Raw genomic sequence first — 55161 nt, forward strand, 5'->3', positions numbered from 1 at the left:
GCGAGAACCGGCAGAGACGCTAAAGATCAAGAGGTTGCGGCCGAACTCCAATTGAGTCTCGAGGATTACTACGGCATCCTTGGCGACACTTTGGGCAGCCGTCTGTTCAGCTTCGACGACCTGGTGCAGGACGGCGAGCATGGCGGCATCCATGAAGACACCGGTAGCACCCAGACCGAACCCCTGCATGAGCTGGAGGATGAACGCTTCCAGGCGGCGCTGGCCGATGCCATCGCCAACCTGCCGGAGCGCGAGCGTCTGGTTCTGGCGCTGTATTACGACGAAGAACTGAATCTCAAGGAAATCGGCGAGGTCCTGGGAGTCAGCGAGTCCCGTGTCAGCCAGCTGCACAGCCAGTGCGCCGCGCGTTTGCGCGCACGCCTGGGCGAGTGGCGGGCGAGCTGAAGGGCAACCGGTTTCACGATTGCGACGTCCCCGGGGGCCGAGGGCGTTTAGGACTGTACGGAGGTCGACTTGGACAAGAACATGAAAATCCTCATCGTTGACGACTTTTCGACGATGCGACGGATCATCAAGAACCTCTTGCGTGATTTGGGTTTCACCAATACCGCCGAAGCGGATGACGGGGTCACCGCGCTGCCGATGCTGCAGAGCGGCAGCTTCGACTTCCTGGTGACCGACTGGAACATGCCGGGCATGACCGGCATCGACCTGCTGCGCGCAGTACGCGCCGACGAACGCCTGAAAACCCTGCCGGTGCTGATGGTGACCGCCGAGGCCAAGCGTGACCAGATCATCGAGGCCGCTCAGGCCGGGGTGAATGGCTACGTGGTCAAGCCGTTCACGGCCCAGGTGCTCAAGGAGAAGATCGAGAAGATCTTCGAACGGGTTAACGGCTGATGTTCGCCACGAGGGCGCTATGGCACACGATGACTCCTCTCTGGGCGAGCTTGAATCGACCCTGAAGCTGCACGCAACGCAACTCGTCGACAGCCTGGAAAAAGGTCGTTTTGGCGAAGCGGTGCAACTGATCCACGAGCTCAACCAGACCCGCGACCGGGGGCTGTACCAGGAAGTCGGCCGGCTGACGCGCGAACTGCACAACGCCATCGTCAACTTCCAGATCGACCCGCGCAATCCGCACGCCCAGGAGGTCTCGCAGATCAGCGACGCCACCGAGCGCCTGTCCTACGTGGTGCAGATGACCGAGAAAGCGGCCAACCGCACCATGGACCTGGTCGAGCAGAGCGCGCCGCTGGTCAACGACCTGGGCGACGAGGCGCAGAGCCTGAATGCCGACTGGGGGCGCTTCATGCGCCGCGAGCTGGGGGCTGACGCCTTTCGCGAGCTGGCCAAGCGTATCGAGTTGTTCCTCGCCCGCAGCGAGCGCGACAGCCAGAAACTCTCCGGTCACCTGAACGACATCATGCTGGCCCAGGACTATCAGGACCTGACCGGTCAGGTGATCAAGCGCGTGACCCAGCTGGTCACCGAGGTGGAAGGCAATCTGCTGAAACTGGTGCTGATGGCCAGCCACGTCGATCGGTTCGCCGGCATCCAGCATGACCACGACGTGCTGCGCGCCGAGCAAGAACAACAAAAAGAGCCTTCCCGGGGTGAAGGTCCGCAGATTCATGCCGATAAGCGTGAAGACGTCGCGTCCAGTCAGGACGATGTCGATGATCTGCTGTCCAGCCTGGGATTTTAAGGCTCTAACAGAGCCTTTGGAGCGCACCGATGAGCTTCGACGCCGATGAAGAAATCCTCCAGGACTTCCTGGTAGAGGCCGGCGAAATTCTTGAACTGCTGTCCGAGCAACTGGTCGAGCTGGAAAGCCGACCGGATGACACGGACCTGCTCAATGCGATTTTCCGTGGGTTTCACACCGTCAAGGGTGGCGCCGGATTCCTCCAGCTCAACGAGCTGGTGGAGTGCTGCCACATTGCGGAAAACGTCTTCGACATCCTGCGCAAGGGTGAGCGGCGGGTCACCGCCGAATTGATGGATGTGGTGCTGCAGGCACTGGATGCCGTCAATGAGATGTTCAGCCAGGTGCGCGAGCGCGCCGCGGTGACCCCGGCTACTCCTGAGTTGCTGGCGGCGCTGGCCCGTCTGGCCGAGCCGGAGAGCGCGGACGAGCAGGTCGAGGCCGTCGCCGAGCCGGCGCCTGCGCCGGTGGCGGGCGGCGATATCACCGACAGCGAGTTCGAGCAGCTGCTGCAAGCCATCGGCGGGCCGGCTGACGAGAGTCCGGCGCCGGCCGCTGCGGCCTCGAATGAAATCACCGATGACGAGTTCGAGTCGCTGCTCGACCAGCTGCATGGCAAGGGCAAGTTCAGCGAAACGGCCGTGGCGGCTCCCGCACCGGCACCGGTCGCTGCGGTGGCGGCGGTGGCGCAAGCCGGCGGCAATGACGAAATCACCGATGACGAGTTCGAGGCGCTGCTCGACCAGTTGCACGGCAAGGGCAAGTTCGTCGCGGCCGAGGACGCCCCTGCGCCAGCCGCGTCCGTGGCGGCGGCGCCTGCCGCGGCGGGCGACAACATCACCGATGACGAGTTCGAAGCGCTGCTGGACCAGTTGCACGGCAAAGGCAAGTTCGACGAGAACGCCGTACAGCCGGCGGTAGCCGCCGGTGCCGCGGCATCGGTCGCTGTTGCGGCGGCCAAGCCGGCTGCCGCCAAGCCTGCGCCCAAGCCGGTTGCCAAGCCCGAGGCGGTCAAGGCCGTCCCTGCGCCGGCCGCCGCGGTAGCGGAGAAGGCCGCCCCGGCGGCCAGCGAGGCCGAGACCACGGTGCGGGTGGACACCGCGCGCCTGGACGAGATCATGAACATGGTCGGTGAACTGGTGCTGGTGCGTAACCGCCTGGTGCGCCTGGGCCTGAACAGCGGCGACGAGGCCATGGCCAAGGCCGTGTCCAACCTCGATGTGGTCACCGCCGATCTGCAGACCTCGGTGATGAAGACCCGCATGCAGCCGATCAAGAAGGTGTTCGGGCGCTTCCCGCGCCTGGTCCGCGATCTGGCCCGGCAGCTGAAGAAAGAGATCAACCTGGAACTGGTCGGCGAAGAAACCGACCTCGACAAGAACCTGGTCGAGGCCCTGGCCGATCCGCTGGTGCACCTGGTGCGCAACGCGGTCGACCACGGCATCGAGATGCCGGAAGAGCGCGAGGCCTCGGGCAAGGCGCGCGGTGGCCGGGTGGTACTGTCGGCCGAGCAGGAGGGCGACCACATCCTGCTGTCGATCTCCGATGACGGCAAAGGCATGGACCCGGAAATCCTGCGCGCCAAGGCCGTGGAAAAGGGCCTGATGGACAAGGATGCGGCCGATCGCCTGAGCGAGACCGAGTGCTTCAACCTGATCTTCGCCCCGGGCTTCTCGACCAAGACCGAGATTTCCGACGTGTCCGGCCGCGGTGTCGGCATGGACGTGGTGAAGACCAAGATTTCCCAGCTCAACGGCATCATCAACGTGCATTCGGTCAAGGGCCAGGGTTCGAAGATCATCATCAAGGTGCCGCTGACCCTGGCGATCATGCCGACCCTGATGGTCATGCTCGGCAACCAGGCCTTCGCCTTCCCGCTGGTCAACGTCAACGAGATCTTCCACCTCGACCTGTCGCGCACCAACGTGGTGGACGGCCAGGAAGTGGTGATCGTGCGCGACAAGGCGTTGCCGCTGTTCTACCTCAAGCGCTGGCTGGTGCGCGGGGCGAGCTGCGAAGAGCAGCGCGAAGGCCATGTGGTGATCCTCACGGTCGGCAGCCAGCGCATCGGCTTCGTGGTCGACCAGCTGGTGGGCCAGGAGGAAGTCGTGATCAAGCCGCTGGGCAAGATGCTGCAAGGCACTCCGGGCATGTCCGGCGCAACCATTACCGGTGACGGGCGGATTGCCCTGATCCTCGATGTGCCGAGCATGCTCAAGCGCTACGCACGTCGCATCTGATCGATTGCGGTCTGGCATGGCCAGCCGCTCAGGAGTGTTTATGGCTGTCAAGGTCCTGGTGGTGGACGATTCCGGCTTCTTTCGCCGCCGGGTATCGGAAATTCTCTCCGCCGACCCGAATATCCAGGTAGTCGGCACCGCGACCAATGGGCGCGAGGCCATCGATCAGGCCCTGGCACTGAAGCCGGACGTGATCACCATGGACTACGAGATGCCGATGATGGACGGCATCACCGCGGTGCGGAACATCATGCAGCGCTGTCCGACGCCGGTGCTGATGTTCTCCTCGCTGACCCACGAAGGCGCCCGGGTGACCCTGGATGCGCTGGATGCCGGGGCGGTGGATTTCCTGCCGAAGAACTTCGAAGACATCTCGCGCAATCCGGAGAAGGTCAAGGCGCTGTTGTGCGAGAAGGTCCACAGCATCGCCCGCAGCAACCGTCGCTACAGTGGTTACAGCCCGACGCCGAGCCCGGCGGCTGCGCCCAGCAGCGCACCGGTGGCCAGGAGCAGTGCCCCGGCAGTGGCGCCGCGCAGCCCGAGCGCCGCGCCGGCGCCTGCCGCTCCCGCCGCGGGGAACTCCCCCGCCCCAAAGCGTAAGGCGTACAAGCTGGTGGCCATCGGCACGTCCACCGGTGGCCCGGTAGCCCTGCAGCGGGTGCTGACCCAGCTGCCGGCCAGCTTCGCGACGCCGATCGTGCTGATCCAGCACATGCCGGCGGCCTTCACCAAGGCCTTCGCCGAGCGCCTGGACAAGCTGTGCCGGATTTCTGTCAAGGAAGCCGAGGATGGCGACGTCCTGCGCCCCGGCCTGGCCCTGCTGGCACCGGGCGGCAAGCAGATGATGATCGACCCGCGCGGTGCGGTGCGCATCCTGCCGGGCGACGAGCGTCTGAACTACAAGCCCTGCGTCGACATCACCTTCGGCTCGGCCGCCAAGTCGTTCAACGACAAGGTGCTGGCCGTGGTGCTCACCGGCATGGGCGCCGACGGCCGCGAAGGCGCGCGCCTGCTCAAGCAGGGCGGTAGCCAGGTGTGGGCCCAGGACGAGGCCAGCTGCGTGATCTATGGCATGCCCATGGCCATCGTCAAGGCCAACCTGGCCGATGCGGTGTACGGTCTCGACGACATCGGCCGGCATCTGGCCGAGGCCTGCGTCTGATGGATGTATTGAGCCTGGTCGGGGTCATCCTGGCGTTTGTCGCGATCATCGGCGGCAATTACCTCGAGGGTGGCCATGTCGGGGCTCTGCTCAATGGCCCGGCCGCGCTGATCGTGATCGGCGGCACGCTGGGGGCGGCGTTCCTGCAGGCGCCGATCAACGTGTTCAAACGGGCCCTGACCATCCTGCGCTGGATCCTCTTCCCGCCGCACATCGATCTGGCCGGCGGCATCACCAAGGTGGTGGGCTGGAGCATGACCGCGCGCAAGGAGGGCCTGCTGGGCCTGGAACCGATCGCCGACAGCGAACTGGACCCCTATGCGCGCAAGGGCCTGCAGCTGCTGGTCGACGGTGCCGAGCCGGAGGCGATCCGCAGCATCCTCGAAGTCGATCTGTACACCCAGGAAGGCCGCGATATCCAGGCCGCCAAGGTGTTCGAGAGCATGGGCGGCTACGCGCCGACCATCGGTATCATCGGGGCGGTGATGGGCCTGATCCACGTGATGGGCAACCTGGCCGACCCGAGCAAGCTGGGCAGCGGGATTGCCGTGGCGTTCGTCGCCACCATCTATGGCGTGGCCTTCGCCAACCTGCTGCTGTTGCCGGTGGGCAACAAGCTCAAGGCCATCGCCGTGCGCCAGTCGCGTTATCGCGAGATGCTGCTGGAAGGCATCCTGTCCATCGCCGAGGGTGAAAACCCGCGCTCCATCGAGTTGAAGCTGCAAGGCTTCATGGACTGAGGGGCAGGGGACCGACATGGCCCGGCGACGCAACCACGAAGAGCACGAGAATCACGAACGCTGGCTGGTGTCCTACGCGGACTTCATCACCCTGCTGTTCGCCTTTTTCGTGGTGATGTACTCGATCTCGTCGATCAACGAAGGCAAGTACAAGGTTCTCTCCGACAGCCTGGTGGGCGTATTCAGCGAGCCTGCGCGGGCGATCAAGCCGATCCCGGTTGGCGATGAGCGCCCGCGCACCACCGAGCCGGATCGCTCGATGAGCGAAGACAACCCCAGCAGCACCTCGGCCACGGCCACCGACCCGCTGCAGGAGATCGCCGAGAGCGTGCGCGGCGCCTTCGGCGACCTGATCAGCAGCGAGCAGCTGACCGTGCGCGGCAACGAGCTGTGGATCGAGATCGAACTGAACTCCAGCCTGCTGTTTCCCAGCGGCGATGCGGTGCCCAACGAGCTGGCCTTCACCCTGATCGACAAGGTGGCGAAGATTCTCGCGCCCTATGAGAACCCGGTGCATGTCGAGGGCTTCACCGACAACCTGCCGATCAGCACCGCCCAGTTCCCCAGCAACTGGGAACTGTCCACGGCGCGCGCGGCGAGCATCGTGCGCATGCTGGCGATGGACGGGGTCAACCCGGGACGGCTGGCCGCGGTGGGCTATGGCGAGTTCCAGCCGGTGGCGGACAACGCCACCGCCGAAGGGCGCGCGCGCAATCGGCGGGTGGTGCTGGTGATCTCGCGTAATCTGGAGGTCAGGCGCAGCCTGAGTGGTGTCGGCAGCGGCAATGCCCAGCCCGATGCGGCCCTGCAGCGGGCTGGCACGCAACCTGCAGCGGCGACCCCAGACACGGCGCCCGCAGCGGGCTCCGCCAATATTCCGCCGCCTGCGCCATGAGGCGGCAACCAGTTCTCGGTAAGGTCGCAGACATGCCGGGAGGACGATGACGATGAAAGTCTGGGCAGTAGCCAATCAGAAAGGTGGGGTCGGCAAGACCACCACATCCATTGCCCTGGCCGGGTTGCTGGCGGAGGCGGGCAAGCGCGTGGTGATCGTCGACCTCGACCCGCACGGATCGATGACTAGCTACTTCGGGCATGATCCGGACAGCCTCGAGCACAGCTGTTTCGACCTGTTCCTGCACCAGGGCACGGTGCCCGACGGCTTGCCGGCGCGCCTGCTGCTGCCCACCAGCAATGAACAGATCGCCCTGTTGCCATCCAGTACCGCATTGGCCACCCTCGAGCGCCAGTCCCCGGGGCAGAGCGGCCTGGGTCTGGTGATCGCCAAGAGCCTGGCGCAGCTGTGGGGGCGGTTCGACCACGCGATCATCGACAGCCCGCCCTTGCTCGGCGTGCTGATGGTCAACGCGCTGGCGGCCAGCCAGCAGCTGGTGATTCCGGTGCAGACCGAGTTCCTTGCGGTGAAAGGCCTGGAACGGATGGTCAGCACCCTGGCCATGATCAACCGCTCGCGCAAGCAGGCCTTGCCCTACACCATCGTGCCGACGCTGTTCGACCGGCGCACCCAGGCCTCGCTGAATACCCTGCGGGTGCTGCGCAACACCTACCCCGAACACCTGTGGCAGGCCTACGTGCCGGTGGATACGCGCCTGCGCGATGCCAGCCGGGCCGGCCTGACACCCTCGCAGTTCGACGGCAAGAGCCGCGGGGTGATCGCCTACCGGGCCCTGCTCAAGCATCTGCTGGCGGCATCGCCCGCCGCCCAGGTCGCCTGACATGCTGGCCTATGCTGAAGGTGCCCGTTCAAGTCCGGCGAGCTGTCGGCCGATAGGCTGTAGAACCCTTTTCCGCGGAAATCCGTCATGAGCCGTACTGTCGCCACCGCCACGCGCCCCCAGCAGGCCCTGCAGTCCTACCTGGACGCCCTGCTGCAGGAGGCGGCTGTCGAACTGGAGCAGAGCGTCAATCTCGATGAGTTCGAGGCCGCCGTACTCGAAGAGCAGGTCCGCGATGCGCGCCAGGCGCCGCAGCCGGCCCCGGTAATCGAACGGCCGGCGCTGCTGACCGAGGCGCGCCCGCTGGTGTTGCCGACGGTCGAACTGCCAGCACCGCTGGTGGTGGCCGAGGCGCCGGTCGCCCCGCCCGTGGTGGTGGCGGCGGTTGCCGAACTGCAGGCGCCAGCCAAGGCCGCCGAACCGCCGCAACCCAGCTACGAGGGCCGGCCGAGCTGGGCCGCAGAACCTTTCGAGTGCCTGCTGTTCGACGTGGCCGGGCTGACCCTGGCGGTGCCGCTGGTCTGCCTGGGCTCGATCTACCCGCTGGCCAATGCCGAGCTGACGCCGTTATTCGGCCAGCCGGACTGGTTCCTTGGCATACTGCCGAGCCAGGCCGGCAATCTGAAGGTGCTGGATACGGCGCGCTGGGTGATGCCCGAGCGCTACCGTGACGATTTCCGCGATGGCCTGCAGTATGTGATCTCGGTCGAGGGTTACGAGTGGGGCCTGGCCGTGCATCAGGTCAGTCGCTCGATTCGCCTGCTGCCCGACGAGATCAAGTGGCGCAGCCAGCGTAGCCAGCGGCCCTGGCTGGCGGGAACGGTGATCGAGCACATGTGTGCCCTGCTCGATGTCTCGGCGCTGGCCGAGCTGATCGCCAGTGGCGCCACGCGGCATGCGGCGAAAGGCAAGATCCATTAATTTGCTCGGTTCCGCCTGGTGCGGGACTCTATAGTGATGACAGCGGGGTGCACCCGCGTATGCCGCCCAGAGCGGTTCTAGACGAGGCTAGGGAAATGAAGAAAACGTCTGCGCAAGGTTCCGAAGATCCCATCCTGCAATGGGTGACCTTCCGCCTGGATAACGAGACTTACGGCATCAACGTGATGCAGGTCCAGGAAGTGTTGCGCTACACCGAGATCGCTCCGGTTCCGGGGGCGCCTGCCTATGTGCTGGGCATCATCAACCTGCGCGGCAATGTGGTGACGGTGATCGACACCCGCCAGCGCTTCGGCCTGGATTCGGCTCCGGTGACCGACAACACCCGCATCGTGATCATCGAGGCGGACAAGCAGGTGATCGGCATCCTCGTCGACAGCGTGGCCGAAGTGGTCTATCTGCGCCAATCCGAAGTGGAAACCGCGCCGAACGTGGGCAACGACGAGTCCGCCAAGTTCATCCAGGGCGTGTGCAACAAGAACGGCGAGCTGCTGATCCTGGTCGAGCTGGACAAGATGATGTCCGAAGAAGAGTGGTCCGAGCTGGAGAGTATCTGATCCATGCTGGTCATCGCGGTGGCCGTACTCGGCCTGTTCTGTGTGCTACTTGCGGGAACCTGCCTCTGGCTGGTGCTGAGCCTGCGCCAGCAGGCACAGCTGCAGGCTGAGCGTGACGCCGCGCGTGACCTGCGCCTGCGCGAGTTGAGCCGGCGCCTGGATACCTACCTGGCCGGCAGTGTGCGCATGGGCGAAGAGCTGCACGAGCTGCGCCGGGTGGTGGCGCCGCTGCCGGACAAGCTCAACCAGATGGAGCAGCGCGATCCCTCCAGCCTGTCCTTCACCCAGGCCGCCCGCTTGGCCGGGATGGGCGCCAGCGTCGATGACCTGACCCATTCCTGCGGCTTGACCCAGGCCGAGGCCGAGCTGGTCAGCAAGCTGCAACTGGCCCAGAAGCAGCGTTCCTAAGGGGCCGTTCGGCCTTTTACTCCTTCCCGATCTTAGTGAACCTGTCGCTCGCACGAATGGTTCCAAAGCCTGTCCGCTCGCCTGCCTAAGCTGAACTTCAGGGTGTTGCCTTGCCGTGGAGGTCTGCCATGCGATGCCGTTTGCTCTTGGTGTGTCTGCTGCTGGCAGGCACGCTGCAGGCCGCCGAGGCGCCGTTCGAGGTGGCGGGGGCGACCACGGTCAATGCCCTGCAGGCGCGGCAACTCTACGAGTTCGGCGTGCTGTTCATCGACGTGCGTCCGGCGCGGGAGTGGAGCTGGGGCCATGTGCATGGCGCCCTGCACCTGGAGCTGGAGGGACGCTTCATCGAGCTGGCCGAGGCCGGCTGGCCGCGCGGCATGCCCATCGTCCTGTATTGCGACAGTGAAGTGTGTCCGCAGAGTGCCGAGGCGGCGCGGCGCGCGGTGCGCTGGGGCTTCCAGCACGTGTACTACTTCCGCGGCGGCTATTTCGCCTGGCAGCTACTGGACTTCCCGCTGGGCAAGGGGCGGGAGGGCGAGCTGTTCGCCTTCACTCTGGGGGAGCATTGAGCAGCGCGCGGGGCGGGGTGATGTCGCGGTCCTGGTCGAAACCGGGCGGGCACTTGCCCTTGAGGTACCAGGCAAAGGCAATGATCTCGGCGATGCTGCGGTACAGCGGCTCGGGGATCGCATCGCCCAGTTCCATGCGCGCCAGCAGGCGCACCAGCTCGGCATTTTCGTAGATCGGCACTTCGTATTCGCGGGCCAGGGCGAGGATGGCCTCGGCCAACTCGTTGTCGCCCTTGGCGGTCAGGCTGGGGGCGTGGCTGCCGTCGTAGGAGAGGGCGATGGCCTGGCGGGGCGCTTGCTGCTTCATGCGGTTTCATCCACCCAGCGTTGTTCCAACTGGGTCTTCGGGCCCTGGACCGGCATGCCCTGGCGGCAGGCCAGCTCGCCGACTTCCAGGCCGGCCGCAAGCAGGCGCTCGCGCAGGTGGCCCAGTTCGTGATCGATCAGCTCGGCGGTATTCGAACGCTCGGCCCATAGCTGGCTGGACAGGCTGCCGCGGATCAGCTGGGCCTGCACCTGCAGCGGCCCCAGGGGCTCCAGGTCGAAGGCCAGCTCGACGCGCCAGAGCAGCTCCTTCTGTTCCTGCTTGCCGGCGTTGTTTGGTTCTTCGCGCTGCAGCTTGATCTGCAGCGGCACAATGTCTTGCTGGTTGCGCATCGGCAGCTCCAGCTGCCAGGTGGTCTGCAGGTAGCCTTCGGCCGTGACCTGGGTCTGGGCCAGGCTCGACAACTGGTGGGTCTGCAGCCGGGACACCGCCGCCGCGGCCAGCTTGAGCAGGGCCTCGAGATCGCCTTCGCCCTCCAGCGACTGCAGCAGGCGCGCGGGCAGGGGGAAGCTCAGGCCCTGCTGGCGCAGGTTGGCCTGGGTCAGGTTGCCCAGGGCGTTGCGCACGAAGGCCGGCAGGGCCTGGGCCAGCGCGGTGGCGGCCGCCCCGCCAGGCGGCAGGGCGGCGCCGGGCAGGTTGGGCAGCAGCTGGGCGACCAGGCGCAGCAGGTTGGCCTTGAGGTCCTGGGGCAGGCTGGCGGTCTGGCCGCCGAGCAGCTTGGCCTCGAGGAACAGGCCGCTGTTCTCCAGGGCCTGGGCCAGGCCCTTGGCGGTGCCCAGCTGGCCGCCTTCGGGCAGCAGGCCGAGCAGCTTGTCGATGCTGCCGCGCAGCTCGTCCGGCAGGCCGCTCTGCTGGCTCAGCCCCTGCAAGTTCTTGAACAGCCCCTCCAGCGAGCCCTGGCGCCCCTGCTGGGCGGCCAGCTGCTGGCCGAGCACCAGCTGATCGAGACGCCCGCTGAGCGGCAGGAAGCTGAGCGCCTGGCTGCCCTGCACCTGGGCGCTGAGTAGGCTGCCGATGGGCAGCGGCAACGGGGTTTCCACGCTGAGCTTGCTGCCGGCCAGCGGGGTATTGAGCAGGTTGACCAGGACCTTGTAGACAGCCTGTTGGGCCTTTGCCTGTACCAGTTGCTCGCGGGCCTCGACCTTGCCCTGCAGCAGGGTGCCGACCGGCAGCTGCTGCAGGTCGAGGCTGGTCAGCACCTTGCTGTTGCCGGTCTGCAGGACGAGGGCCAGGCGGGTGTCCGACAGGGCGGTCACGGCCAGGGCGGTGCCCTGGGCCAGGGGACGCGAGCTGCTGGCCTCCAGGGTGGTCTGCTTGCCGTTGTCCAGGGTCAGCTTGAGCAGCAGGTGAAAGCTCTGCGCCACTTCCTTGAGCGCCAGCACTTCGGCCTTGGCGGTCTGCCCGGTGCCGAGCAGGCCTTCCAGCGGCTGCAGCAGCTTCACCGCGAGGTCGGCGCTGGGCGGCAGCGGGCGGCTGGGCGGCGGCGTTGCCGGAAGCGGGCGAGGGCTGCTGATTTCTGCCATTGCCGGGTTACACCCTGTCGAAAAAGCCGGCTTCGAGGGCGGAGCCCGGCATGTATAATGCCGCCCCGTTCGGGCCGGCTGTGCAGTTTACTTGCGTCAGTATAGCGGCCGGGATATTGCCGACTTGAACCCCCGATGGGTAGCCATGCCGTGACCAGTCTGCTTCTTGAAGCCCGCAACCTCGCCTGTGAGCGGGATTGGCGCCTGCTGTTCGACGGCCTGGATCTGCGTCTGTCGGCCGGCACCCTGCTGCAGGTCAGCGGCCCCAATGGCAGCGGCAAGACCAGCCTGCTGCGCCTGCTGGCCGGGTTGATGCAGCCCACCGCCGGCGAGGTGCTGCTCAATGGCAAGGCGCTGGCCCGCCAGCATGGCGAACTGGGCCGCAGCCTGGTGTGGATCGGCCATGCCGCCGGGATCAAGGGCCTGCTCAGCGCCGAGGAAAACCTCGCCTGGCTCTGCGCCCTGCATTGCCCGGCCTCGCGCGAGGCCATCTGGCAGGCGCTGGCGGCGGTCGGCCTGGCCGGCTTCGAGGATGTGCCCTGCCACACCCTGTCCGCCGGGCAGCAGCGCCGCGTGGCGCTGGCTCGCCTGCACCTCGACGTGCCGCCGCTGTGGATTCTCGACGAACCCTTCACCGCCCTCGACAAGCAGGGCGTGGCCCAGCTGGAAAGCCACCTGGCCCGGCATTGCGAACAGGGCGGCATCATCGTGCTGACCACCCACCACAACCTCGCCGAGAAGCCTTCCGGCTACCGCGAACTCGACCTCGGACGAGCGACGCCATGAGCAGCGTATTCCTGCAACTGGTCGCCCGCGAAGCGCGCCTGCTGTTCCGCCGTCCGGCCGAGCTGGCTAATCCTTTGGTGTTCTTCGCCATCGTCATCGCCCTGTTCCCGCTGGCCGTGGGGCCCGAGTCGAAACTGCTGCAGACCCTGTCGCCGGGGCTGGTCTGGGTCGCGGCGCTGCTGGCGGTGCTGCTCTCGCTGGACGGTCTGTTCCGCAGCGATTTCGAGGATGGTTCTTTGGAACAGTGGGTCCTTTCGTCGCACCCCCTGCCTCTTCTGGTGTTGGCCAAGGTGCTGGCACACTGGGTTTTTTCCGGATTGGCGCTGGTCGTCCTGTCGCCGTTGCTGGCGCTGATGCTCGGCTTGCCGTCGCGTTGCGTGCCGGTGCTGCTGTTGTCGCTGCTGCTGGGCACGCCGGTGTTGAGCTTGCTCGGCGCGGTGGGGGCGGCACTGACCGTTGGTCTCAAGCGTGGCGGCCTGCTGCTGGCCCTGTTGATCCTGCCGCTGTATATCCCGGTATTGATCCTCGGCAGCGGGGCACTGCAGGCGACCCTGCAAGGATTGCCGGCGGCCGGCCACCTGTTGTGGCTGGCCAGCCTGACCGCCATGGCGGTCACCCTGACTCCTTTTGCAATTGCCGCCGGGCTGAAGATCAGTGTCGGCGAATAACTACAGAGTTACCGTGAAGATGAACTGGACCTGGTTTCACAAGTGGGGCTCGCCCAAGTGGTTCTACGAGATGAGCGGGCGCTGGCTGCCGTGGCTGGCCGTGGCCGCCGCCCTGCTGCTGGTGGTCGGCCTGGTCTGGGGCCTGGCCTTCGCCCCGCCGGAGAAATACCAGGGCAATAGCTACCGGATCATCTATATCCATGTGCCGGCGGCCTTCCTCGCCCAGTCCTGCTACCTGCTGATGGCGGTGGCCGGTGCCGTGGGCCTGATCTGGAAGATGAAGCTGGCCGACGTGGCCCTGCAGCAGGCCGCGCCGATCGGCGCTTGGCTGTGCTTCATCGCCCTGGTCACCGGCGCCATCTGGGGCAAGCCGACCTGGGGCACCTACTGGATCTGGGACGCGCGGCTGACCTCGATGCTGATCCTGCTGTTCCTCTATTTCGGCGTGATCGCCTTGGGCAGCGCCATCAGCAACCGCGACAGCGCTGCCAAGGCCTGCGCGGTGCTGGCCCTGGTCGGGGCGGTGAACATTCCGATCATCCAGAAGTCTGTGGAATGGTGGAACACCCTGCACCAGCCGGCCACGTTCAAGGTCACCGGCAAGGCCAGCATGAGCGCGGAAATGTGGCTGCCGCTGCTGATCTCGGTGCTGGGCTTCTATTGCTTCCTCGGCGCGGTACTGCTGCTGCGCATGCGCCTGGAAGTGCTCAAGCGCGAATCCCGCAGCAGCTGGGCCAAGGCCGAAGTGACCCGTCTGGCGGAGGGCAGGGCATGAGTTTCGCCTCTTTTGCCGAGTTCATCGCCATGGGCAGCCATGGTCCCTATGTCTGGTCATCCTATGCCATCGGCATCGCCGTACTGGCCCTCAACGTAGCCTTGCCGATCATGGCGCGGCGGCGTTACCTGCAAGACGAGGCGCGCCGTTTGCGCCGGGAGAGACAACAGTGAACGCGGTCCGCAAGAAACGCCTGTATATCGTCCTCGCCATCCTGGTCGGTGCCGGCATTGCCGTGGGGTTTGCGCTGATGGCGCTGAACCAGAACATCAACCTGTTCTACACACCGACGCAGATCGCCAATGGCGAGGCGCCGCAGGACGCGCGCATCCGTGCCGGCGGCATGGTCGCCGAGGGCTCGCTCAAGCGCAGTGGCGACTCGCTGGACGTCGAGTTCGTGGTCACCGACTTCGCCAAGAGCGTGACCATCCGCTACCGCGGCATCCTCCCGGACCTGTTCCGCGAGGGGCAGGGCATCGTCGCCCTGGGCAAGCTGAATGCCGACGGCGTGCTGATCGCCGATGAAGTGCTGGCCAAGCACGACGAGAACTACATGCCGCCGGAAGTGACCAAGGCGCTGAAGGACAGTGGCCAGCTGCAACCCGGCAAGAGCGAGGGTTGAGCATGAACCTGAATCTGATCGTGCCCGAGCTGGGCCACCTGGCGCTGATCCTGGCCCTGTGCCTGGCCCTGGTACAGGCCAGCCTGCCGCTGGTCGGCGCCTGGCGCGGCGATCGCCAGTGGATGAGCCTGGCGCAGCCGGCTGCCTGGGGCCAGTTCGCCTTCCTGCTGTTCGCCTTCGCCTGCCTGACCTGGTCGTTCATGGTCGACGACTTCTCCGTCGCCTACGTGGCCAGCAACTCCAACAGCGCCTTGCCCTGGTACTACAAGTTCAGCGCCGTGTGGGGCGCCCACGAGGGCTCGCTGCTGCTGTGGGCGCTGATCCTCGGCGGCTGGACCTTCGCCGTGTCGATCTTCTCCCGCCAGCTGCCGGAAGTGATGCTGGCCCGCGTGCTGGCGGTGATGGGCATGATCAGCATCGGCTTCCTGCTGTTCCTGATCGTCACCTCCAACCCCTTCGAGCGCCTGCTGCCGGACATGCCGCAGGACGGCCGCGACCTCAACCCGCTGCTGCAGGACATCGGCCTGATCGTCCATCCGCCGATGCTGTACATGGGCTATGTCGGCTTCTCCGTGGCCTTCGCCTTCGCCATCGCCGCGCTGCTCGGCGGCAAGCTGGATGCCGCCTGGGCGCGCTGGTCGCGGCCGTGGACCATCATCGCCTGGGCCTTCCTCGGCATCGGCATCGCCCTCGGCTCCTGGTGGGCCTACTACGAACTGGGCTGGGGCGGCTGGTGGTTCTGGGACCCGGTGGAGAATGCCTCGTTCATGCCCTGGCTGGTCGGCACGGCGCTGATCCACTCCCTCGCCGTGACCGAGAAGCGCGGCGTGTTCAAGAGCTGGACCGTGCTGCTGGCCATCGCCGCCTTCTCCCTGAGCCTGCTGGGGACTTTCCTGGTGCGCTCCGGGGTGCTGACCTCGGTGCATGCCTTCGCCACCGATCCGGAGCGCGGGGTGTTCATCCTGGCCTTCCTGCTGCTGGTGGTCGGCGGCTCGCTGACCCTGTTCGCCGTGCGGGCGCCGGTGGTCAAGAGCCAGGTCGGCTTCGCCCTGTGGTCGCGCGAGACCCTGCTGCTGGCCAATAACCTGGTGCTGGTGGTGGCCGCCTCGATGATCCTGCTCGGTACCCTCTACCCGCTGGTGCTGGATGCCCTGAGCGGCGCCAAGCTGTCGGTCGGCCCGCCCTATTTCAATGCCCTGTTCGTGCCGCTGATGGCCCTGCTGATGCTGGTGATGGCGGTCGGCGTGCTGGTGCGCTGGAAGGACACCCCGCTCAAGTGGCTGCTCGGCATGCTCACCCCGGTACTGCTCGGCAGCGCCGCCCTGGGTGGCCTGGCCACCTGGCTGTTCGGTGACTTCAACTGGGCGGTGCTGGCGGTGTTCCTGCTGGCGGCCTGGGTGCTGCTGGCCGGTGTGCGCGACCTGCTCGACAAGACCCGGCACAAGGGCCTGGTCAAGGGCATCCTGAGCCTCAACAGCAGCTACTGGGGCATGCAGCTGGCGCACCTGGGCATTGCCGTATGCGCCATCGGCGTGGTGCTGGTCAGCCAGGGCAGCGCCGAGCGCGACCTGCGCCTGGCCCCCGGCGAGTCGCTGGAGCTGGGCGGCTACCGCTTCGTCTTCGAGGGCGCCGAGCATTTCGAGGGCCCCAACTTCACCTCGGACAAGGGCACCATCCGCGTCCTGGAGGACGGCGAGGAAGTCGCCCTGCTGCATCCGGAGAAGCGCCTGTACAGCGTGCAGAACATGCCGATGACCGAGGCCGGCATCGACGCCGGCCTCACCCGCGACCTCTACGTGGCCCTCGGCGAGCCGCTGGAAGACGGCGCCTGGGCCGTGCGCGTACACATCAAGCCCTACGTGCGCTGGATCTGGTTCGGCGGCCTGATGATGGGCTTCGGCGGCCTGCTGGCGGCCTTCGATCCGCGCTACCGGGTCAAGGTCAAGACCCGCGTGCGTGAGGCCCTCGGCCTGAATGGAGTGATGGCATGAAGCGGCTGATCCTGCTGTTGCCGCTGCTGCTGTTTCTCGGCATCGCGCTGTTCCTCTACCGCGGGCTGTTCCTCAATCCTCAGGAGCTGCCGTCGGCGCTGATCGGCAAGCCGTTCCCGGCCTTCGCCCTGCCGTCGGTGACCGACCAGGACCAGACCCTGACCCAGGCCGATCTGCTCGGCAAGCCGGCGCTGGTCAACGTCTGGGCCACCTGGTGCCCGTCCTGCCGGGCCGAGCATCCGGTGCTGAACAAGCTGGCGGCCAGCGGGGTGAACATCCATGGCGTCAACTACAAGGACCAGCGCGAGCCGGCGCAGAAGTGGCTGCGCGAGCTGCACAACCCCTACCAGTTGAACATCGAGGACGCCAAGGGCGCGCTGGGCCTGGATCTCGGCGTGTATGGCGCGCCGGAAACCTTCTTCGTCGATGCCAAGGGCATCATCCGCGACAAGTACGTCGGGGTGATCGACGAGCAGGTCTGGCGCACCAAGCTGGCGCCGATCTACCAGCGCCTGGTCGACGAGAGCGGGGTGGAGCGATGAAGCGTCTGCTGCTCGCCGGTCTGTTCAGCCTCGGCCTGCTGGGCATGGCCCAGGCGGCCATCGACACCTACCAGTTCAAGGACGAGGCCGAGCGCGAGCGTTTCCGCAGCCTCACCGCGGAGCTGCGCTGCCCGAAGTGCCAGAACCAGAACATCGCCGATTCCAATGCGCCGATCGCCACCGACCTGCGCCGGGAAATCTTCCGCATGCTCGAAGAGGGCAAGAGCAACGCCGAGATCGTCGACTTCCTGGTGCTGCGCTACGGCGACTTCGTGCTCTACAAGCCGCCGCTGGATACCCGCACCTACCTGCTCTGGTACGGCCCGTTCGCCTTGCTCGGTCTCGGCGCTCTGGGCCTCGTGGTGCTGGTGCTGCGCCGGCGCAAGGTGGAAAACAACCCCGCGCAGGTCGCCTTGTCGGCCAGTGAAAACCAGCGCCTGCAGACGCTGCTTCAGCAAAATTCCCAGGACAAAAAATGATCGAATTCTGGCTCGCTGCCGGCCTGCTGTTGCTGGTCGCCCTGGCTTTCCTGCTGATCCCGGTATTGCGTGGGCGCAAGGCCCAGGCCGAGGAGGATCGCACCGCTCTCAACGTCGCCCTGTACCAGGAGCGCCTGGCCGAACTGCAGGGGCAGCAGGCCGCCGGCGTGCTGACCGCCGAGCAGCTGCAGGCCGGGCAGGCCGAGGCCGCGCGGGAACTGCTGGCCGATACCGAAGGCGCCAGCGAGCGGGTTGCGCGCCTGGGCAAGGCGCTGCCGCTGATCGCCGCCCTGCTGGTGCCGTTTGCCGGCCTGGGCCTGTACCTGCACTGGGGCGCCAGCCAGCAGCTGGCCGAACTGGGCGACCAGCGCCAGCCGAGCATCGGCGAGATGACCGCGAAGCTGGAACGCGCCGTCGAGGCCGATCCCAAGTCGGCCGAGTCCTGGTACTTCCTCGGGCGCATCTACATGGCCCAGGAGCGCGCCGGCGATGCGGCCGGCGCCTACGAGCGTGCGGCCGTGCTGGCCGGGCGGCCGCCGGAGCTGCTAGGGCAGTGGGCCCAGGCGCTGTACTTCGCCGGCAACAAGCAGTGGTCGGCGCAGCTGCAGGCGCTGACCGACGAGGCGCTCAAGGCTGACCCGCAGGAAGCCACCAGCCTCGGCCTGCTCGGTATCGCCGCCTTCGAAGGCGAGCGTTTCGCCGAGGCGATCGGCTACTGGCAACGCCTGGTCGACCAGATGCCGGCGCAAGACCCGGCGCGTGCCTCGATCCAGGTCGGTATCGAACGGGCCCGGGAAAACCTGCAGGCGGCGGGCCAGCCGGTGCCCGAAGCCGTGACCAAGGCCATGCCGGTGCTCAAGGTGCGCGTCGAGCTGGCGCCGGCTCTGCAGGGCAAGGTGCAGCCAGGCGACAGCGTGTTCATCTTCGCCCGCGCGGCCTCGGGCCCGCCGATGCCGCTGGCGGTCAAGCGCATGACCGTGGCCGACCTGCCGGTCGAGGTCGAGCTGAGCGACAGCGACGCGATGATGGCGCAGCTGAAGATCTCCAGCTTCCCCGAGGTGCAGCTGGTGGCGCGGGTCTCGCGTGCCGGCAATGCCACGGCCGGGGAATGGATCGGCCGCGGCCAGCCGATTCCCAGCAGCACCCGGGAGCGCCAGCAGCTGATCATCGACAGCGCCGATCAGGCCAAATGATGGGGACCGTTCGCCATGCCTGGCTGGTGCTGCTGTTGCTCGGCGGCTGCAGCCTGAACGCCACACGTGCGCCGTCTCCGCCCGCCGCGCCGACGCAGGCGCAGACCCATCCGCGCTTCGCCCCGCCACCGGGCGGCAACAGCTACTGGGATGGTCGCCTGGGCGTGTATGTGCTCAAGGGTGGCCGCGACCTGTACTACCGCGACCGCACCTATTACCGCTGGACTGGCGGCTGGAGCTGGGCGAGCAACCCACAAGGGCCCTGGCAGGCGACCGACAGCAGCGGCGTGCCGGCGGGGCTTGGCCAACACTACGCCCGCCCGTGACGGGGCGGCTGCAACCCGGCCGCTTGCGCACTGTCCAACTTCACATTGCCTTTCAATAGAGGTCGCCATCATGAATCGGCGTGCGTTGTTTCTGTTTGCCCTGCTGTTGCCTTTGTCGGCCTGCACCCTGAGTCTGGGCGGTGGTGACTATGGTTATTACGGCCACCCCCACCATGTGCCGCCGCCCTATGGCGATTGGCGCTGGGATGATGATCTCGACGTGTATGTGAGCATCGGTTATCCGCGTCTGTATTTTCGCGACCGGATTTATTACCGCTGGGACGATCATGGCTGGTACTGGGGCGACCATCACGGCGGCCCCTGGCAGCCGCAGGGCCACAGGAGCATGCCGCCGGGCCTGTACCGCGAGCATCCGCATCCCGGCTCCAAGGGCGGGCAGGGTGGCTCGGGTCGCCATGACTCCGGCCCTGGCCAGGAACAGTGGCGCGCTCCGCAGGGCCAGCAAGGCCAGCAGAAGAACCAAGGTCAGCAGCGCCAGCAAGGTCAATCGCGCTATCAGTCCCATCCGGGCGGCAGCAAGGCCGGCCCGCCAGCCTCCGCTCAGGGCGGCCAGGGTGGCCAGGGCAAGCAGGGGCACGGCCAGTCGACAGGCAAGGGCCAAAGCCAGAACCAGAACCGGCGCGGCCAGCCCCAGGGGTAGCGCCCGGCACGGCACTGGAAACATCCGGATGAGTCGATGGCGATCCGCGGATCGCCGTCGCTGCTTGCCGCTTTAGCGCAGAAAAACCGGCATTTACCGCCTCGCTCCGGCTTCGGGCTCGGTTAGCCAGGCGGCTGGCGCCGCCAGCCGGCAAACGGCAGTCTTGGCCGGCAAATACCCTGTGGTAAACTCCGCCGATCTTGCGTGTTACCCCCGAATTCCAAGGAAAAACATGACCTTCACGGCAGCGGACAGCCGCGCTCTGCAGTCTTCCAGGCTTGTCCCGGCGAAGGTCGTGGCATGCGCCTGAAGTGCATCAAGCTGGCCGGCTTCAAGTCCTTCGTCGACCCGACCACGGTGACTTTCCCGAGCAACATGGCGGCGGTGGTCGGGCCCAACGGTTGCGGCAAGTCCAACATCATCGATGCCGTACGCTGGGTGATGGGCGAGAGTTCGGCGAAGAACCTCCGCGGCGAGTCGATGACCGACGTCATCTTCAACGGCTCCAACACGCGCAAGCCGGTGACCCAGGCCTCCATCGAGCTGATCTTCGACAACTCCGACGGCAGCCTGACGGGCGAATACTCGGCCTTCGCCGAGATATCCATCCGCCGCCGGGTCACCCGCGACAGCCAGAACACCTATTTCCTCAACGGCGTGAAGTGCCGTCGCCGGGATATCACCGACATCTTCCTAGGCACCGGCCTGGGGCCGCGCAGCTACTCGATCATCGAGCAGGGCATGATCAGCAAGCTGATCGAAGCCAAGCCCGAGGACCTGCGGAATTTCATCGAGGAAGCCGCCGGCATCTCCAAGTACAAGGAGCGCCGCCGCGAGACCGAGAGCCGCATCCGCCGTACCCACGAGAACCTGGCGCGCCTGACCGACCTGCGCGAAGAGCTGGAGCGTCAGCTCGAACGCCTGCACCGCCAGGCCCAGTCGGCCGAGAAGTACCAGGAATACAAGGCCGAGGAGCGCCAGCTCAAGGCCCAGCTGTCGGCCCTGCGCTGGCAGGCGCTGAACGAACAGGTCGGCAGCCGCGAGCGGGTGATCGGCGACCAGGAAGTGGCATTCGAGGCCCTGGTGGCCGAGCAGCGCAATGCCGACGCCAGCATCGAGCGTCTGCGCGACGGTCACCACGAGCTGTCCGAGCGGTTCAACCAGGTGCAGGGGCGCTTCTACTCGGTGGGCGGCGATATCGCCCGGGTCGAGCAGAGCATCCAGCACGGCCAGCAACGCCTGCGCCAGTTGCAGGACGACCTCAACGAGGCCGAGCGCGCGCGCCTGGAGACCGAATCGCACCTGGGCCACGACCGCACCCTGCTGGCCACCCTGGGCGAAGAGCTGGCCATGCTCGAACCCGAACAGGAGCTGACCGCGGCGGCGGCCGAGGAGTCCGCCGCCGGCCTGGAAGAGGCCGAAGGCGCCATGCATGGCTGGCAGGAGCGCTGGGACAGCTTCAACCAGCGCAGCGCCGAGCCGCGCCGTCAGGCCGAAGTGCAGCAGTCGCGCAGCCAGCAGCTGGAGCTGAGCCTGGAGCGTCTGGCCGAACGCCAGCGCCGGCTGGCCGAGGAGCTGGCGCAACTGGCGGCCGATCCGGAAGACGCGGCGATCCTCGAACTGTCCGAGCAGCTGGCCGCCAGCGAGCTGGATCTCGAAGAGCTGCACGCCGCCGAAGAAGGCCTGGTCGAGCGCCTCGAACAGTTGCGTGGCGAACTGCGCCAAGCCACCCAGGCGCAGCAGCAGGCCCAGGGCGAACTGCAGCGCCTGAACGGCCGCATTGTGTCCCTGGAGGCCCTGCAGCAGGCCGCGCTGAACCCGGGCAAGGGCGCCGCCGAATGGCTGCGCGAGCAGCAGCTGAACCATCGCCCACGCCTGGCCGAAGGCCTGCGCGTGGAGGCCGGCTGGGAGCTGGCGGTGGAAACCGTGCTGGGCGCCGACCTGCAGGCGGTGCTGCTGGATGATTTTGCCGGGCTCGACCTGAGCGGCTTCGACCAGGGCGAGCTGCGCCTGGTCAACCCGCAATCCGGTGGCGCGCGAGTGGCCGGCAGCCTGCTGGACAAGGTCGAGGCCGGTTTCGACCTGGCGCCCTGGCTGAGTCAGGTGCGCCCGGTCGAGACCCTCGACGAGGCTCTGGTCCGGCGCAGCCAGCTGGGCGAGGGCGAAAGCCTGATCAGCCGCGACGGTTACTGGGTCGGCCGGCACTTCCTGCGTGTGCGCCGCGCCAGTGCCGCCGAGAGCGGCGTGCTGGCCCGCGGCCAGGAGCTGGAGCGCCTGGGGCTGGAGCGCGAGGAGCGGGAAGCGGCGCTGGCCGACCTGGAAGAGCGCCTGCAGCAGTTGCAGGCCAGCCAGCGTCAGCAGGAAGACGCCCGCGAGCAGCAACGCCGCCTGGTGCAGGAGCAGGCCCGCCGCCAAGGCGAGCTGAAGGCGCAACTGTCCGCCGGCCAGGCCAAGGCCGAACAGCTGAGCCTGCGTCGGCGCCGTCTGGATGGCGAACTGACGGAGCTGGCCGAACAGCGCGAACTGGAGCAGGAGCAGCTCGGCGAGGCCCGTCTGATCCTGCAGGAGGCCCTGGATGCCATGGCCATCGACACCGAGCAGCGCGAACAGCTGCTGGCCAGTCGCGACCAGCTGCGCGAGCGCCTCGACCGCATGCGCCAGGAGGCCAGGGCGCACAAGGACCACGCCCACCAGCTGGCCGTGCGCCTGGGCTCGATCAAGGCCCAGCACGAGTCCACCCGCCAGGCCCTGGAACGCCTGGAGCTGCAGTTCGAGCGCGCCATCGAGCGCCGCGAGCAGCTCAGCCTCAACCTGGAGGAGGGCGAGGCGCCGCTGGAAGAGCTGCGCATCAAGCTGGAAGAGCTGCTCGACAAGCGCATGGGCGTCGAGGACGAACTCAAGCTGGCGCGCCTGGCCCTGGAAGATGCCGACCGCGAACTGCGCGACGCCGAGAAGCGCCGCACCCAGGCCGAGCAGCAGTCGCAATTGCTGCGCAGCCAGCTGGAGCAGCAGCGCATGGGCTGGCAGGAGCTCAGCGTGCGGCGCAAGGCCCTGCAGGATCAGCTGCTGGAAGACGGCTACGACCTGCACGGCGTGCTTGCCAGCCTGCCGGGCGAGGCCAGCGAGAAGGCCTGGGAGGAGGAGCTGGAGCGGCTCGCCGCGCGGATCCAGCGCCTGGGGCCGATCAACCTGGCGGCCATCGACGAGTACCAGCAGCAGTCCGAGCGCAAGCGCTACCTGGATGCGCAGAACGCCGACCTGGTCGAGGCGCTGGACACCCTGGAAAACGTCATCCGCAAGATCGATAAGGAAACCCGCAACCGCTTCAAGGACACCTTCGATCAGATCAACGCCGGCCTGCAGGCGCTGTTCCCGAAAGTCTTCGGCGGCGGCCATGCCTACCTGGAGCTGACCGGCGAGGACCTGCTGGATACCGGCGTGGCGATCATGGCGCGGCCGCCGGGCAAGAAGAACAGCACCATCCACCTGCTCTCCGGCGGGGAAAAGGCGCTCACCGCGCTGGCCCTGGTGTTCGCCATCTTCAAGCTCAATCCGGCGCCGTTCTGCATGCTCGACGAAGTGGACGCGCCGCTGGACGACGCCAACGTCGGCCGCTACGCGCGGCTGGTCAAGGAAATGTCGGAGACCGTGCAGTTCATCTACATCACCCACAACAAGATCGCCATGGAAATGGCCGATCAGCTGATGGGGGTTACCATGCACGAGCCGGGATGCTCGCGCCTGGTGGCGGTGGACGTGGAGGAGGCGCTGTCGCTGGTCGAGGCCTAGTGGCGAGATTGATAGCGATATGGTCAAGATTGCCTGGCAACGGTGCACATTTACCGTTCGTCGTGCTAGCTTAGGCCTCAATTTTGTTACACGCGGAAAATACCTGTAAGAACATACAGTTGTCCGCGTTTTTCAGGGGGCAGGAAGCCCTTTCTTCATCATCATATTTACTGGTTCAGGGGTTCGAGAAATTCATGGAAATCGGTCTGCGCGAATGGCTGATCGTCATCGGCATCATCGTTATCGCCGGCATTCTGTTCGATGGCTGGCGGCGCATGCGGGGCGGCAAGGGCAAGCTGAAATTCAAGCTGGACCATAGCTTCAGCAACCTGCCGGACGACGATTCCGACCCGGATCTGCTCAGCCCGCCGCGGGTGCTGGACCGCAAGCGCGAGCCGGGCCTGAGCGAAGAAGACATGCCGTCGATGAGCGCCACCGAGCTCAATCGCCGGCGCAACATCGAGCCGCAGCAGGGCGACCTCAATCTCGACACCGAAGAACCGGTGCCGACCCTGCTCAACCCGGTCGACGATGGCCCCGAGCCGGAGCCGAGTCCGGCCAAGGAAGCCTTGCCGGTCGAGGAAGTGCTGGTGATCAACGTGGTGGCCCGCGAAGGCGAAGTCTTCAATGGCCCGGCGCTGCTGCAGAATATTCTGGAAAGCGGCCTGCGTTTCGGTGAGATGGACATCTTCCACCGTCATGAGAGCATGGCCGGCAACGGCGAAGTGCTGTTCTCCATGGCCAATGCGGTCAAGCCGGGTACCTTCGACCTGGATGACATCGAGCTGTTCAGCACCCGCGGGGTGAGCTTCTTCCTTGGCCTGCCGGGGCCGCGCCATCCGAAGCAGGCCTTCGACGTGATGGTCGCCGCTGCGCGCAAGCTGTCCCATGAACTCAACGGCGAGCTCAAGGACGACCAGCGCAGCGTGATGACCGCGCAGACCATCGAGCATTACCGCCAGCGCATCGCCGAGTTTGAACGCAAGAAACTGACCCACAAGCGCTAATCGCCGCCGTGACACAGAAAGAGCAGCCCCGGCTGCTCTTTTCGTTTGAGAGACCGCCCGCCATGACCGACGCCACCCTCGCCGCCGCCCGCATCCTCGCCCTGCGCGCCGAACTGGAGCTGCACAGCCACCGCTACTACGTGCTGGACCAGCCGAGTATCCCGGATGCCGAGTACGACCGCCTGTTCAACGAGCTCAAGGCGCTGGAGGCGGCGCATCCCGAGCTGGTCACGGCGGACTCGCCGACCCAGCGGGTCGGCGGCGCGGCGCTCAGCGCCTTCGGCGAGGTCAAGCATGAAGTACCGATGCTCAGCCTGGGCAACGCCTTCGAGGAAAGCGACCTGCTCGATTTCGACCGCCGCGTGCGCGAGGGCCTGGATCTGCCGGCCGGCGACCTGTTCGGTGGCGGTGCGCAGATCGAGTACTGCTGCGAGCCCAAGCTGGACGGCCTGGCGGTCAGCCTGCTGTACGAGAACGGCCTGCTGGTGCGCGGCGCCACCCGCGGCGATGGCAGCACCGGCGAGGACATCAGCAGCAACGTGCGCACCATCCGCAACCTGCCGCTGAAGCTGCAGGGCGAGGGCTGGCCGAGCGTGCTGGAGGTGCGTGGCGAGGTGTTCATGGCCAAGGCCGGCTTCGACGCACTCAACGCCCGCCAGCTGGAGAGCGGCGGCAAGCCCTTCGCCAACCCGCGCAACGCGGCGGCCGGCAGCCTGCGCCAGCTCGACCCGAAGGTCACCGCCAGCCGCCCGCTGGAGTTCTGCTGCTACGGCATCGGCCGGGTCGAAGGCGAGTTGCCGAGCACCCAGGTGGGCATCCTGCAACAGCTGAAAGTCTGGGGCCTGCCGATCAGCCGCGAGCTGAAACTGGTCAGGGGCGTCGACCAGTGCCTGGCCTACTACCGCGATATCGGTGAGCGGCGCGCCAGCCTGGCCTACGAGATCGACGGCGTGGTGTTCAAGGTCAACGACCTGGCCTACCAGCGCGAACTGGGCTTTCGCGCCCGCGAGCCACGCTGGGCCATCGCCCACAAGTTCCCCGCCAGCGAGGAGCTGACCGAACTGCTGGATGTCGAGTTCCAGGTCGGCCGCACCGGTGCGGTGACGCCGGTGGCGCGGCTGAAGCCGGTCAAGGTGGCCGGGGTGATGGTGTCCAATGCGACCCTGCACAACATGGACGAGGTCCAGCGCCTGGGCTTGATGATTGGTGACACGGTGATCATCCGCCGCGCTGGCGACGTGATCCCGCAGGTCATGCAGGTAGTGCTCGAGCGCCGTCCGGTCGATGCGCGGCCGGTGCACATCCCCGAGCAGTGCCCGGTGTGCGGCTCGGCGGTGGAACGCACCCAGCTGGTCAAGCGCAGCAAGGGTAAGGAGACCTTCAGCGAAGGCTCGGTATACCGCTGCGTCGGCCGCCTGGCCTGCGGCGCCCAGCTCAAGCAGGCGATCATCCACTACGTGTCGCGCCGCGCCCTGGACATCGAAGGCCTGGGCGACAAAATCGTCGAACAGCTGGTGGATACCGGCCTGGTCGCCTCGCCGGCCGATCTCTACACCCTGACCTATGATCAGGTGGTGGTGCTGGAGGGCTTTGCCGACCTGTCGACGCGCAACCTGTTGGCGGCGATCGCCGAGAGCAAGCGGCCGACCCTGGCGCGCTTCATCTATGCACTGGGCATCCCCGATGTCGGCGAGGAAACCGCCAAACTATTGGCTCGCGCCCTTGGCTCGCTGGCGCGCATCCAGGTGGCCCTGCCCGAGGTGCTGACCTGGTTGCCGGATGTCGGCGGCGAAGTAGCCCACGAGATTCACAGCTTCTTCGAGGACTCGCACAACCGCAACGTCATCGCCCTGCTGCTGGAGCGCGGCCTGCAGTTGCAGGAGGAGGGCGAGCTGCATGCCGAGTTCGCCGCGTGCGCCACCCTGGGCGAGTTCATTGATCGCCTGAACATCCCGTTCATTGCCGCCACCGGGGCGCGCAACCTGGCCGACAAGGCCGGCAGCCTGGCCGCAGTCATTGCCCTCAGTCAGGATTGGCTGGAACTGAGCGTGATGAAAGGCCTCAACGAGAAGGCCAAGCAGTCGCTGCGCGAGTTCTTCGCGGTGCAAGGCAACGTCGCCAAGGCCAGTGCCATCGAGGCGCAACTGCTGGCGTTCGGCATGCACTGGAGCAGCGAGAAGAAGCAACTCGCCGGCCTGCCGCTGGCCGGACAGACCTGGGTGCTGACCGGCACCCTGGAAGTGATGAGCCGCGATATCGCCAAGGAAAAGCTGGAGGGGCTCGGGGCCAAGGTCGCCGGTTCGGTCTCGGCCAAGACCACCTGCGTGGTCGCCGGGCCAGGCGCCGGCTCCAAGCTGGCCAAGGCCAGCGAGCTGGGCGTCAAGGTGCTGGATGAAGACGGATTCTTGAGCGCTCTTGCTGCTCTGCAACCCTGATCTGCGTTTAGTGACTACGCTTGGGCGCTCCAGCGAGGGGGATGGCTCAGAATATGAATGGGAAGAGCCGGTAGCGCACGTCAAGCATGTATTGACGGTATGACGAATCGAGGGCCAGGTGTTTTTCTTCCTTGAATATTCGGGCGCAAAGAAAACCCAGCGTTGTCGCATAGATGAGGAAATTCGGGAGTGTGGTGTTCGTTAATACATAACCGGTCAATGTCAGGCAATAGCTTGCATAGATAGGATGCCGCACGATTCGGTACATCCAGGACGTTTTTATTTCGCGCTTTGCTGCAACCAGTGCGAAGCTGCGATTGAGCGAGAGCAGGGCGAGTATCTGGATACCTACGCCAGCAACAATGACAATGCCCGCTGCCGGGGCTATTCCCCAGGCGGCAGGGCGCAACAGTAAGGGAAGAAAGGTTCCTCCGATCGCCAGCAGCCAGTCCCCAGGGTTGGAAGAGATTGTCTGTGGTGTGCTACGAAAAAGGAAGAATAGGGCGGTCAAGGTTTCTGCCAGAAAAAACAGTAGAAGTGGAAGTTCTGCTGTTTTCTGGAATTTCAGGATGTGGACATAGGCAAATGCTGCCCACAGAGCTGCCAATACGAGGCTGCCGAGAAAGTTGACCTGACGCGATTGCAGTAGTTCGAGTGCCTTGCTCATGGTGCAATCTCTTTGTGCGGTAACCGGGTGTAATATGCTCTTGCCAATCGCTCCTTGTTAGATGGCGCCACCTCAATAACTCTGCAACTCTTGTGATGCCAGCTTTATTTCGGGCAAGTGGCTGTTCACGCATTGCATCTGGCGGTAATCACTTGGCGTGAGACCGCTGCATTGCTTGAAGGCGCGGGCAAAATAGGATGGATCCTTGAATCCGACCTCGTAGCCGATGCTAGTGATGGGCATCTGGCTGTTGCTCAGTAGCTCCTGGGCGAAATGCATGCGTTTGTGCAGCAGGTACTCGCTGAAGCTCACTCCGAGCTCTTCCTTGAACAATCGACACAAGCGGAATGGCGTCATGCCGCAGTGCTGGGCCAGAACCTTCTGCTCGATACTCTCGCGAAAGTGCTGTTCTATGTAGCACAAGGCTTTCTGCAAGACTTTCTGCTTCTGATAGTCGCGCGTCTGGCAGATGCTTTCCGGCAGTCGGATGCCATGCTCTATCTGCGGCTTGCTGGGATGCATGGCTTCCTGCCAGCGCAACTGGCAGAGCTGTTCCACGGCGCGGAGATAGCGCTCCTTCTCGCCACTGTGCAGTGGCAGCACCATGTACTCCCAGACCCGCGAGCGCATTGCCCAGACTGCCAGCTCCTCGGAGTGTTGCACGGTGAACATGGTGATCGGCAATGAAGGTGCCGAGCGCTTGAGCTCCAGCAGCAGATTTAGGCCCTGTGCGTCGGGCCGGTCGAAGTGCATGCACAGCATGTCGGGTTGGCGTTCGTTCGGTTGACTAGCTTGCCGTGGCTCTCTTGCCAACCGGCAGTCGCAACTGTGCACGAACTCGGCGCTGAGTGTTTCGGTTGAGCGGTCGTGTGTAAGGTCCATCCACAGTAACAAGGGCTTCCTGTTCATGCGGGACATCATGGGCTGATCCTGTGATACGACTCTGGATTGTCTCTGCAGTATGGCCAAGCTGGGCGTTGGCAAAAGAGTTATTCGGAATAACCGAATTGCGTTTTGTACAGCTTGCTGCAGGGCTTGTTCTTTTTCTTTACAGGGCTGTTTCACTGCTGCAACAGAGTCCTAGTGATCGGCAAAACACTCCTAACCACAATTTTGTGACAGGGCTAGCGTTGCTTTAGGCGGTGAGGAAAGTGGTACCGCCGAGGTGGTCTTTCCGAAACTGGCAATGTGTGGAAGTGAGGTGAGCGAAATGACTCTGCAAGATATCAAGGCTTCGGTGTTGCAGTTCGTCAGGGATGAGGACGGGCTGACGACAGTCGAGTACGCGGTGGCCGGCAGCTTGGTGGCTGCGGCGGTGGTACTGGCGTTCACTGAGTTGGGAACTCAGGTGGGCGTGGTTATCGATGGAATTACAACTGATATCGGCGGTACTCCGACTGGTTGAGTGGAGGCGCAATGTCTTGGAGTACAGCAGTTTTGCTGGGCTTGTTGGGAATCGCGGTGGCGAGCGATCTGTGGCGCCATCGCATTCCCAACCTTCTGGTCCTTTTGGGACTGGTCGCAGGACTGATTTTTCAGGCGTATTTGTCTGGGTTGGCTGGGGTTGGTGCAGGAGTGTTGGGTATGTTGATCTGTGCCGTTGTCTTTCTGCCTCTCTATGCCTTCGGTGGCATGGCTGCCGGCGACGTGAAGCTGATGGCCATGGTCGGCAGCTTCATGGCTCCGCACCTGGCCCTCTTCGCCGCACTCCTCAGCTTGCTGGCCGGTGGCCTTCTCGGCTTTGGCCTGATCCTGGCGCGAGGCCAGGCCGGGCAGACCTTGCAACGCTACTGGTTGATGGTGCGCAGTCGCCTCTACGTGGCACCGGCAGCCGATGAGGTGGCCGGCCAACCCTTTCCCTTTGCCGCAGCCATTCTGGCGGGAACGGCTGCCAGCCTGCTTTGGCAACCTTCCGCCCCGTGGTCGTTTCTCGGCTAGCAGAGGACGCGAACAATGTACGCCGTCAGCGACAGCAGTACCCAAACCCTAGACAGGGATCCCGTCCAGCATCTGGCTCCCCAGCCGAAGAGCATCGGTGAAACCGGGCTGACGGAAAACTTTCTCAGCGATCTGCTCTGCAAGCATCTGCACGACGCTGGCGTACTCGATATGCCGCGCCTGGTCGAGCGACTGGCGCTGACCGGTGCCGTGCTGGAGGAGGTGCTGCAGTTCCTGCGCAAGGATGGCCGCGTCGAGATTCTAGGCCAGACCGGTGGCCAGGCATTGCGTTACGGGCTCACCGATCGTGGGCGCCAGGCCGCGCGCGATGCCCTGGCCCGCAGTGGCTACCTGGGGCCCGCCCCTTTTCCCGTCGAGCGCTACCGGGAGCTGCTTAAGCTGCAGACCGTGCACCATGGCCGCATCACCGCCCGCGACATGCGCAAGGCTTACCAGGGTGTGGTTCTGGTTGAGGGCATGCTCGAGCAACTGGGCGTGTCACTCAATTCCGGGCGGGCCATCATGATCTACGGGCCGGCAGGCACCGGTAAGACCTATATCAGTAGCCGGCTGATCCGCCTGTTCGGCGATACCATCTGGGTGCCCTGGGCCATCGCCATCAACGAGTCGGTGATCGAGATCTACGACCCGCAAGTCCATCAGTGCGTGGACGAGGAGCGCAAGCCGCGCAGCCTGCTGCTGGATGAGGGCATCGACCGGCGCCTGCTGTGCTGTCGTCGTCCGGTAGTGATCACCGGCGGTGAGCTCAGCATGGATCAGCTGGATGTGCGCTACGACCCCTACGCGCGCCAGTACCAGGCACCGCTGCAGCTCAAGGCGAGCAACGGCATGTTCATCATCGACGACTTGGGGCGCCAGCGTATGGAGCCGGCCGAGTTGCTGAACCGCTGGATCGTGCCCATGGAGGAGAAGCGCGACCACCTCAACCTTGGTGGCGGCCGGCATTGCGATCTGCCGTTCGACCTGATCCTGGTGTTTTCCACCAACCTCAATCCGCTGCGTCTGGCCGACGAGGCCTTCCTGCGGCGGATCGGCTACAAGCTGCACTTCGATTACTTGAACCCCACCGATTACGAGCGCATCTGGCAGCAGGAGTGTGAGCGCCTCGGCGTTGCCTTCGATCCGCTGCTGCTGCGCTACGTGCTGCAAGGACTCTACGAGGCCGAGGGCAGGCCTCTGACCGCCTGTCATCCGCGCGACCTGCTGGGTATGGCGCAGGATCGGCAGCGCTATCTGGAGGGTGACGGGCCGCTGGCGCCCGCCGAACTGGAATGGGCCTGGCGAAACTACTTCGTTCAGCTCGAGGCAAACGACTGAGGAGATACGGCTATGGGCGGTCGAACATTCACACTGATCGCGCTCTCTCTGATTTTAGGGTTGGGGGCGGCTTGGATGGCCAACAGTTGGTTGAGCGGACGGCTCAATGCCCAGTCCGATGACGGCATGCAGAGCGTCATGGTGGCGGCGGTTGAAATCCCCTTCGGCACCATGATCGAGCCCCAGCATGTGACCATGGTGCGGATGACCAAGGGCAGTGCACCCGACGATGCCTTCGATTCAGCGGAAAAGGTTCAGGGCAGGATCGCCACTTTTCCCATCCTGCGGGGCGACATCCTGCGTGCTGCTCGCCTGGCCGAGCATCTGGGTGGCAGCACCCTGGCGTCTCTGATCGAAACGGATAAGCGTGCGGTGTCGGTGCGGGTTGACGATGTGGTTGGCGTCGCGGGCTTCCTGTTGCCGGGCAACCGGGTCGATGTGCTGGCCACCAAGAAGGTCGGCAACAGCAATAACGCCGAGTCGAAGACCATCATCGAGGATCTGCGTGTGCTGGCGGTGGATCAGACCGCCAGTACCGACAAGACCCAACCTGTGGTGGTCCGCGCCGTGACCCTGGAAATGACGCCCAAGGAGGCGGAAACCCTGGTCAAGGCTATGACCGAGGGGCGCCTGCAACTGGCGCTGCGCAACCCGCTGGATAACCAGAAGAAACCCGAGCTGCAACCGGTTGCTGCCCAACCGGCCGCCCCGGCGCCAGCACCGAAGCCTGTTGTTCGGCAGGGCTCGGCGGGCGCTGGCGTGACCATCATCCGTGGCACTCAGGTGAATGTAGCCAAGGTACAGCTCTAGACGGTTGTAGGGCAAAGCGACGGAGACCGTCGAGCCGCACGTGGACGACCTTCCAATAAGGAGAGGGACATGCGAAGCATTCGAGTACTTAGTTCGATGTTGGCAATGCTGGGTGCCTGCCTCTGGTGGTCGGCTTTGCCGGCCGCCGAGCTACAGTCGTCGACGGTAAGTGCGCTGCCGGCAGATAGCGTGAGCGAGGTGCAGGTGCCGATCTACAAGTCGCGCATTCTGCGTACCCAACGGCCGGTCAAGCGGGTGTCGGTAGGCAACCCGGAAATTGCCGACATCCTCATCACCAGTCCGAATCAGCTGTACCTGCTGGGGCGTTCCCTGGGCAGCACCAATGTGCTGCTGTGGGATGGCGGCAACAAGCTGATCGACAGCCTCGACCTGGAGGTGGTGCATGACCTCGGTGGGTTGAAGGGCAAGCTGCATCAATTGCTGCCCAACGAAACCATCGAGGTGTTCAGTGCCCAGGGCGGCTTGGTGCTGCGTGGCCAGGTAAGCAGTGCGGCTGCCATGGACACCGCGGTCAAGGTGGCCAAGACATATGCGGCGCAGACCTCCAGCATCGTCCAGGGTGAGGGTGAGGCGGCCGAGGCCAGGCCAACCGAGTCGCTGGAGGTGATCAACCTGCTGACCGTCGGCGGTAGCCAGCAAGTGATGCTAGAGGTGAAGGTGGCGGAAATGCAGCGCAACCTGGTCAAGCGCCTCGGTGTCCGTTTTCTCGCCATTGGCTCGGCCGGCAACTGGGACATCGGTACCTTCAATGGTGGCAGCTCACTGACTGATGGGCTGTTGACCAACGGCAAGGGCTTCCTCGCTCAGTTCGCTTCGGGCAGCTTCCTCTTCGATGTGGTGCTGGAGGCGGCCAGGGATGATGGCTCGGCCAAGGTGTTGGCCGAACCGACACTGGTGACCCTGACCGGGCAACAGGCAGAGTTCATTTCCGGCGGCGAGTTTCCGGTGCCGATCACCGAAGACGACGGCATCACCGTCGAATACAAGGAGTTCGGCGTCGGGGTCAAATTCCTTCCGACCGTGCTGGATTCGCAGCGGATCAACCTCAATCTGAACGTCTCGGTCAGTGAAATCTCCAACGCCAACTCGCTGGTACTCGATACCGGTCTGGACAGTGTGTTGGGCGATGGCATAGGCCAGGTGATTCCCTCGCTGACCAAACGCAGTGCGCAATCGACAGTGGAGTTGGCCGACGGCCAGACCATCGCCATTGCCGGCCTGATCAACGAGAGCACGCGCGATCTGGTCAGCCGCTTCCCAGGATTGGGTGACATAGCGGTGATTGGCCATCTGTTTCGCAGCCAGGAGTTCATCAAGGGTGAGACCGAATTGGTGATCCTGGTAACACCGCATATTGCCAAGCCGGTGGACGCCAAGTTAGTGCGCCTGCCGACGGAAAATTTCGTCGAGCCTGGTGACATGGACTTCTATCTGCTGGGCAAGACCAAGGGTGATGGACCGGGGCGCGTGGTGCCGGTCAGCCTCGGAGTGACCGGCAGCAGCTTCGGTCATGACCTCAAGTGAGGGATAAGACAATGAATATGCAGATGCTGTTGGTTTTGCTGTGCACCGCCCTCGGTGGTTGCATGAGCTACGAGGAAGGGCGTGTGGGTTCGCTGGGACAGACCGTATACGCCACCACCTATGAACAGATCGCAGACAAGGAGTTGGCGGCCAACCCGGGCACAGAGGTATCGCCGGTCGGCACCGATGGCCCGTTGACCGAAAAGGTATTGGACGGTTATCGCGGCAAGACCGGCGACGCCCAGCAGATCGGTCAGCCCATTCAGATCAACATCGGTCAATAGCGGAGGCCTGGCATGAATCTCCGTAAGTCACGTCGCTCCCGGGTGCTGCCGAAGCAGCAACGGGGAGCGGTCATCGTCCTGGTTGCGGTGGCCTTGGCCGCGATGTTGCTGATGGCAGCCCTGGCCCTGGACGGTAGCCACATGCTGCTCAACAAGTCACGCCTGCAGAATGCCGTGGATGCTGCGGCCCTGAGCGGGGCGAAAACCTTGCATCAGGTGTTCGGTAACGGCAATGCATCCAGCGTGGCTCGCGATGCGGCGTGGGACACCTTCGGCCGTAACGCCTCGGCGCCCGGCAATGCCGAGCTTCTGGAGGCCATAGGGCAGGACGGCGTCAGTGCCTTCGCCGTGGTCGAAATGGCCAACAGCGTCTACGGCCCCTTCTCCTTTCCGGGGCCTGCGGATGCCCGCTATGTGCGGGTGTCGGTGCCGGAATACCCGCTGACAGGTTTTTTCTGGAGTGTGGCTCAGGCCTTCTCTTCCGATGAACTGGGCGACAAGTCGGTGGCGGCTATTGCCACAGCGGGACCGAGCCCGTCCATGAGTCCCTGCAAGATCGAACCGATCATGGTCTGTGGCGACCCCGGCGATGACCCGGCCGACAATGGCGGCACCTCCTACTGGGGCTATGGCTTCGGCGACCTGGAAGTGCTCAAGAGCGCCGCCGGCAATGATCCGGCGATCAGTTCAGGCAACTTCCAGATGCTGCGCCTGGACGGGGCCAACGGCGCCAACGACTTGCGTACTGCCCTGGCGGGAGGCATAGAAAAGTGCAATGTGGTCGGTGAGGTTGTGGAGACCGAGCCGGGCAATTCGGTCGGCCCGGTGTCCCAGGGGCTCAATACCCGCCTCGGGGTGTACAACGGTCCCGGCATGAACGCTACCGACTACCCACCCGACTGGGTCACTGAGGTCAACGAACAGCGGATGACCTACAACGACAGTACCTCGCCGCCGCGGGTCGAATACCAGGGGCAGCCGGTTAGCGCCAATGGCGGGGAGCTGTTCGCGGGTGAAACCCCGTTGTACGACGTCAAGGATTGGCTCGCGGATAGTGCGGCTTGTGGAGCCTCGAAGAGCTGCGCGGGGGCTCCCGAGCGGCGCATGCTCAATATCGTCATCGGCGATTGCACCGATGTGCCCGGCGGCCAGGTCGATGTACCGGTACTGGACTTCGGCTGCTTCTTCATGCTGCAGACCGTTGCTCAGCAAGGTACCGAGGCCCAGGTGTTCGGCCAGTTCATCAAGGAGTGTGAGGGCGATGGCGTGGCCGGCGCGACGCCTGCCGATGACGTGGGGCCATTGATCATCCAGCTGTACAAGACCTACGTCGATGACAACCGCACGCCCAGCAAGGATTCCTAGGAGGCAGCCATGAGCAGCGCGAAGCTAGAACGGCAGCAGCAGAAGGGGGTGGCCATGGTCGAGTTCGCCATAGCCCTGCCGTTGCTGTTGCTGTTGCTGCTGGGGATAGGCGAGTTCGGGCGCATGCTGTTCCAGTACAACGTCCTGCTGCAGGCCAGCCGGGATGCGGCGCGTTATGCCGCGGGCGAGGCCTGGGACCCGACCCTGGGCCAGGTCGTGCTCGACGACGACCTGCGCAGCCGTACTCAGTTGCTCGCCGTCTATGGCGTCCCTGCAGCGGTGACTGGTGGCGAACTGGTGGGTGGGCTGAGCACCGGCGACGTGACCGTCACCCCGGCAGGGGACGAGCACGTTCAGGTGAGCATTACCTACGACTTTGTGCCGGTGATCGGCAGCGTGCTGCCGACCTTCTATGGCGCGGACATTCCCCTGGCCGTCACCCTGACGTCCAGCGTCGTGATGAGGGGCTTGTGATGAACAGACGCCAGATGCGAGGAGTCTATGTGGTCGAGTTCGCCATCATCGGCCTGCTGTTGTTCATCGTGCTGATCGGCGTACTGGAAATGGGACGCTTGTTCTTCACGGTCAATGCGCTCAACGAGAGCGCCCGGCGCGGCGCCCGCCTGGCTTCGGTCTGCGATATCCAGGACGTGCGCATTCTGCGGCGGGCCATCTTCAATGCCGCCGAGGAAGAGGGGGACAGCAGCCTGCTCACCAATCTGCAGACGGCGGATCTCACCCTGACGTATCTCAATGCCGATGGCGGCCAAGTACCGGCGCCTTCGGATTTCAGCGGGGCGGATGGATTCGGCGCCATCCGCTATGTGCAATTACGCATCGAAAACTTCACCTTCGATCTCATGATTCCCGTGGTGGGAGGAGCGATCACGCTGCCGGACTTCCGGGCCACGTTGCCACGCGAAAGCCTGGGCCGCCATGCGGAGACGGGGGTTGTACCGGAGATCACACCATGTTGACGACACGAGAAGGCGGCAGCAGCCTCCGGCCGAAGAAACAGGGGCCGCAGTTACTGATCAGTAGCCGCGATGGGCTGGCTTTAAATCGACTGCAGGGCTACTGCCAGGCGCTGGGCGGTGTGGATGTGGCGACCAGGCTGGTGAGCAATGGGCATACCGACCCGTTGTACGGTCTGGAACAACGTCCGGACTTCCTGTTGCTGCGGGTTAGCCACCTGTGGCGCGACGAGCTAGAAGCCTTGCTCGAACGTCCGGCTCAGGAACGGCCACCGCTGGTGGTCTGTGGTCCGCTGGATGAGCGCGAAGGTATGCGCTTGGCGATGCGGGCCGGTGCCCGTGACTTCCTGCCCGAGCCTGTGGAGCCGGGAGAACTGCTCGCTGCCGTGCAGCGCATGTTGCAGGAGAGCCACGCGCTACCCTCTGGAGGTGGCAAGCTTGTGGCTGTGATGAACGCCAAGGGAGGCTCCGGCGCCTCTATGCTGGCCTGCAATCTGGCCCATCAGTTGAGCTTGAGCGGAGCCAGCACGCTGCTGCTCGATTTGGATCTGCAGTTTGGCAGTGCTGCCCATTGTCTGGATATCAGTCCCACGCACAGTCATGTCGAGGTGATGCAGCAGGCCGGATCCCTGGATGCGGTGGCCTTGCGTGGGTTCTGTGGGCACTTCAGCCCGATGCTGCACGTGCTTGGCGGGCGCCAGGGGGACCTGTGCCTGGCTCAAGACGTCCAGCTTGAACAGCTGGAAGCCCTGTTGCACCTGGCGCGCAGCAGTTATGACTGGGTGGTGGTCGATTTGCCGCGGCAAATCGACCACCTCACCGGCATCACGCTGGAACAGGCCGATCACAGTTACATCGTACTGCAGCAGAGCCTCAGCCATCTCAAGGATGCCAGCCGCCTACTGCATATCTTGCGCAATGATTTGGGCGTACAGGGCAAACGCTTGCATCTGGTGGTCAACCGCTTCAACAAGGGCGCGTCGATCAGCTTGCAGGATATTGGCGAGGCCCTGCACTGCACGAACCTTCAGTCACTGCCGAATGACTACTCGGTGGTCAGTGAAAGCCAGAACAGCGGCGTGCCGCTGGAAATTCATGCACCGCGAGCGCCCATCACCTTGGCTCTGCAGCAACTGCGCAAAGAGTTGACCGGGGTGGAGCGTGTCGATCAGGGACTGTTCAGGCGAACCTTGGGACGCCTGTTGCGGGGGTGAATCATGTTAAGTGGATTCCGCAATCGTTTGCGTCAACAGTCGGCTCATGTAGCCGAGATGCCACAGCAGGCTGGCGATACGCCGGCAGCAGAGGGGCTCGCTTGGGAAACCTCGGTGCCCTCGGAGCTCTACGAGACACGCACAAACCTCTCCCCGGTGGAGAGTGAGTGGCGCGAGCGGGTCTACCAGCAGTTGCTCAAGGTCATGGATCTGTCACTGCTCGACTCGCTGGAACCGGGCGAGGCGGCACGACAGATCAAGGAAATCTGTCAGCGTCTGATGGACGAGCATTCGGCCCCCGTGTCGGCGACAGCACGACAATTGATCATCAAGCAGATCGGTGACGAAGTGCTTGGCCTTGGGCCGCTCGAACCGCTGCTGGCGGATCACAGCGTGTCGGACATCCTGATCAATGGCCATGCCTCGGTCTACGTAGAGCGACATGGCAAGCTGCAAAGAACCGATGTGCGCTTTCGCGATGACCAGCACCTGCTGAACATCATCGACCGCATCGTCTCCAATCTGGGGCGGCGTATCGATGAGTCTTCGCCGCTGGTGGATGCCCGACTCAAGGATGGCTCGCGGGTCAATGCGATCATTCCGCCACTGGCCATCGATGGTCCCAGTATGTCGATCCGCCGCTTCGCCGTGGACCTGCTGAGCTCCGAGAGTCTGGTGCAGATGGGCACTCTGACCCCGGCCATTGCCCTGGTGCTCAAGGCCATTGTGCGTGGGCGCCTGAATGTACTGGTTTCCGGGGGTACCGGCACCGGCAAGACCACCATGCTCAATGTGTTGTCGAGCTTCATTCCGGACAACGAGCGCATCGTCACCATCGAGGACTCGGCCGAGTTGCAATTGCAGCAGCCGCATGTGGTGCGCTTGGAAACCCGTCCGCCGAACATCGAAGGGCGCGGTGAGGTCAATCAACGTGAGCTGGTGCGCAACAGCCTGCGCATGCGTCCGGATCGTATCGTCATCGGCGAGGTCCGGGGCACCGAAGCGCTGGACATGCTCACGGCAATGAACACCGGCCATGATGGTTCGTTGACCACCATCCATGCCAACACCCCGCGCGATGCCTTGGGCCGAGTGGAAAATATGGTTTCCATGACCGGTGCAACCTTCCCGATCAAGGCCCTTAGGCAACAGATCGCTTCGGCCATCGACGTGGTGATCCAGCTTGAGCGTCAGGAGGATGGCAAGCGCCGCCTGGTCAGTGTGCAGGAAATCAACGGCATGGAAGGCGAGATCATCACCATGACCGAGATATTCACCTTTGAGCGGCGTGGCATTGGCGAGCACGGCGAAGTGCTCGGCGAGTATCGCCCGACCGGCATGGTGCCGGCTTTCCGCGATGTGCTGGCCAAGCGTGGCATCGACCTGCCAGTCAATCTGTTCCGCCCTGACTGGATGGAGGCCGTACAGTCATGAGCCAGATTCCCAGTGAGTATATTTTCGCCTTTCTGGGCATGATCTTCGCCGCTGTCTTCCTGCTCAGTCAGGGGTTGGTGGTGCCGGTGTTCGGCGAGGCGGGCAAGATGCGCAAACGCATCCGCTCACGCCTGAATCTGCTGGAGAGTGCCAACCAGCTGCCGAACATGCAGATGGTGCTGCGGCAGAAATATCTCAAGCACCTGTCGCCGCTGGAGGCCCGCCTGGAGCAGTTGCCCTTCTGTGAGAGCCTGGCGCCGCTGATCGAGCAAGCCGGGCATGGCTATCGCAGCTACCGCGTGGTGCTGCTGGCGCTGCTGCTGGCGGCCGCTGCCGGCATTGGCTTGTGGCTGCTGCTCAAGCTCTGGTGGGCATCTTTGATCCTGGCTGTGGTGGCTTTCTGTATCCCCTTCGCGAAGATTTCCAGTGATCGCAGCCAACGCTTCGCCGCCTTCGAAGAGGGCTTGCCGGATGCCCTGGATGCCATCTGCCGGGCACTACGCGCTGGCCATCCGTTCGGGGAAACCTTGCACCTGGTCGCCGAAGAGCATAAGGGCCCGGTGGCTCACGAATTCGGGCTGACATTCGCCGACATCAACTACGGCAACGATGTGCGTCGTGCCATGCTCGGCCTGCTTGAGCGCATGCCGAGCATGACGGTGATGATGCTGGTTACCTCCATCCTTATCCACCGGGAAACCGGCGGCAATCTTACCGAGGTGCTGGGGCGCTTGAGCAGCCTGATTCGTGGGCGTTTCCGCTTCCAGCGCAAGGTCAAGACCTTGTCCGCCGAGGGACGTATGTCGGCGTGGGTTCTTATGGCGGTGCCTTTCGTGCTGACAGTGGTCATTGCGGTGACGACGCCGAGTTATCTGCCGGTTCTGATCAAGGATCCGTTCGGGCAGAAGCTGATCGTGACCTCCTTCGTCGCCATGCTGCTGGGTATTTTCTGGATCCGTAAAATCATTCGGATCGATGTCTAGGAGGTTGTCATGGACTATCTGCTCGGTGTGTTCAACAGCCTGGTCGGAAACGAGGAGCTGGCTCGGGTGTTGTTCGTGGGTGCCATAGGAGTGAGTGTGCTGCTGCTGACCGCAACCGTGGCCGTGCTGGTGTGGAGTCTGCAGGATCCGCTGCATCGGCGGTTGGCCGGCCTCAAACATGCGCAAGGGGGCGGCGCTCCAGGTCTAACTCCACCGGGTAATCTACAGTTGCTGCTTTCCCAGGTGGGGCAGCATCTGGTCAGTACTGAGGACGAAAAACTGTCGGCGACACGCCAACTGCTCATGCATGCAGGTTATCGCTCCAGTTCGGCGTTGCAAGTCTACTGGGCTATCCGCCTGTTGCTTCCGTTGCTCCTGCTGGTGTGCGTGCTTTTAGTGTTGCCTCTGGTGCCGAAGCTCACGTTGAACATCGGGGGCATGGCCGCCGGTGCAGCTCTAGGTCTTGGCTGGCTGGCACCGTCCATCTATGTGGAAAAACGCAAGGAAGGGCGCTTGCGGCGTCTGCGCAGGGGGTTCCCTGACGCACTTGACCTGATGGTGGTGTGCGTGGAATCGGGGCTTGCCCTGCCGCAGGCGATGGAGCGGGTGGCCGAGGAGATGCTGGTCAGCCAACCCGAACTGGCCATGGAGTTGGCCTTGGTCAACATGGAGATCCGAGCAGGCATCCCCAGTACGCAGGCCCTGAAAAATCTGGCTGAACGTACTGGGCTGGATGATGTGCGAGGGTTGGTGAGTCTATTGGCGCAGAGCATCCGCTTTGGCACCAGCGTGGCCGACACCCTGCGGATCTATGCGGAAGAATTTAGGGATAGGCGCACTCAGGCGGCAGAAGAATCGGCAGCGAAAATCGGCACCAAACTGATATTTCCTCTAACCTTTTTCATGTGGCCTAGTTTTTTCTTGATTGCCATTGGCCCGGCAATTATCAAGGTACTCAAAGCTACCGGGAAGCTATAACCATGAACAGGAATCTGCTGCTGTTAGCTATACTGGGCGCGCTGGCCGGTTGCCAGACTCAGGGCGTAGGGTCGGGCAATGTCGATCGCTCTTCCATGTACGGTGGCAAGAACGCGTTGCTGTACCAGGTGCAGGATCAGGCGGAGTCATCCGACCAAGCCATGGGTATGGCGGATGTGGCCTACCGCGCTGGTGCGCTGGATCAGGCGCTTTACCAGTACCTGCGCGCAGTGGAACTGGACCCTAAGCGCTATGAGGCGTTGGTCTGGGTTGGCCGTATCCATCGCGAACGTGGCAACAACCACCTGGCTGAAATGGCCTTCGCCGATGTTTTGCAGAACGATCCTGATAACCTCTCGGCGCTCACCGAAATGGGGCTGGTGCAATTGGCCATGCGACGTCCCGATTCAGCTCGCGAGTCGCTGGACAAGGCCGTACTGGTGGATCAGAAGCGGTTGGGCGGTGGAGGCAGTAGCGAACCTGGCACTCTCAAGGTGGATAGCGCCTCGCCGCTCAAATTGTACAACGGCCTAGGTGTGCTGGCCGATCTGGAGGATGATTTCGACAAGGCGGCGCTCTACTATCGCCTGGCTTCGCAGATAGATCCACGCTCGGCACTGGTGGCCAACAGCCAGGCCTATTCGCTGTACCTAGCCGGCAAGTGGCCAGAGGCTGAGCAGTCCTACAAGCGGGGCATCAGCTTCGATGCCCGTTATGCGCCACTATGGCGAAATTATGCATTGCTGCTGGCTCGTCAGGGGCGGTATGAACAGGCCTTGTCGGCTTTCGAGCAGGTCGAGAGCCGGGCGGAGGCGAGCAATGATGTGGGCTATATCTGCCTGGTCGAAGGCAAGCTGGATGTCGCCGAGCAGTTCTTCCGCAGTGCGATCGAACAGTCGCCCGCGCACTATGAAATGGCCTCGGAGAACCTGCGTCGTGTTGAGCAGATCCGCAGCATTCGCGAGCATGGTGTCAATCAGGGTGGCGCAGCGGTCGAAGCGTTCGCGGTAGTGCCAGCCGGCGAAGTGACGGTGGGGCCCTGAGAACCTGTTCAGAGGCTGCTGCGCGTCGGCCATGCTGTGTTGAACTCGTGCTCAGAATGCTCATTTATCGCGCGTAAATTGCACTCTTCGCCCGATTGACCAGCGGAGCTGTTATTTCGTTGCGTCTTGCCTGGCTCTAGCTCGTGAGACTTTGCACAGGTGCTGAGCAACCCCGGAGTGCCTAGCGACTCCGGGGCGTGACGCATTAAGCCTGGTTGAGTGCGTCGGTCAGGCCCTTGGCGGGCACCAGTTTGACCACTTTCTTCGCGGCGATCTGAATCGCCTTGCCCGTTTGCGGGTTGCGCCCGGTGCGTGCCGGCCGCTCGCTGACTTTCAGCTTGCCGATACCCGGCAGGCTGATTTCTCCGTCGTTCTCCAGGGCATCGGCGACGATCTCGCCTAGCTGCTCGAGCAGGGCGCGCACGTCGTTTTTCTGCAGGTCAATGGCTTCGGCAAGATCGCCGATCAGCTGGTCTTTGGTAATGGCCATGGGGCACTCCATGCAAAGGGGAAATGGCCGCCAGCACCGCTTGGCTGACGGGTGACTCGCCGGGCACGCTACCACAAAGCGTCTTCGCGTCGGCATTGGCCGATTGCCGCAGGGGCAGGGGGGTATCCTGGCTTCAGTCGATCAGGATGCGCGGTTCATCATCCAGGCAGATGGTCAACTGCTGACCGCTGTCGGCATCGAATGCGCAATGGGGCAGGTTGCTCGACTGAACCTGGTCGAGCAACAGCAGCAGGCTGTACAGGCGGCTCAGTGCCAGGCCCGCGCCCAGCGTCCAGCGTCCAGCGCAGCCGGCCCGGTGTTGCGAGCCGTCGCCTGGGGCACGGCAAGGCGGCGAGCAGGGCGATCGCACAGATCAGCGCATAGCCACTGAGTTCATCACGGCTCGGCGAGAGTATGAGGTTGCCGTCATGCTCAGCCGGGTAACCCAGCCATTGGTAGAGTGCCAGGCCGCCGAGCAGCAGGAAGGTCAGTACCCAGGTTCGGCGAGCCCCGCTCATGTCGGGCAGCCAGGCTAGACCGAGGCCGGCCAGAGCCGCGAGCAAGGTCATCAGCGCCAGGGCGTCGCCGATTCCGCCGAGCAGGGTGCCGCCGACATCCTGCACCTGCAGTGCGTGGGAACCACTAGCCAGCGCCCAGCCGGCACAGCTCAGCAGGCTGAACAGGCTGAGCCCATGCCAGTGCCAGGTGTTGGGCATTGGGCGTTCAGCGCCGCAGGTGTTTGCGAAGGTTGATATAGAGGGCACGTGACGCATACGAGTCCATTCCTGTGCTGGGGTGCGCAGGCTGGCAGAGCCGCTCGGTCGCGGCCAGGCAGGTCGCCGGGGCGCTCAAGAAACTGACTATGCTTACCGACATAACAACGAGCTGTCGTCATATCTGGAGTATCCCCATGCTGCGTTTCTTCGCCGATCTTGGTTTTCGCTGGAAGATTGCCCTGCCGATACTCCTGCTGGCGGTGCTGCTGGTGCTCATGGGGTTTCTGGGGATGCGTGGTATCAGCCAGGTGGCCGATTCCAGTACGCGCCTTAGCCATCGCTCCCTGCCGGCCATCAGCCTGCTGCTGAATGCCGATCGCGACCTGTACCAGGCATTCGTCGCCGAGCGCAGCCTGCTCGATGAGGGCGCTGGCGAGCATACGACCGCGCTGCGCGACGCCCATGCCGAGAATACCCAGCAGGCCTACGAGCGCGTGCACAAGTACGCCGAAATGCAGCCCAGCGCCGAGGCGCTCAAATTGGTGGCCGCTTTCGACCGTGACTTTAGCCAGTGGCAGGCGACCTCCAAGCGGGTTCTGCAGTTGCTGGCCAGTGATCCTGTCGCAGCCTCGGCGCTCAGCTATGGTGACAGCGAGGCGCAATTCGAAGCCATGCGCGACTCGATCGACAAGCTGGGCGAACTGGAAGATGGTGCGGCCAATGCCGAAGGTGCCGCGGCGATTGCCCTGGGCGAGGAGCTGCGCTGGCAGCAGGGGCTGACCATCGCCATCGGCCTGGCGGTCTGTGTCGTGCTGGTGCTGGGTTTCCCGATTCTGGTAACGCGTCCCTTGCACAACCTGTTGCAGCGCATCGAGCAGATCGCCGACGGCGACGGCGACCTGCGGGTGCGCCTGGATGTGCTGTCGCGCGATGAACTGGGCAAGCTCAGCCATGCCTTCAACCGCTTCCTCGACAAGCTGCAGCCACTGATCAAGGAGGTCGGCCGGGTCACCGGCGAGGTGGCCGATTCGGCGCAGACCTTGGCCGGCATGGCTGCCGCCAATGACCGCCTGATCAGCAGCGAGCACGCGGCGGTGGATCAGGTCAGCACTGCGGCAACCGAGATGAGCAGTGCCGTGCATGAGGTGGCGCGCAATGCGCAGCATGCCGCGGATGCGGCGCGCTCGGCCGAAACCCAGTCACGTGAAGGGGCGCAAGTGGTCGGCGCGACCATCCATGCCATCCGCCAACTGGCCCATGAGGTGGAGAGTGCCTCCAGCACCATCCAGACCCTCGAACAGGAAACGGCCAACATCGGTGCCGTGCTTGCGGTGATCAAGGGCATTGCCGAGCAGACCAACCTGCTGGCCTTGAATGCGGCGATCGAGGCGGCCCGCGCGGGCGAGCAGGGGCGTGGCTTTGCCGTGGTCGCTGACGAGGTGCGGGCGCTGGCCGCGCGCACCCAGGACTCGACCAAGGACATCCAGCAGATGATCGAGCGCCTGCAGATTGGCGTGCAGAATGCGGTCAAGGCCATGCACTCGGGCAGCGAGAAGGCCCGTGACAGTGTCGAGCGTGCCGCCGGTGTCGATGGCGCCTTGTCGGCCACCGGCGACTCGGTGGCGCGGATCAACGACATGGCGGCGCAGATCGCCACTGCCTGTGAGGAGCAGAGCAGCGTGACCGAGGAAATCGCGCGCAACATCAACGATATCCGCGACCTGTCCAATGAGGCGGCGCTGACCTCGGAGCAGAGCACCCAGGCCAGTGCGCGGCTGTCCGAGTTGTCCAACGGCCTGGCGCAACTGGTCGGACGTTTCCGGGTTTAGCCCTCTAAGTGTTTGAAGCAGTTGTAAGTTTGTTCTTAACCAGTACAATGGCGCGGCCCGTCGCCTGACGGGCTTCGTTATGGTGGTTCCGTCGGTCCCCCCGCAACGATCAGCCGTGAACCCGGTCAGGCCCGGAAGGGAGCAGCCGCAGCGGTGACATCGTGTGCCGGGGTGTGGCTGGCGGGGCCGCCTCCATAACCTAAGTCTTTAATTCTAAAAGACTTTTTTCGCCAAAAATCGAAGAGTGGAACAGCGTGTAGGTACACCTGAGTGGTGCGCCGTGCTGAGTATTCTAGTTGGCGGAATTTCCCCGTAACAAGCTCTCTCCTGTAGCGCATCAATGCCGGCGGCCTGCTGTCGATGCATGCTTATGCCTTTGAATGCTTGGTATTAGATCTGCTCGTTGTATAGTGCCGTTCTAGTGGCGGTTGGCATATCACGAATCAAGGGGAAATGCGGTGTCTAAGCTTCATGTCACGCAAATCGGCGGTTACTTGAAGTCCGAGCTCTCGGCAGCGGTGAACATGGATGACTATGCCAAGCATCCAGATCAGGATAAGGCTGAAAAGGCGTTTCTGACTCGGGCTCTCGGAGTGCTAGCGGTTTCCCAGCTTACTGATGTGCGGATGGAGGAGTTGTGTCCTTACATCACCGATGGATTCAAGGATGGCGGCATAGATCTCATCTTCTTTGACGCGAAAGAGCGGACACTATATCTAGTCCAGACCAAATGGCACGCGGATGGTCATGGCAGCATCGATTTAGGGGATACCCTCAAGTTTCTTGAAGGTGTGCGCAAGGTTCTCGAAAACGATATCGATCAGTTAAATGATCGCATTAAATCTCGCAAGTTTGATATCGAGCGGGCGCTGTTCGACGCTAACGCCAAATTTTTGCTGGTGTTGGCTCATACAGGTCAAGAAGCTCTTGGCGCCGAGGTTGAGGCAGCAATCAACGCTTATGTGGATTCTCAGAACGATACGTCCGAATTAATGTCGGTTCGAGTTCTTAACCAGCGAGACCTACATAAGGCGGTGGCCGCAGGCGTGGCTGGTGCTCCGATTTCCGTTGAGGTGCAACTCTCCTCTTGGGGGCAGATACGCGAGCCTCACCATGCGATTTATGGGCAAGTGTGTGCAGCGGACGTAGCTGTTTGGCTGGACAGTCATGGCCCAAGGCTTTTTGAGAGCAATCTAAGGCACTTTCTATCAGGCAGCTCCGTGAATCAAGATATTGTTAATACCTTGATTCAGCACCCCGAGGAGTTCTGGTACTACAACAACGGAGTCACGGCTGTGGCTACGGCGGTCGCCAAGAAGCCTATTGGCGGTAACTCTACAGAATCTGGGATTTTCGAGTGCACGGGGTTCTGTGTTGTTAATGGAGCACAGACCGTGGGTTCAATCCATGCTGCGGCTGCACAGAATCCAGAAGCAGTTTCGAAGGCGATGGTTTCTGTTCGCATCATTTCAAGTGCAAACAGCGAGAAAGGATTCTCTGCTGAGGTGACTCGATGCACTAACACGCAGAACGCTATTGAAAAGCGGGACTTTGTTGCGCTGGATCCAGAGCAGGAGCGTATTCGGCAGGAGCTTCAAATTGAAGGCGTCGAGTACGCATACAAGGCCGGTGCAGCTTCAGGTGGTGTTGGGGACCGATTTGAGCTTACTGAAGCCACAGTTGCGCTTGCTTGCGCATATCACGATGTGGCGGTTGCAGTTCAAGCTAAGCGCGAGATCAGTAAGCTATGGGAAGACATCACTAAAGCGCCCTACAAGCAGCTGTTCAACACAGGTGTTACGGGACCCTCCGTCTGGCAGATGGTTAGGGTTTTGAGAGCAGTAGACTTTCACTTGCAGGTCGAATCTCAGAAATATACCGGGCGCGATGCTCTAGTGTGTGTTCATGGCAATCGATTTATACAGTGGGCGGTGCTCCGAGCTTTGGGGGTGAAGCCGGATACGCAGTTCAACGATGTTTCTGCCAAGGTGCCTCAGATGGTTGCAGAGACTGTTCGGAACTTGATTGCGAGCGTGAAAGCTAACTACTCAGACTCCTATCCTGCCAGCCTTTTCAAGAATCTCGGGAAGTGTAGGGTGCTGGCTAAAGAGTTTCGTCCTGAATAGAGGACTATCCGAGCGACTTAGCACAGGAGCAGGGGGGGCTGTGCTGAGCGCTAGCTTCTGCCAAATATCGTCAGCACTAACCGAGTAAGAGGACGCTACAGAGGCTTTATAATCGTAATCACAGCTGGTTGTGGATGTCCCCTGTGAACGTCAAACCTGAGCGTTCCAGAGGCGCTTAACAGTGCTCAAACTAATGTCCAGCTCCTTGGCTACAGCAGACTGGCTCAGACCATTAGCCTTGTGAGTCTGCACCGCCTCCACACTGGTAGCAGCAGGGCGACCGAGTGTCTTCCCCTCACTCTTGGCACGGCTCAGGCCGGCTTGGGTGCGCTCGATCAGCAAGTCACGTTCGAACTGAGCAACAGCAGCTAATACACCCATGGTCATTTTGCCGGCTGCACTGGTCAGGTCTACGCCACCCAAGGCGAGGCAGTGAACCCGGATGCCTTTACCTTCCAGCATCTGCACAGTGCTTTGCACATCAATGGCGTTACGGCCAAGGCGGTCTAGTTTGGTAACGACCAGTAGGTCACCAGACTCCATACGATCAAGCAGCAGGTTGAAGCCTTTACGTTCGCTGGCACTGGTGCTGCCAGATATGGTTTCTTCAATGACTCGCTGAGGCTGAATGTCGAAGCCTGCAGCTTTCACTTCCTGCACTTGGTTTTGGGTGTGCTGGTCAGCAGTGCTGCAGCGTGCATACAGGAAGGTGCGTGACATTGTGAGGGCTCCAGATGGGTGTCAATAACGTGGTGTCATTATAGGTGTTGGGTTCATAAGTTCAACCTCTATTTTGTGATACCAGTGATCGGCACTAGGTAGAGTGGGTTCACAAACGCTCGTTTATGACACGTGGGGGATGTGGTGCTGAGCCGACTGAAAGAACAGGGTTAGGAAGGGGTTTGCTTAGCTGTAGGGCTCGAAGCCCTCGGTTTCACTGGGCTGGCCAGATGAGGGCAGGGTCAGATTGTTCTTCCGGTGTCTGTAATTCCCCTGTTCCAGCTTGTTTTCTGATGCGCGTAGCTCAGTGGATAAGGGATACCAATCCTAAAAAGCTTCTTAGGAAAGGTATCCCCCTGTGCATCAAGCAGCATCAACCCCGTCACGCCATCGGCGGATGGTTTTGGCCGTGACATTGCTAAGCCGAGCAATGCTTTTGATTGCCACTCCATCCTCTAAGAGGCGATTAACCATCTCGCGTTGAGGGTGCTCTGCCCTGCGACCATCTGGCTTGACTGGCATCAGTTTGGATAGCGACCAGTCAATCTCTGCATCAGGCAGGTAGGTCTGAACCAGATACTGTGCAACACGCTCATCTTGCACGAATAGCCGTATATGCTCCGTGTTGCCTTTGCAGCGGATAGCGGTTCGAGTCACCGCTTGCAGTGAGGGCTCCAGCAGTCGAGTCGTTACGAACGCCGCACGGAAGTCCTCGCCGTACTGCTCTCGAAGAAACTCTAATCCCAGAGCATCCGCCGGGCTGGGGTTACCCCCAAAAAGCAGAATGGCTTCAGTTGCTGTGTCGTAGCTATTAAGTCCACGGCAGTCCTTGGGGACATACTGAACATTGCGGGTGCGCTCAAGACCAGCCCACTTGGATGCAAAGAGTAGTGGCCTCGTTTGGGTTTGCTCTAGGGTGGTTCGCAGGACCAAATCGATTAGCCGCTCATTGCCATGCCTTGTCAGCATTCTCGCCCGACTAAAGGTTTGCCCCTTTGGCATCAGCGGATAAATGGTGACGGTGCTCGTGTATCTGCTCTGTTCGGGTGTAAACATCGAGTCGCAGAATGTGAAGCCATGGGCATGTGCAAGCTTCTCAAACTCACTCCCGGCAACGTTGGCAGCCAGCACATGTACTTCATCGCTGGTCGCGAAGATTTTCCACCAATCCAAGTGTTCTTCCACGGCGCGGATGTGGCGCTTACCGTTCTCTTGAGGCTGGTCAATGAACACGTCTACGCCACACAGCAGCAGCCGGAAAATGTGGGCTGCTGAAGAGCCAAGTGTGGAGCAGTCTGTGCCGGATGCATCTGCGCGGTTAGTAGTGATTTGATCTCGAACCGCTTCATCAAGGCCGTCCTTGATCCAGAGCTGACCACTTCGCTCCTCTGTGTAGTCGAGCACACGCTCCAGTTCTATCGGCTTGAGTGAGTAGTCCGGGTAGTCCACGACCTTAGGTAGCTCATCGACAATGAGCATCCAGCCCCGAAACAAGGAGGGGTGTACACGCCGGATAGCTTCCTGAGTGCAGATGAGAAACGAGTCTTGCTTGAGTCGAAGAGCTGCTGTCAGTTCTGGGGCTACGAGTTCACCACTGCGATGGTCGATGGTGCGAGGAGTAATCCCCATCGCTGATGCGCGCTTGGTGATGGCATCACTCAGAACGATGGTTGGTAGTGCAAGGACGATGCGTTTCCCCTCAGCAACAAGGAAGGGGATTTGGGTCAGAAGCGCTTCTGTTTTTCCAGCTCCGGGCTGGGCGATGGCGGTGTGAATGGGTTTGATACGGGTAACATTTGTCATGAAGTCCTCCTTCAGTTTCAGTTCATAAGCATTTCCTCTGGAAAGCCGCGAGCGGTTTACTCGCGGCACATTCAAGTCAGTCTCTGATGTGAGCTGATAGCCGTCGAAGAGCATCGACAGCTTGTGGGGCGATCAATCCATCGAAAAGCTGGGCAAGCTCCAGCCCGTACTTTTGACGCGCTTGCTTGTAGGCATCAAAAGCCTCGTGGATGCAGTAAAAACGCCCAAGTGGCTGCGATTTCCCATATTTCGAAATGGCTGCTACGAAACCTACCTTGCTCGGGTGCTCACTGACGCCTATAGGGAGTTTTCCTCGGATTTTTCGTGAGTCTTTGAAGATCAGGTTGACGAGCTTAGGTACGACGCAGCAGTACTCTGGTGAGTAAACGGTGTTCAGTGGGTCAATGATGTCCTTGTCTAGCTCTGCATCAGGCATTCCTGCATAAGGCTGCGAGACATGCCAAGCTGCAAACTCTTGGTAGTCGTGCCACTTCAGGCAAACACGGACCCCTTGATAGGTTGGGGCCGTGGATGAGTAGGCGCGCTGCATCATGTTGTGCCAAGTCTTATATGGCGTGCCTTTCCCTGCTTTGACGTAGGGCATGCCCATGGCTTTACGCCGGCTACCAGAGTTGTAGCCAACACCATAGGTAAGAGGCTTATCTGCAGTAGGTCCAAAGAGTGGAAGCTCTTCACCGAGACTGTAGTCAAGGTGGAGTCCGGCTACGCAAGGCGCTACGTAAATGGTTCGAGGGGTGGTGCTGCTGTGTTGGTGCATTGTTGTTACCTCCGTGCTGTTGAAAAAAAGGCGAAAAAAACCGACACAGTGGTCGGCATTGGGCTCGTCATTCTTCTCGCTGCGGAGTAGGGGACTTAGCTATTCGATGTCGTTGACCTCAGTGTTGGTGTTGCTTCGATTGCGTATGTCATGTGATTTCTCATGATCTGCGTTGACCGTCAGGTGGTGGTCAGCCAAAAGGTAGGCACTAAAAAGCCTCCTGCGATTTTCGGTCGATTTGTCGAACCGTAGTCGCGTAGAGGCTTCCAAGTTGTATGTCTGCTTACTGGGCAGATTCGTATATTCTCACAATGGCTGACCGGCTGTCAAGTACTTGTTGACAGGGCCGGGTGAAGGTGTTTAGGCGTCATGTAACGTGCCTCAATGCTTCTGCCATCGCTCTGATTGGTGTCCTGCTGCCGTAGACGCTGAATGTAACGGAGCTTTCTTCATGGCCCGCCATCCGTTTAATCAGCGAGTCTTGGACGCCAGCCTCCCTCAGTTCATCGATGAAGGTGTGACGAAAGCTATGGAAGGTTTTGCGTGGGTCGCTGATTCCTTGTTTCGCCTTGTAGCGACTGAACCATTTTGATGGAGCATGACCAAGCTTTCCCCTTGTCGGGACAAGATCGGGAAAGAGTCTGGAGTAATTTTTATCCCCGATGGATTCGGCATGCTCAAGTAGACCAAGCTCCAGCAGTTTGGGGTGAATAGGAAGCACCCGGCGGCTGCTCTGATTCTTGAGTTTTTGGTCACTATGCCTGTCATCGATACGAATGCACGGGATGCCTTGATAGCTAGTGATGTCATCGATGTGCAATTGGCAAAGCTCCTCTAAACGGGCGCCAGTGAAACGGGCGAGGAGGGGTAGCCAGTACCGCCATGGATGCTTTCGTGCCTCATGGGCCAGTGCGTCATGTTTGAGCAAGGCGTCGAGGTCAAACGGCTCAAGGGAGAGGCGAGCCTCTTTTGCAGCACCAGCCATCACTTTCATTCCCGCTAGCGGGTTTTGTCCGATGTAGCCGTTTGCCTTGCACCAGTTGAAGAAGGCCGTCAACTTCCGTAGCCGGTTGTTGATCGTTACGGCAGTGATGGTCTGGTAGGGCATGGACGAGTTTACGACTTGCCGCAGTGTCATTCCCTTGAACTCGGTTCGCTGAGCGAAGTACTGCGGGCACCGTGCCAAGCGTTCCTTGAGGGTGCGAGCTTGTTCGACTCCGAAGGCAGAGGCAGGCATGTCGTCCATCAGTTCGAAGAAGTCCCGCAAGGCACGTTCCACGTCCAGAGCACTGACCGTTCGCCAAGCGCCGCTCCGAGTCCCTTCATCTATGTAGAGCTTCGCCAGACTTGCCAGCGTTGGGCCCTCCGCTACGGTGCTGATCGACTTGGTTGAAGTCTTTGCAGTGCTAACTGTGATCGTGGGAATTGACGTTTTGGTTCGCCATTCCGTACACAAGGCGAGGAGCTTCCGAGGTTCAATAAGGGGGTGGCTGCTGATGTGCTCGTGTACTCGACGAGCAAGCTCAGATGCGATGAATACGGCGGTTTTACGGTCCCTGACACTGAGACTCAAACGGAGAGTGGTACGGTCGGGATAGAGGTGCTTAGGCAGCCGTAAGTTCAGGTAGTACACGGCTCCGCGTCGAGTGATGTAAGTCAAAGTGGTACACCAGAGTGGTACAGCAAAGTGGAACAATGCTGGTCACACCCCAGATTTTTGGCCTTGGCTCAGGCGTACTCGCCCGTTCGAAATGAATGTTGGCGAATCACCCATCAACCCCCCACCAGCCCAGACGCAGTGCAGCTTTCAGCAAACTGCGAGGAGTGCTTGCACTCCACCCCGGTCAGGTCCGGAAGGAAGCAGCCACAGCGGGAACATCGTGTGCCGGGGTGTGGCTGGTGGGACCGCCTCCATAACCCGCTCCGGGTTGTCTGTTTTCCGAAATCTTCCCCTTCGTCTTATCTGCTGCTCATGGCCTGGCCTGGCAGGGCGAAAGCACGCCTCTTTCACGCTCCTTGCGGCGCCGGCCCTCGTCCGTGGCAGTTCCAGGCCGGCCAATCCGCCGGCGCGGATGCAATTTACCCGGTGCTCCGCTAGGATTAGCCCCTCTGTTATCCAGACGCGACGGTTTTCGATGAGTTATCAGGTTCTTGCACGTAAATGGCGTCCGCGCTCGTTCCGCGAAATGGTCGGCCAGACCCATGTGCTCAAGGCCCTGATCAATGCCCTGGACAGCCAGCGCCTGCACCATGCGTACCTGTTCACCGGCACCCGCGGGGTGGGCAAGACCACCATCGCGCGGATCATCGCCAAGTGCCTGAACTGCGAGACCGGCATCAGCTCCACGCCGTGCGGTGAGTGTTCGGTGTGCCGCGAGATCGACGAGGGCCGCTTCGTCGACCTGATCGAAGTCGACGCCGCCAGCCGCACCAAGGTCGAGGACACCCGCGAACTGCTGGAAAACGTGCAGTACGCGCCGAGCCGCGGGCGTTACAAGGTCTACCTGATCGACGAAGTGCACATGCTCTCCACGCACTCGTTCAACGCGCTGCTCAAGACCCTCGAAGAGCCGCCACCCCACGTCAAGTTCCTGCTGGCCACCACCGACCCGCAGAAACTGCCGGTCACCATTCTCTCCCGTTGCCTGCAGTTCTCCCTGAAGAACATGCCGCCGGAGCGGGTGGTCGAGCACCTGACCCATGTATTGACCGCCGAGAGCGTGCCGTTCGAGGACGACGCCCTGTGGCTGCTCGGCCGTGCCGCCGATGGTTCGATGCGCGATGCCATGAGCCTGACCGACCAGGCCATCGCCTTTGGCGAGGGCAAGGTGCTGGCCGCCGATGTGCGCGCGATGCTCGGCACCCTCGACCACGGTCAGGTCTACGGCGTGCTGCATGCGCTGCTCGAAGGCGATGCGCGGGCGCTGCTCGAGGCCGTGCGCCATCTGGCCGAGCAAGGCCCGGACTGGAACGGCGTGCTCTCCGAGATGCTCAACGTGCTGCACCGGGTGGCGGTGGCCCAGGCCCTGCCCGAAGCGGTGGACAACGGCCAGGGGGATCGCGACAAGGTCCTGGCGCTGGCCCAGGCCTTGCCAGCCGAGGATGTGCAGTTCTACTACCAGATGGGCCTGATCGGCCGCCGCGACCTGCCGCTGGCGCCGGACCCGCGCAGCGGTTTCGAGATGGTCCTGCTGCGCATGTTGGCGTTCCGCCCGGCGGATGCCGACGGGGCGCCCCGCTCACCTTTAAAGGATCTGGGAATCAGCAAGGCCACAGCTGATTCCACGACCAACCCAGTGGCCGGCGCAGCCCTTGCTGCCCAGCCGGCTTCTATCGCATCCCCCGTCGTTGCCGCGCCCGTAGTTCCGGCTCCGCCTCCTGTCGTCGCGCCGGTTGCTGCGGTCGAGTCGGTGCCTGCCCCGGTTGCGCCGGCAGCGGTGCCGGCGGCTACCCTTGCGGCGGCTCCGGCCAGCGTGCCGAGCGTGGTCGCAGCACCGGTTGTCGACCTGCCCTGGGAGGCGGCGAGCCCGTCCGCGTTGGCAGTTGCCGAGCCCGTGCTGGCGCCGCTTGCCAGCGAGCCTGCGGTGATCGAGGCGGCTCCGGCGCTGCAATCGGTTGTTGCCGAAGCCGAGCCGCCGGCTGTTGCCGCTGTACCGGCTCCGCCCGCCGTGGTGCCAGCCGTTGCGCAAGCCGAGGAGGGCGATGACGACGAACCGCCGCCCGGCGACTACGACTATGCCGAAGTGGATGGCGACAGCCTCGACTACGACTTCGACGTGTCGGCCGCCGAGCCGCAAGCCGAGCCCGAGCCGTTGCCGGCCGCCAAGCCGGCCACCGGCCTGGCCGCCGAGTGGCTGGACCTGTTCCCGCACCTGGGCCTGTCCGGTATGACCGGCAGCATCGGCGCCAACTGCACCTTGATCGAAGCCGATGGCGACGCCTGGCTGCTACACCTGGACCCGGGCCACAGCGCGCTGTTCAATGCCACCCAGCAACGTCGTCTGAATGACGCGCTGAACCAGCACCTGGGGCGTAACATCGAGCTGCGCATCGAGCTGATCCTGCCCGAGCAGGAGACTCCGGCCCAGGCTGCTGCGCGCAAGCGCGCCGAGCGCCAGCGCCTGGCCGAGCAGTCGATTCAGGACGACCCGCTGGTGCAGCAGATGATTCAACAATTCGGAGCGGTGATCCGCGCCGAGTCCATCGAACCCCTGACCCATTAATTGATTCGCCGAGGAACCCATCATGATGAAAGGTGGCATGGCAGGCCTGATGAAGCAGGCTCAGCAGATGCAAGAAAAAATGGCCAAGATGCAGGAAGAACTGGCCAATGCCGAAGTCACCGGCCAGTCCGGCGCCGGCCTGGTCAGCGTGGTGATGACAGGTCGTCACGACGTCAAGCGCATCACCCTCGACGACAGCCTGATGCAGGAAGACAAGGAAGTGCTGGAGGACCTGATCGCCGCGGCGGTCAACGATGCCGTGCGCAAGGTCGAGCAGAACAGCCAGGACAAGATGTCCGGCATGACCGCAGGTATGCAGCTTCCCCCCGGCTTCAAAATGCCCTTCTAAGACGCGACGTCCAGCCGCAGCACATAGCAGCGTTGCACTTCGGCCCGGGCATGCTCATTTACGGTCAGTAAACTCCGCTGGCCGGGCCGAAACGCGCCTTGCTCTGCACCGCGTCTGAACGCCCCTCACTGCGTGCCCATCATTCAAAGCATCGCCTTTTTCACGGTACCCCTCCATGAGCTTCAGCCCACTGATCCGCCAACTGGTCGACGCCTTGCGTATCCTGCCTGGAGTCGGGCAGAAGACTGCCCAGCGCATGGCCCTGCAGATGCTCGAGCGTGATCGCGCTGGCGGTTTGCGCCTGGCCCAGGCGCTGACTGCGGCGATGGAGGGGGTAGGGCACTGCACGCGCTGCCGTACCCTGAGCGAGGACGAGCTGTGCCCGCAGTGCGCCGATCCGCGCCGGGACGAC

55 protein-coding genes, 1 other RNA gene and 1 pseudogene (2 of these 57 only partly in view) are annotated in these 55161 nt (G+C 63.1%); 47 read left to right on the plus strand and 10 right to left on the minus strand.

The features are described from left to right. The 12 genes from fliA to F3I62_RS10890 all read left to right on the plus strand — a co-directional run. Positions 1–405: the 3' portion of an RNA polymerase sigma factor FliA gene (fliA, locus tag F3I62_RS10835; protein ID WP_160489657.1), read on the plus strand. The gene continues 342 nt to the left of window position 1, outside the view; the window shows 405 of its 747 coding nt (coding positions 343–747); the start codon falls outside the window, past its left edge; it ends in the stop codon at positions 403–405. A gap of 81 nt (positions 406–486) precedes the next feature. Then, positions 487–861, plus strand: a complete 375-nt coding sequence (locus F3I62_RS10840; protein ID WP_178091816.1) for a chemotaxis response regulator CheY — start codon at positions 487–489, stop codon at positions 859–861. A gap of 19 nt (positions 862–880) precedes the next feature. Then, positions 881–1669 carry a protein phosphatase CheZ gene (locus F3I62_RS10845; RefSeq protein WP_160489658.1) on the plus strand — a complete coding sequence of 263 codons (789 nt, stop codon included), beginning with the start codon at positions 881–883 and terminating at the stop codon, positions 1667–1669. Between the two features lie 29 nt (positions 1670–1698). Beyond that, the gene (locus F3I62_RS10850) at positions 1699–3909 is read left to right on the plus strand and encodes a chemotaxis protein CheA (RefSeq protein ID WP_160489659.1); all 2211 of its coding nucleotides are present in this window, start codon (positions 1699–1701) and stop codon (positions 3907–3909) included. Positions 3910–3949: 40 nt separating this feature from the next. Continuing rightward, positions 3950–5071 (plus strand): chemotaxis response regulator protein-glutamate methylesterase, encoded by a 1122-nt coding sequence (locus F3I62_RS10855; protein WP_160489660.1) that lies wholly within the window; start codon positions 3950–3952, stop codon positions 5069–5071. Continuing rightward, positions 5071–5811, plus strand: a complete 741-nt coding sequence (locus tag F3I62_RS10860) for a flagellar motor protein (protein ID WP_160489661.1) — start codon at positions 5071–5073, stop codon at positions 5809–5811. The genes F3I62_RS10855 and F3I62_RS10860 overlap by 1 nt, the downstream gene beginning before the upstream one ends. Positions 5812–5827: 16 nt before the next feature. Continuing rightward, on the plus strand, positions 5828–6706 hold the full coding sequence (gene motD / locus F3I62_RS10865; protein WP_160489662.1) for a flagellar motor protein MotD: 879 nt from the start codon (positions 5828–5830) through the stop codon (positions 6704–6706). A 52-nt stretch (positions 6707–6758) separates the two neighbouring features. Continuing rightward, on the plus strand, positions 6759–7547 hold the full coding sequence (locus F3I62_RS10870; RefSeq protein WP_160079367.1) for a ParA family protein: 789 nt from the start codon (positions 6759–6761) through the stop codon (positions 7545–7547). Between the two features lie 87 nt (positions 7548–7634). Next, on the plus strand, positions 7635–8468 hold the full coding sequence (locus F3I62_RS10875) for a CheW domain-containing protein (RefSeq protein WP_160489663.1): 834 nt from the start codon (positions 7635–7637) through the stop codon (positions 8466–8468). A 95-nt stretch (positions 8469–8563) separates the two neighbouring features. Beyond that, the gene (locus F3I62_RS10880; RefSeq protein ID WP_160079369.1) at positions 8564–9043 is read left to right on the plus strand and encodes a chemotaxis protein CheW; all 480 of its coding nucleotides are present in this window, start codon (positions 8564–8566) and stop codon (positions 9041–9043) included. A gap of 3 nt (positions 9044–9046) precedes the next feature. Further along, positions 9047–9451 carry a DUF2802 domain-containing protein gene (locus F3I62_RS10885; protein WP_160489664.1) on the plus strand — a complete coding sequence of 135 codons (405 nt, stop codon included), beginning with the start codon at positions 9047–9049 and terminating at the stop codon, positions 9449–9451. A gap of 128 nt (positions 9452–9579) precedes the next feature. After that, positions 9580–10020 carry a rhodanese-like domain-containing protein gene (locus tag F3I62_RS10890; protein WP_160489665.1) on the plus strand — a complete coding sequence of 147 codons (441 nt, stop codon included), beginning with the start codon at positions 9580–9582 and terminating at the stop codon, positions 10018–10020. On the opposite strand, the gene F3I62_RS10895 is transcribed toward F3I62_RS10890, so the two are convergent. Both F3I62_RS10895 and F3I62_RS10900 read right to left on the minus strand, forming a co-directional pair. Continuing rightward, complete coding sequence (locus F3I62_RS10895; protein WP_160489666.1) at positions 10001–10327, minus strand: EscU/YscU/HrcU family type III secretion system export apparatus switch protein; 327 nt, start codon at positions 10325–10327, stop codon at positions 10001–10003. The genes F3I62_RS10890 and F3I62_RS10895 overlap by 20 nt on opposite strands. Next, entirely contained in the window at positions 10324–11868 is a 1545-nt protein-coding gene (locus F3I62_RS10900; protein WP_160489667.1) for a flagellar hook-length control protein FliK, read from the minus strand. Before F3I62_RS10900 ends, F3I62_RS10895 begins: the two co-directional genes overlap by 4 nt. Positions 11869–12003: 135 nt before the next feature. On the opposite strand from F3I62_RS10900, the gene ccmA reads away from it, so the two are divergent. The 14 genes from ccmA (at position 12004) to ligA (ending at position 27142) form a co-directional block, all read left to right on the plus strand. Then, entirely contained in the window at positions 12004–12654 is a 651-nt protein-coding gene (gene ccmA / locus F3I62_RS10905; RefSeq protein WP_160489668.1) for a cytochrome c biogenesis heme-transporting ATPase CcmA, read from the plus strand. Then, on the plus strand, positions 12651–13322 hold the full coding sequence (gene ccmB, locus F3I62_RS10910) for a heme exporter protein CcmB (protein ID WP_160489669.1): 672 nt from the start codon (positions 12651–12653) through the stop codon (positions 13320–13322). The genes ccmA and ccmB overlap by 4 nt, the downstream gene beginning before the upstream one ends. 19 nt (positions 13323–13341) lie before the next feature. Beyond that, a complete protein-coding gene (locus tag F3I62_RS10915) occupies positions 13342–14097 on the plus strand; it encodes a heme ABC transporter permease (protein WP_021205094.1) in 756 nt (251 codons plus the stop codon). After that, a complete protein-coding gene (ccmD, locus tag F3I62_RS10920) occupies positions 14094–14270 on the plus strand; it encodes a heme exporter protein CcmD (RefSeq protein ID WP_160079376.1) in 177 nt (58 codons plus the stop codon). Before F3I62_RS10915 ends, ccmD begins: the two co-directional genes overlap by 4 nt. Beyond that, on the plus strand, positions 14267–14719 hold the full coding sequence (gene ccmE / locus F3I62_RS10925; RefSeq protein ID WP_160489670.1) for a cytochrome c maturation protein CcmE: 453 nt from the start codon (positions 14267–14269) through the stop codon (positions 14717–14719). Before ccmD ends, ccmE begins: the two co-directional genes overlap by 4 nt. Positions 14720–14736: 17 nt before the next feature. Beyond that, positions 14737–16710 carry a heme lyase CcmF/NrfE family subunit gene (locus F3I62_RS10930; RefSeq protein WP_160489824.1) on the plus strand — a complete coding sequence of 658 codons (1974 nt, stop codon included), beginning with the start codon at positions 14737–14739 and terminating at the stop codon, positions 16708–16710. Beyond that, positions 16707–17252: a DsbE family thiol:disulfide interchange protein gene (locus F3I62_RS10935; RefSeq protein WP_160489671.1), complete on the plus strand. Its 546-nt coding sequence runs from the start codon at positions 16707–16709 to the stop codon at positions 17250–17252. The genes F3I62_RS10930 and F3I62_RS10935 overlap by 4 nt, the downstream gene beginning before the upstream one ends. After that, a complete protein-coding gene (locus tag F3I62_RS10940; RefSeq protein WP_160489672.1) occupies positions 17249–17731 on the plus strand; it encodes a cytochrome c-type biogenesis protein in 483 nt (160 codons plus the stop codon). The genes F3I62_RS10935 and F3I62_RS10940 overlap by 4 nt, the downstream gene beginning before the upstream one ends. Beyond that, on the plus strand, positions 17728–18924 hold the full coding sequence (gene ccmI / locus F3I62_RS10945; RefSeq protein ID WP_160489673.1) for a c-type cytochrome biogenesis protein CcmI: 1197 nt from the start codon (positions 17728–17730) through the stop codon (positions 18922–18924). Before F3I62_RS10940 ends, ccmI begins: the two co-directional genes overlap by 4 nt. Then, positions 18924–19250, plus strand: coding sequence for a hypothetical protein (locus F3I62_RS10950; RefSeq protein WP_160489825.1), 327 nt, complete (start codon positions 18924–18926; stop codon positions 19248–19250). The genes ccmI and F3I62_RS10950 overlap by 1 nt, the downstream gene beginning before the upstream one ends. Before the next feature lie 70 nt (positions 19251–19320). After that, positions 19321–19911 carry a hypothetical protein gene (locus tag F3I62_RS20155; RefSeq protein WP_178122508.1) on the plus strand — a complete coding sequence of 197 codons (591 nt, stop codon included), beginning with the start codon at positions 19321–19323 and terminating at the stop codon, positions 19909–19911. Positions 19912–20211: 300 nt separating this feature from the next. Further along, positions 20212–23700, plus strand: a complete 3489-nt coding sequence (gene smc, locus F3I62_RS10960) for a chromosome segregation protein SMC (RefSeq protein WP_160489674.1) — start codon at positions 20212–20214, stop codon at positions 23698–23700. A gap of 194 nt (positions 23701–23894) precedes the next feature. Then, positions 23895–24707 carry a cell division protein ZipA gene (zipA, locus tag F3I62_RS10965; protein ID WP_160079382.1) on the plus strand — a complete coding sequence of 271 codons (813 nt, stop codon included), beginning with the start codon at positions 23895–23897 and terminating at the stop codon, positions 24705–24707. A 62-nt stretch (positions 24708–24769) separates the two neighbouring features. Beyond that, positions 24770–27142 (plus strand): NAD-dependent DNA ligase LigA, encoded by a 2373-nt coding sequence (gene ligA / locus F3I62_RS10970; protein ID WP_160489675.1) that lies wholly within the window; start codon positions 24770–24772, stop codon positions 27140–27142. A gap of 46 nt (positions 27143–27188) precedes the next feature. On the opposite strand, the gene F3I62_RS10975 is transcribed toward ligA, so the two are convergent. Together F3I62_RS10975 and F3I62_RS10980 are read right to left on the minus strand one after the other, a co-directional pair. Further along, a complete protein-coding gene (locus F3I62_RS10975; RefSeq protein ID WP_160489676.1) occupies positions 27189–27809 on the minus strand; it encodes an isoprenylcysteine carboxylmethyltransferase family protein in 621 nt (206 codons plus the stop codon). A gap of 72 nt (positions 27810–27881) precedes the next feature. Continuing rightward, positions 27882–28730, minus strand: coding sequence for a helix-turn-helix domain-containing protein (locus F3I62_RS10980; RefSeq protein ID WP_160489677.1), 849 nt, complete (start codon positions 28728–28730; stop codon positions 27882–27884). Positions 28731–29019: 289 nt separating this feature from the next. On the opposite strand from F3I62_RS10980, the gene F3I62_RS10985 reads away from it, so the two are divergent. The 14 genes from F3I62_RS10985 to F3I62_RS11050 all read left to right on the plus strand — a co-directional run bounded on the left by F3I62_RS10985 (position 29020) and on the right by F3I62_RS11050 (position 41715). After that, complete coding sequence (locus F3I62_RS10985) at positions 29020–29214, plus strand: Flp family type IVb pilin (protein ID WP_160489678.1); 195 nt, start codon at positions 29020–29022, stop codon at positions 29212–29214. Positions 29215–29225: 11 nt separating this feature from the next. Continuing rightward, a complete protein-coding gene (locus F3I62_RS10990) occupies positions 29226–29747 on the plus strand; it encodes a prepilin peptidase (protein ID WP_160489679.1) in 522 nt (173 codons plus the stop codon). Positions 29748–29762: 15 nt separating this feature from the next. Then, complete coding sequence (locus tag F3I62_RS10995; RefSeq protein WP_160489680.1) at positions 29763–31085, plus strand: AAA family ATPase; 1323 nt, start codon at positions 29763–29765, stop codon at positions 31083–31085. A 12-nt stretch (positions 31086–31097) separates the two neighbouring features. After that, positions 31098–31895, plus strand: a complete 798-nt coding sequence (cpaB, locus tag F3I62_RS11000; RefSeq protein WP_160489681.1) for a Flp pilus assembly protein CpaB — start codon at positions 31098–31100, stop codon at positions 31893–31895. Between the two features lie 69 nt (positions 31896–31964). Beyond that, positions 31965–33440: a type II and III secretion system protein family protein gene (locus F3I62_RS11005; RefSeq protein ID WP_160489682.1), complete on the plus strand. Its 1476-nt coding sequence runs from the start codon at positions 31965–31967 to the stop codon at positions 33438–33440. Positions 33441–33451: 11 nt separating this feature from the next. Further along, positions 33452–33724 (plus strand): hypothetical protein, encoded by a 273-nt coding sequence (locus tag F3I62_RS11010; protein WP_256667739.1) that lies wholly within the window; start codon positions 33452–33454, stop codon positions 33722–33724. Positions 33725–33736: 12 nt separating this feature from the next. Beyond that, positions 33737–35089, plus strand: a complete 1353-nt coding sequence (locus F3I62_RS11015; RefSeq protein WP_160489683.1) for a Tad domain-containing protein — start codon at positions 33737–33739, stop codon at positions 35087–35089. A gap of 9 nt (positions 35090–35098) precedes the next feature. Further along, positions 35099–35563 carry a TadE/TadG family type IV pilus assembly protein gene (locus F3I62_RS11020; protein WP_160489684.1) on the plus strand — a complete coding sequence of 155 codons (465 nt, stop codon included), beginning with the start codon at positions 35099–35101 and terminating at the stop codon, positions 35561–35563. Beyond that, complete coding sequence (locus tag F3I62_RS11025; RefSeq protein ID WP_160489685.1) at positions 35563–36066, plus strand: TadE/TadG family type IV pilus assembly protein; 504 nt, start codon at positions 35563–35565, stop codon at positions 36064–36066. Before F3I62_RS11020 ends, F3I62_RS11025 begins: the two co-directional genes overlap by 1 nt. Next, positions 36060–37277: an AAA family ATPase gene (locus tag F3I62_RS11030; protein ID WP_160489686.1), complete on the plus strand. Its 1218-nt coding sequence runs from the start codon at positions 36060–36062 to the stop codon at positions 37275–37277. Before F3I62_RS11025 ends, F3I62_RS11030 begins: the two co-directional genes overlap by 7 nt. Positions 37278–37280: 3 nt before the next feature. Further along, a complete protein-coding gene (locus F3I62_RS11035) occupies positions 37281–38711 on the plus strand; it encodes a CpaF family protein (protein ID WP_160489687.1) in 1431 nt (476 codons plus the stop codon). Further along, positions 38708–39694 (plus strand): type II secretion system F family protein, encoded by a 987-nt coding sequence (locus tag F3I62_RS11040; protein ID WP_160489688.1) that lies wholly within the window; start codon positions 38708–38710, stop codon positions 39692–39694. Before F3I62_RS11035 ends, F3I62_RS11040 begins: the two co-directional genes overlap by 4 nt. Before the next feature lie 9 nt (positions 39695–39703). Further along, the gene (locus tag F3I62_RS11045) at positions 39704–40672 is read left to right on the plus strand and encodes a type II secretion system F family protein (RefSeq protein ID WP_160489689.1); all 969 of its coding nucleotides are present in this window, start codon (positions 39704–39706) and stop codon (positions 40670–40672) included. A gap of 2 nt (positions 40673–40674) precedes the next feature. After that, positions 40675–41715 (plus strand): lipopolysaccharide assembly protein LapB, encoded by a 1041-nt coding sequence (locus F3I62_RS11050; RefSeq protein WP_160489690.1) that lies wholly within the window; start codon positions 40675–40677, stop codon positions 41713–41715. A gap of 205 nt (positions 41716–41920) precedes the next feature. On the opposite strand, the gene F3I62_RS11055 is transcribed toward F3I62_RS11050, so the two are convergent. Both F3I62_RS11055 and F3I62_RS11060 read right to left on the minus strand, forming a co-directional pair. After that, positions 41921–42205: an HU family DNA-binding protein gene (locus F3I62_RS11055; protein WP_160489691.1), complete on the minus strand. Its 285-nt coding sequence runs from the start codon at positions 42203–42205 to the stop codon at positions 41921–41923. A gap of 158 nt (positions 42206–42363) precedes the next feature. Next, positions 42364–42921, minus strand: a complete 558-nt coding sequence (locus F3I62_RS11060; protein ID WP_160489692.1) for a hypothetical protein — start codon at positions 42919–42921, stop codon at positions 42364–42366. 194 nt (positions 42922–43115) lie between these two features. On the opposite strand from F3I62_RS11060, the pseudogene F3I62_RS20530 reads away from it, so the two are divergent. The 4 genes and pseudogenes from F3I62_RS20530 to F3I62_RS11075 form a co-directional block, all read left to right on the plus strand. Continuing rightward, positions 43116–43892, plus strand: a pseudogene (locus tag F3I62_RS20530) (MCP four helix bundle domain-containing protein); the annotation flags it as partial. A gap of 78 nt (positions 43893–43970) precedes the next feature. Then, a complete protein-coding gene (locus tag F3I62_RS20535) occupies positions 43971–44750 on the plus strand; it encodes a methyl-accepting chemotaxis protein (RefSeq protein WP_372240119.1) in 780 nt (259 codons plus the stop codon). Positions 44751–44839: 89 nt separating this feature from the next. Further along, an RNA gene (gene ffs, locus F3I62_RS11070) (signal recognition particle sRNA small type) lies at positions 44840–44936 on the plus strand. A 272-nt stretch (positions 44937–45208) separates the two neighbouring features. Next, on the plus strand, positions 45209–46876 hold the full coding sequence (locus tag F3I62_RS11075; RefSeq protein ID WP_160489694.1) for an AIPR family protein: 1668 nt from the start codon (positions 45209–45211) through the stop codon (positions 46874–46876). Between the two features lie 150 nt (positions 46877–47026). Here F3I62_RS11075 and F3I62_RS11080 read toward each other — a convergent pair whose 3' ends face one another. The 4 genes from F3I62_RS11080 to F3I62_RS11095 all read right to left on the minus strand — a co-directional run bounded on the left by F3I62_RS11080 (position 47027) and on the right by F3I62_RS11095 (position 51837). Next, a complete protein-coding gene (locus tag F3I62_RS11080) occupies positions 47027–47596 on the minus strand; it encodes a recombinase family protein (RefSeq protein ID WP_160489695.1) in 570 nt (189 codons plus the stop codon). Positions 47597–47959: 363 nt separating this feature from the next. Then, the gene (locus tag F3I62_RS11085) at positions 47960–49513 is read right to left on the minus strand and encodes a hypothetical protein (protein WP_256667740.1); all 1554 of its coding nucleotides are present in this window, start codon (positions 49511–49513) and stop codon (positions 47960–47962) included. Further along, on the minus strand, positions 49476–50009 hold the full coding sequence (locus F3I62_RS11090) for a hypothetical protein (protein WP_256667741.1): 534 nt from the start codon (positions 50007–50009) through the stop codon (positions 49476–49478). The genes F3I62_RS11085 and F3I62_RS11090 overlap by 38 nt, the downstream gene beginning before the upstream one ends. Before the next feature lie 535 nt (positions 50010–50544). After that, positions 50545–51837: a site-specific integrase gene (locus F3I62_RS11095; protein WP_160489697.1), complete on the minus strand. Its 1293-nt coding sequence runs from the start codon at positions 51835–51837 to the stop codon at positions 50545–50547. Between the two features lie 475 nt (positions 51838–52312). On the opposite strand from F3I62_RS11095, the gene dnaX reads away from it, so the two are divergent. The 3 genes from dnaX to recR all read left to right on the plus strand — a co-directional run. After that, the gene (dnaX, locus tag F3I62_RS11100; protein ID WP_160489698.1) at positions 52313–54400 is read left to right on the plus strand and encodes a DNA polymerase III subunit gamma/tau; all 2088 of its coding nucleotides are present in this window, start codon (positions 52313–52315) and stop codon (positions 54398–54400) included. 22 nt (positions 54401–54422) lie between these two features. Beyond that, positions 54423–54749 carry a YbaB/EbfC family nucleoid-associated protein gene (locus tag F3I62_RS11105; protein WP_160489699.1) on the plus strand — a complete coding sequence of 109 codons (327 nt, stop codon included), beginning with the start codon at positions 54423–54425 and terminating at the stop codon, positions 54747–54749. A 175-nt stretch (positions 54750–54924) separates the two neighbouring features. Continuing rightward, positions 54925–55161, plus strand: the beginning of a protein-coding gene (gene recR / locus F3I62_RS11110) for a recombination mediator RecR (RefSeq protein ID WP_160489700.1). Its footprint extends 363 nt past the window's final position; only the first 237 of its 600 coding nucleotides appear in the window; the start codon lies at positions 54925–54927; its stop codon lies off the right edge, out of view.

Source organism: Pseudomonas sp. R-28-1W-6, from assembly GCF_009799925.1.
GTDB lineage: Bacteria > Pseudomonadota > Gammaproteobacteria > Pseudomonadales > Pseudomonadaceae > Aquipseudomonas.

What these genes read in the sequence shown, in the direction of transcription:
- F3I62_RS10840 (WP_178091816.1), top strand. Translation starts at nt 487, where the DNA reads ATGAAAATCCTCATCGTTGACGACTTTTCGACGATGCGACGGATCATC.
- F3I62_RS10845 (WP_160489658.1), top strand. Translation starts at nt 881, where the DNA reads ATGGCACACGATGACTCCTCTCTGGGCGAGCTTGAATCGACCCTGAAG.
- F3I62_RS10850 (WP_160489659.1), top strand. Translation starts at nt 1,699, where the DNA reads ATGAGCTTCGACGCCGATGAAGAAATCCTCCAGGACTTCCTGGTAGAG.
- F3I62_RS10855 (WP_160489660.1), top strand. Translation starts at nt 3,950, where the DNA reads ATGGCTGTCAAGGTCCTGGTGGTGGACGATTCCGGCTTCTTTCGCCGC.
- F3I62_RS10860 (WP_160489661.1), top strand. Translation starts at nt 5,071, where the DNA reads ATGGATGTATTGAGCCTGGTCGGGGTCATCCTGGCGTTTGTCGCGATC.
- motD (WP_160489662.1), top strand. Translation starts at nt 5,828, where the DNA reads ATGGCCCGGCGACGCAACCACGAAGAGCACGAGAATCACGAACGCTGG.
- F3I62_RS10870 (WP_160079367.1), top strand. Translation starts at nt 6,759, where the DNA reads ATGAAAGTCTGGGCAGTAGCCAATCAGAAAGGTGGGGTCGGCAAGACC.
- F3I62_RS10875 (WP_160489663.1), top strand. Translation starts at nt 7,635, where the DNA reads ATGAGCCGTACTGTCGCCACCGCCACGCGCCCCCAGCAGGCCCTGCAG.
- F3I62_RS10880 (WP_160079369.1), top strand. Translation starts at nt 8,564, where the DNA reads ATGAAGAAAACGTCTGCGCAAGGTTCCGAAGATCCCATCCTGCAATGG.
- F3I62_RS10885 (WP_160489664.1), top strand. Translation starts at nt 9,047, where the DNA reads ATGCTGGTCATCGCGGTGGCCGTACTCGGCCTGTTCTGTGTGCTACTT.
- F3I62_RS10890 (WP_160489665.1), top strand. Translation starts at nt 9,580, where the DNA reads ATGCGATGCCGTTTGCTCTTGGTGTGTCTGCTGCTGGCAGGCACGCTG.
- F3I62_RS10895 (WP_160489666.1), bottom strand. Translation starts at nt 10,327, where the DNA reads ATGAAGCAGCAAGCGCCCCGCCAGGCCATCGCCCTCTCCTACGACGGC.
- F3I62_RS10900 (WP_160489667.1), bottom strand. Translation starts at nt 11,868, where the DNA reads ATGGCAGAAATCAGCAGCCCTCGCCCGCTTCCGGCAACGCCGCCGCCC.
- ccmA (WP_160489668.1), top strand. Translation starts at nt 12,004, where the DNA reads ATGGGTAGCCATGCCGTGACCAGTCTGCTTCTTGAAGCCCGCAACCTC.
- ccmB (WP_160489669.1), top strand. Translation starts at nt 12,651, where the DNA reads ATGAGCAGCGTATTCCTGCAACTGGTCGCCCGCGAAGCGCGCCTGCTG.
- F3I62_RS10915 (WP_021205094.1), top strand. Translation starts at nt 13,342, where the DNA reads ATGAACTGGACCTGGTTTCACAAGTGGGGCTCGCCCAAGTGGTTCTAC.
- ccmD (WP_160079376.1), top strand. Translation starts at nt 14,094, where the DNA reads ATGAGTTTCGCCTCTTTTGCCGAGTTCATCGCCATGGGCAGCCATGGT.
- F3I62_RS10935 (WP_160489671.1), top strand. Translation starts at nt 16,707, where the DNA reads ATGAAGCGGCTGATCCTGCTGTTGCCGCTGCTGCTGTTTCTCGGCATC.
- F3I62_RS10940 (WP_160489672.1), top strand. Translation starts at nt 17,249, where the DNA reads ATGAAGCGTCTGCTGCTCGCCGGTCTGTTCAGCCTCGGCCTGCTGGGC.
- ccmI (WP_160489673.1), top strand. Translation starts at nt 17,728, where the DNA reads ATGATCGAATTCTGGCTCGCTGCCGGCCTGCTGTTGCTGGTCGCCCTG.
- F3I62_RS10950 (WP_160489825.1), top strand. Translation starts at nt 18,924, where the DNA reads ATGGGGACCGTTCGCCATGCCTGGCTGGTGCTGCTGTTGCTCGGCGGC.
- F3I62_RS20155 (WP_178122508.1), top strand. Translation starts at nt 19,321, where the DNA reads ATGAATCGGCGTGCGTTGTTTCTGTTTGCCCTGCTGTTGCCTTTGTCG.
- smc (WP_160489674.1), top strand. Translation starts at nt 20,212, where the DNA reads ATGCGCCTGAAGTGCATCAAGCTGGCCGGCTTCAAGTCCTTCGTCGAC.
- zipA (WP_160079382.1), top strand. Translation starts at nt 23,895, where the DNA reads ATGGAAATCGGTCTGCGCGAATGGCTGATCGTCATCGGCATCATCGTT.
- ligA (WP_160489675.1), top strand. Translation starts at nt 24,770, where the DNA reads ATGACCGACGCCACCCTCGCCGCCGCCCGCATCCTCGCCCTGCGCGCC.
- F3I62_RS10975 (WP_160489676.1), bottom strand. Translation starts at nt 27,809, where the DNA reads ATGAGCAAGGCACTCGAACTACTGCAATCGCGTCAGGTCAACTTTCTC.
- F3I62_RS10980 (WP_160489677.1), bottom strand. Translation starts at nt 28,730, where the DNA reads ATGATGTCCCGCATGAACAGGAAGCCCTTGTTACTGTGGATGGACCTT.
- F3I62_RS10985 (WP_160489678.1), top strand. Translation starts at nt 29,020, where the DNA reads ATGACTCTGCAAGATATCAAGGCTTCGGTGTTGCAGTTCGTCAGGGAT.
- F3I62_RS10990 (WP_160489679.1), top strand. Translation starts at nt 29,226, where the DNA reads ATGTCTTGGAGTACAGCAGTTTTGCTGGGCTTGTTGGGAATCGCGGTG.
- F3I62_RS10995 (WP_160489680.1), top strand. Translation starts at nt 29,763, where the DNA reads ATGTACGCCGTCAGCGACAGCAGTACCCAAACCCTAGACAGGGATCCC.
- cpaB (WP_160489681.1), top strand. Translation starts at nt 31,098, where the DNA reads ATGGGCGGTCGAACATTCACACTGATCGCGCTCTCTCTGATTTTAGGG.
- F3I62_RS11005 (WP_160489682.1), top strand. Translation starts at nt 31,965, where the DNA reads ATGCGAAGCATTCGAGTACTTAGTTCGATGTTGGCAATGCTGGGTGCC.
- F3I62_RS11010 (WP_256667739.1), top strand. Translation starts at nt 33,452, where the DNA reads ATGAATATGCAGATGCTGTTGGTTTTGCTGTGCACCGCCCTCGGTGGT.
- F3I62_RS11015 (WP_160489683.1), top strand. Translation starts at nt 33,737, where the DNA reads ATGAATCTCCGTAAGTCACGTCGCTCCCGGGTGCTGCCGAAGCAGCAA.
- F3I62_RS11020 (WP_160489684.1), top strand. Translation starts at nt 35,099, where the DNA reads ATGAGCAGCGCGAAGCTAGAACGGCAGCAGCAGAAGGGGGTGGCCATG.
- F3I62_RS11025 (WP_160489685.1), top strand. Translation starts at nt 35,563, where the DNA reads ATGAACAGACGCCAGATGCGAGGAGTCTATGTGGTCGAGTTCGCCATC.
- F3I62_RS11030 (WP_160489686.1), top strand. Translation starts at nt 36,060, where the DNA reads ATGTTGACGACACGAGAAGGCGGCAGCAGCCTCCGGCCGAAGAAACAG.
- F3I62_RS11035 (WP_160489687.1), top strand. Translation starts at nt 37,281, where the DNA reads ATGTTAAGTGGATTCCGCAATCGTTTGCGTCAACAGTCGGCTCATGTA.
- F3I62_RS11040 (WP_160489688.1), top strand. Translation starts at nt 38,708, where the DNA reads ATGAGCCAGATTCCCAGTGAGTATATTTTCGCCTTTCTGGGCATGATC.
- F3I62_RS11045 (WP_160489689.1), top strand. Translation starts at nt 39,704, where the DNA reads ATGGACTATCTGCTCGGTGTGTTCAACAGCCTGGTCGGAAACGAGGAG.
- F3I62_RS11050 (WP_160489690.1), top strand. Translation starts at nt 40,675, where the DNA reads ATGAACAGGAATCTGCTGCTGTTAGCTATACTGGGCGCGCTGGCCGGT.
- F3I62_RS11055 (WP_160489691.1), bottom strand. Translation starts at nt 42,205, where the DNA reads ATGGCCATTACCAAAGACCAGCTGATCGGCGATCTTGCCGAAGCCATT.
- F3I62_RS11060 (WP_160489692.1), bottom strand. Translation starts at nt 42,921, where the DNA reads ATGCCCAACACCTGGCACTGGCATGGGCTCAGCCTGTTCAGCCTGCTG.
- F3I62_RS20535 (WP_372240119.1), top strand. Translation starts at nt 43,971, where the DNA reads ATGGCTGCCGCCAATGACCGCCTGATCAGCAGCGAGCACGCGGCGGTG.
- F3I62_RS11080 (WP_160489695.1), bottom strand. Translation starts at nt 47,596, where the DNA reads ATGTCACGCACCTTCCTGTATGCACGCTGCAGCACTGCTGACCAGCAC.
- F3I62_RS11085 (WP_256667740.1), bottom strand. Translation starts at nt 49,513, where the DNA reads ATGCTCTTCGACGGCTATCAGCTCACATCAGAGACTGACTTGAATGTG.
- F3I62_RS11090 (WP_256667741.1), bottom strand. Translation starts at nt 50,009, where the DNA reads ATGGGCATGCCCTACGTCAAAGCAGGGAAAGGCACGCCATATAAGACT.
- dnaX (WP_160489698.1), top strand. Translation starts at nt 52,313, where the DNA reads ATGAGTTATCAGGTTCTTGCACGTAAATGGCGTCCGCGCTCGTTCCGC.
- F3I62_RS11105 (WP_160489699.1), top strand. Translation starts at nt 54,423, where the DNA reads ATGATGAAAGGTGGCATGGCAGGCCTGATGAAGCAGGCTCAGCAGATG.